Annotated in this window: 63 protein-coding genes and 1 other RNA gene (2 of these 64 only partly in view); 29 read left to right on the top strand and 35 right to left on the bottom strand. The window is 43.2% G+C overall.

Features of this window, described 5'->3' with window-relative positions:
* Positions 1-573, top strand: partial view of an adenylosuccinate lyase gene (gene purB, locus QXI54_02450; protein MEM0302015.1) — the 3' portion only. Its footprint begins 765 nt before the window's first position; only the last 573 of its 1,338 coding nucleotides appear in the window; its start codon lies beyond the left edge, outside the window; it ends in the stop codon at positions 571-573.
* Complete coding sequence (locus tag QXI54_02445) at positions 563-1,492, top strand: winged helix-turn-helix transcriptional regulator (GenBank protein MEM0302014.1); 930 nt, start codon at positions 563-565, stop codon at positions 1,490-1,492. The genes purB and QXI54_02445 overlap by 11 nt, the downstream gene beginning before the upstream one ends.
* On the opposite strand, the gene pyrE is transcribed toward QXI54_02445, so the two are convergent.
* The 5 genes from pyrE to QXI54_02420 all read right to left on the bottom strand — a co-directional run bounded on the left by pyrE (position 1,451) and on the right by QXI54_02420 (position 4,293).
* The gene (gene pyrE / locus QXI54_02440; GenBank protein MEM0302013.1) at positions 1,451-1,975 is read right to left on the bottom strand and encodes an orotate phosphoribosyltransferase; all 525 of its coding nucleotides are present in this window, start codon (positions 1,973-1,975) and stop codon (positions 1,451-1,453) included. The genes QXI54_02445 and pyrE overlap by 42 nt on opposite strands.
* Complete coding sequence (locus QXI54_02435; GenBank protein ID MEM0302012.1) at positions 1,969-2,508, bottom strand: CDP-2,3-bis-(O-geranylgeranyl)-sn-glycerol synthase; 540 nt, start codon at positions 2,506-2,508, stop codon at positions 1,969-1,971. Before QXI54_02435 ends, pyrE begins: the two co-directional genes overlap by 7 nt.
* Complete coding sequence (locus tag QXI54_02430; GenBank protein ID MEM0302011.1) at positions 2,501-2,860, bottom strand: DUF1284 domain-containing protein; 360 nt, start codon at positions 2,858-2,860, stop codon at positions 2,501-2,503. The genes QXI54_02435 and QXI54_02430 overlap by 8 nt, the downstream gene beginning before the upstream one ends.
* Before the next feature lie 78 nt (positions 2,861-2,938).
* On the bottom strand, positions 2,939-3,433 hold the full coding sequence (locus QXI54_02425) for a 3-isopropylmalate dehydratase small subunit (GenBank protein ID MEM0302010.1): 495 nt from the start codon (positions 3,431-3,433) through the stop codon (positions 2,939-2,941).
* On the bottom strand, positions 3,433-4,293 hold the full coding sequence (locus tag QXI54_02420; GenBank protein ID MEM0302009.1) for a universal stress protein: 861 nt from the start codon (positions 4,291-4,293) through the stop codon (positions 3,433-3,435). Before QXI54_02420 ends, QXI54_02425 begins: the two co-directional genes overlap by 1 nt.
* Before the next feature lie 51 nt (positions 4,294-4,344).
* On the opposite strand from QXI54_02420, the gene QXI54_02415 reads away from it, so the two are divergent.
* The 3 genes from QXI54_02415 to QXI54_02405 are packed head-to-tail and all read left to right on the top strand — an operon-like array spanning position 4,345 to position 6,346.
* Positions 4,345-4,722: a 30S ribosomal protein S6e gene (locus QXI54_02415; GenBank protein ID MEM0302008.1), complete on the top strand. Its 378-nt coding sequence runs from the start codon at positions 4,345-4,347 to the stop codon at positions 4,720-4,722.
* Positions 4,723-5,337 (top strand): methyltransferase domain-containing protein, encoded by a 615-nt coding sequence (locus QXI54_02410; GenBank protein ID MEM0302007.1) that lies wholly within the window; start codon positions 4,723-4,725, stop codon positions 5,335-5,337.
* Positions 5,338-5,374: 37 nt separating this feature from the next.
* The gene (locus QXI54_02405; protein MEM0302006.1) at positions 5,375-6,346 is read left to right on the top strand and encodes a flippase-like domain-containing protein; all 972 of its coding nucleotides are present in this window, start codon (positions 5,375-5,377) and stop codon (positions 6,344-6,346) included.
* On the opposite strand, the gene QXI54_02400 is transcribed toward QXI54_02405, so the two are convergent.
* The gene (locus QXI54_02400; GenBank protein MEM0302005.1) at positions 6,339-6,599 is read right to left on the bottom strand and encodes a hypothetical protein; all 261 of its coding nucleotides are present in this window, start codon (positions 6,597-6,599) and stop codon (positions 6,339-6,341) included. The genes QXI54_02405 and QXI54_02400 overlap by 8 nt on opposite strands.
* A 112-nt stretch (positions 6,600-6,711) precedes the next feature.
* On the opposite strand from QXI54_02400, the gene QXI54_02395 reads away from it, so the two are divergent.
* The 8 genes from QXI54_02395 to QXI54_02360 all read left to right on the top strand — a co-directional run bounded on the left by QXI54_02395 (position 6,712) and on the right by QXI54_02360 (position 14,203).
* A complete protein-coding gene (locus tag QXI54_02395; GenBank protein MEM0302004.1) occupies positions 6,712-8,400 on the top strand; it encodes a methylmalonyl-CoA mutase family protein in 1,689 nt (562 codons plus the stop codon).
* Between the two features lie 9 nt (positions 8,401-8,409).
* Complete coding sequence (locus QXI54_02390; GenBank protein MEM0302003.1) at positions 8,410-8,823, top strand: cobalamin B12-binding domain-containing protein; 414 nt, start codon at positions 8,410-8,412, stop codon at positions 8,821-8,823.
* Positions 8,820-9,782 (top strand): methylmalonyl Co-A mutase-associated GTPase MeaB, encoded by a 963-nt coding sequence (gene meaB / locus QXI54_02385; protein MEM0302002.1) that lies wholly within the window; start codon positions 8,820-8,822, stop codon positions 9,780-9,782. Before QXI54_02390 ends, meaB begins: the two co-directional genes overlap by 4 nt.
* 22 nt (positions 9,783-9,804) lie before the next feature.
* A complete protein-coding gene (locus tag QXI54_02380; GenBank protein ID MEM0302001.1) occupies positions 9,805-10,788 on the top strand; it encodes a CaiB/BaiF CoA-transferase family protein in 984 nt (327 codons plus the stop codon).
* Between the two features lie 5 nt (positions 10,789-10,793).
* A complete protein-coding gene (locus tag QXI54_02375) occupies positions 10,794-11,414 on the top strand; it encodes a hypothetical protein (GenBank protein MEM0302000.1) in 621 nt (206 codons plus the stop codon).
* Between the two features lie 79 nt (positions 11,415-11,493).
* Positions 11,494-12,924 carry a pyruvate carboxylase subunit B gene (locus tag QXI54_02370; protein ID MEM0301999.1) on the top strand — a complete coding sequence of 477 codons (1,431 nt, stop codon included), beginning with the start codon at positions 11,494-11,496 and terminating at the stop codon, positions 12,922-12,924.
* Positions 12,925-13,086: 162 nt separating this feature from the next.
* Entirely contained in the window at positions 13,087-13,809 is a 723-nt protein-coding gene (locus QXI54_02365) for a proteasome assembly chaperone family protein (GenBank protein ID MEM0301998.1), read from the top strand.
* A gap of 4 nt (positions 13,810-13,813) precedes the next feature.
* Complete coding sequence (locus QXI54_02360; protein ID MEM0301997.1) at positions 13,814-14,203, top strand: DUF473 domain-containing protein; 390 nt, start codon at positions 13,814-13,816, stop codon at positions 14,201-14,203.
* Here QXI54_02360 and QXI54_02355 read toward each other — a convergent pair.
* The 14 genes from QXI54_02355 to QXI54_02290 all read right to left on the bottom strand — a co-directional run bounded on the left by QXI54_02355 (position 14,190) and on the right by QXI54_02290 (position 25,641).
* Positions 14,190-14,828, bottom strand: a complete 639-nt coding sequence (locus QXI54_02355) for an endonuclease V (GenBank protein ID MEM0301996.1) — start codon at positions 14,826-14,828, stop codon at positions 14,190-14,192. The two genes, QXI54_02360 and QXI54_02355, sit on opposite strands and share 14 nt — an antisense overlap.
* Complete coding sequence (locus QXI54_02350) at positions 14,825-15,904, bottom strand: histone deacetylase (protein ID MEM0301995.1); 1,080 nt, start codon at positions 15,902-15,904, stop codon at positions 14,825-14,827. Before QXI54_02350 ends, QXI54_02355 begins: the two co-directional genes overlap by 4 nt.
* 188 nt (positions 15,905-16,092) lie before the next feature.
* A complete protein-coding gene (locus QXI54_02345) occupies positions 16,093-16,488 on the bottom strand; it encodes a VOC family protein (GenBank protein MEM0301994.1) in 396 nt (131 codons plus the stop codon).
* Positions 16,489-16,522: 34 nt separating this feature from the next.
* Positions 16,523-17,671: an acyl-CoA dehydrogenase family protein gene (locus QXI54_02340; GenBank protein MEM0301993.1), complete on the bottom strand. Its 1,149-nt coding sequence runs from the start codon at positions 17,669-17,671 to the stop codon at positions 16,523-16,525.
* Between the two features lie 4 nt (positions 17,672-17,675).
* Positions 17,676-18,077, bottom strand: a complete 402-nt coding sequence (locus QXI54_02335) for a Zn-ribbon domain-containing OB-fold protein (protein MEM0301992.1) — start codon at positions 18,075-18,077, stop codon at positions 17,676-17,678.
* On the bottom strand, positions 18,077-19,258 hold the full coding sequence (locus tag QXI54_02330) for a beta-ketoacyl synthase N-terminal-like domain-containing protein (protein ID MEM0301991.1): 1,182 nt from the start codon (positions 19,256-19,258) through the stop codon (positions 18,077-18,079). The genes QXI54_02335 and QXI54_02330 overlap by 1 nt, the downstream gene beginning before the upstream one ends.
* 9 nt (positions 19,259-19,267) lie before the next feature.
* Positions 19,268-20,164: a 3-hydroxyacyl-CoA dehydrogenase NAD-binding domain-containing protein gene (locus QXI54_02325; GenBank protein MEM0301990.1), complete on the bottom strand. Its 897-nt coding sequence runs from the start codon at positions 20,162-20,164 to the stop codon at positions 19,268-19,270.
* A 46-nt stretch (positions 20,165-20,210) separates the two neighbouring features.
* Positions 20,211-21,854, bottom strand: coding sequence for a methylmalonyl-CoA mutase family protein (locus QXI54_02320; GenBank protein ID MEM0301989.1), 1,644 nt, complete (start codon positions 21,852-21,854; stop codon positions 20,211-20,213).
* A gap of 4 nt (positions 21,855-21,858) precedes the next feature.
* On the bottom strand, positions 21,859-22,269 hold the full coding sequence (locus QXI54_02315) for a biotin/lipoyl-containing protein (GenBank protein MEM0301988.1): 411 nt from the start codon (positions 22,267-22,269) through the stop codon (positions 21,859-21,861).
* Positions 22,266-22,391, bottom strand: coding sequence for a hypothetical protein (locus tag QXI54_02310; GenBank protein ID MEM0301987.1), 126 nt, complete (start codon positions 22,389-22,391; stop codon positions 22,266-22,268). Before QXI54_02310 ends, QXI54_02315 begins: the two co-directional genes overlap by 4 nt.
* Positions 22,392-22,400: 9 nt before the next feature.
* Positions 22,401-23,948, bottom strand: coding sequence for a carboxyl transferase domain-containing protein (locus tag QXI54_02305; protein ID MEM0301986.1), 1,548 nt, complete (start codon positions 23,946-23,948; stop codon positions 22,401-22,403).
* Between the two features lies 1 nt (position 23,949).
* Positions 23,950-24,339, bottom strand: a complete 390-nt coding sequence (mce, locus tag QXI54_02300; GenBank protein MEM0301985.1) for a methylmalonyl-CoA epimerase — start codon at positions 24,337-24,339, stop codon at positions 23,950-23,952.
* On the bottom strand, positions 24,339-24,764 hold the full coding sequence (locus QXI54_02295; GenBank protein ID MEM0301984.1) for a cobalamin B12-binding domain-containing protein: 426 nt from the start codon (positions 24,762-24,764) through the stop codon (positions 24,339-24,341). Before QXI54_02295 ends, mce begins: the two co-directional genes overlap by 1 nt.
* Positions 24,765-24,855: 91 nt before the next feature.
* Positions 24,856-25,641, bottom strand: coding sequence for an enoyl-CoA hydratase/isomerase family protein (locus tag QXI54_02290; GenBank protein ID MEM0301983.1), 786 nt, complete (start codon positions 25,639-25,641; stop codon positions 24,856-24,858).
* Between the two features lie 93 nt (positions 25,642-25,734).
* Between QXI54_02290 and QXI54_02285 the strand changes: the two genes are divergently transcribed.
* Positions 25,735-27,669: a 3-hydroxyacyl-CoA dehydrogenase NAD-binding domain-containing protein gene (locus QXI54_02285; protein ID MEM0301982.1), complete on the top strand. Its 1,935-nt coding sequence runs from the start codon at positions 25,735-25,737 to the stop codon at positions 27,667-27,669.
* Positions 27,670-27,697: 28 nt separating this feature from the next.
* Here QXI54_02285 and QXI54_02280 read toward each other — a convergent pair whose 3' ends face one another.
* Positions 27,698-28,837 (bottom strand): acyl-CoA dehydrogenase family protein, encoded by a 1,140-nt coding sequence (locus tag QXI54_02280; GenBank protein MEM0301981.1) that lies wholly within the window; start codon positions 28,835-28,837, stop codon positions 27,698-27,700.
* 88 nt (positions 28,838-28,925) lie between these two features.
* On the opposite strand from QXI54_02280, the gene QXI54_02275 reads away from it, so the two are divergent.
* The 3 genes from QXI54_02275 to QXI54_02265 are packed head-to-tail and all read left to right on the top strand — an operon-like array spanning position 28,926 to position 33,150.
* Positions 28,926-30,566 (top strand): long-chain fatty acid--CoA ligase, encoded by a 1,641-nt coding sequence (locus tag QXI54_02275; GenBank protein MEM0301980.1) that lies wholly within the window; start codon positions 28,926-28,928, stop codon positions 30,564-30,566.
* 13 nt (positions 30,567-30,579) lie between these two features.
* Positions 30,580-32,505, top strand: coding sequence for a 3-hydroxyacyl-CoA dehydrogenase/enoyl-CoA hydratase family protein (locus QXI54_02270; GenBank protein MEM0301979.1), 1,926 nt, complete (start codon positions 30,580-30,582; stop codon positions 32,503-32,505).
* Between the two features lie 42 nt (positions 32,506-32,547).
* Positions 32,548-33,150: a YiiX/YebB-like N1pC/P60 family cysteine hydrolase gene (locus tag QXI54_02265; protein ID MEM0301978.1), complete on the top strand. Its 603-nt coding sequence runs from the start codon at positions 32,548-32,550 to the stop codon at positions 33,148-33,150.
* A gap of 21 nt (positions 33,151-33,171) precedes the next feature.
* On the opposite strand, the gene QXI54_02260 is transcribed toward QXI54_02265, so the two are convergent.
* Positions 33,172-34,317 carry an acetyl-CoA acetyltransferase gene (locus QXI54_02260; GenBank protein MEM0301977.1) on the bottom strand — a complete coding sequence of 382 codons (1,146 nt, stop codon included), beginning with the start codon at positions 34,315-34,317 and terminating at the stop codon, positions 33,172-33,174.
* A gap of 4 nt (positions 34,318-34,321) precedes the next feature.
* Entirely contained in the window at positions 34,322-35,683 is a 1,362-nt protein-coding gene (locus QXI54_02255) for an OB-fold domain-containing protein (GenBank protein ID MEM0301976.1), read from the bottom strand.
* 171 nt (positions 35,684-35,854) lie between these two features.
* On the opposite strand from QXI54_02255, the gene QXI54_02250 reads away from it, so the two are divergent.
* The 4 genes from QXI54_02250 to QXI54_02235 all read left to right on the top strand — a co-directional run bounded on the left by QXI54_02250 (position 35,855) and on the right by QXI54_02235 (position 38,317).
* Complete coding sequence (locus QXI54_02250) at positions 35,855-36,727, top strand: acyltransferase (GenBank protein ID MEM0301975.1); 873 nt, start codon at positions 35,855-35,857, stop codon at positions 36,725-36,727.
* On the top strand, positions 36,693-36,923 hold the full coding sequence (locus tag QXI54_02245; protein MEM0301974.1) for a DUF2095 domain-containing protein: 231 nt from the start codon (positions 36,693-36,695) through the stop codon (positions 36,921-36,923). Before QXI54_02250 ends, QXI54_02245 begins: the two co-directional genes overlap by 35 nt.
* Positions 36,920-38,083: a redox-regulated ATPase YchF gene (locus QXI54_02240; protein ID MEM0301973.1), complete on the top strand. Its 1,164-nt coding sequence runs from the start codon at positions 36,920-36,922 to the stop codon at positions 38,081-38,083. Before QXI54_02245 ends, QXI54_02240 begins: the two co-directional genes overlap by 4 nt.
* Positions 38,084-38,149: 66 nt before the next feature.
* Positions 38,150-38,317, top strand: coding sequence for a hypothetical protein (locus tag QXI54_02235; protein ID MEM0301972.1), 168 nt, complete (start codon positions 38,150-38,152; stop codon positions 38,315-38,317).
* A 38-nt stretch (positions 38,318-38,355) separates the two neighbouring features.
* Here QXI54_02235 and QXI54_02230 read toward each other — a convergent pair whose 3' ends face one another.
* The 6 genes from QXI54_02230 to QXI54_02205 form a co-directional block, all read right to left on the bottom strand.
* A complete protein-coding gene (locus tag QXI54_02230) occupies positions 38,356-39,567 on the bottom strand; it encodes an acetyl-CoA C-acetyltransferase (GenBank protein MEM0301971.1) in 1,212 nt (403 codons plus the stop codon).
* A gap of 120 nt (positions 39,568-39,687) precedes the next feature.
* Positions 39,688-41,469: a long-chain fatty acid--CoA ligase gene (locus QXI54_02225; GenBank protein ID MEM0301970.1), complete on the bottom strand. Its 1,782-nt coding sequence runs from the start codon at positions 41,467-41,469 to the stop codon at positions 39,688-39,690.
* Positions 41,470-41,616: 147 nt separating this feature from the next.
* Positions 41,617-42,867, bottom strand: coding sequence for a Ni/Fe hydrogenase subunit alpha (locus QXI54_02220; GenBank protein MEM0301969.1), 1,251 nt, complete (start codon positions 42,865-42,867; stop codon positions 41,617-41,619).
* Entirely contained in the window at positions 42,864-43,619 is a 756-nt protein-coding gene (locus QXI54_02215) for a hypothetical protein (GenBank protein ID MEM0301968.1), read from the bottom strand. Before QXI54_02215 ends, QXI54_02220 begins: the two co-directional genes overlap by 4 nt.
* 10 nt (positions 43,620-43,629) lie before the next feature.
* Positions 43,630-44,451, bottom strand: a complete 822-nt coding sequence (locus QXI54_02210; protein MEM0301967.1) for an FAD/NAD(P)-binding protein — start codon at positions 44,449-44,451, stop codon at positions 43,630-43,632.
* 1 nt (position 44,452) lies between these two features.
* Positions 44,453-45,424: a 4Fe-4S dicluster domain-containing protein gene (locus QXI54_02205; GenBank protein MEM0301966.1), complete on the bottom strand. Its 972-nt coding sequence runs from the start codon at positions 45,422-45,424 to the stop codon at positions 44,453-44,455.
* A gap of 170 nt (positions 45,425-45,594) precedes the next feature.
* Here QXI54_02205 and QXI54_02200 point away from each other — a divergent pair, with 170 nt between their 5' ends.
* From QXI54_02200 to QXI54_02190, 3 genes are read left to right on the top strand one after another with little or no spacing between them, the layout of a single operon-like run.
* Entirely contained in the window at positions 45,595-46,002 is a 408-nt protein-coding gene (locus QXI54_02200; protein MEM0301965.1) for a hydrogenase maturation nickel metallochaperone HypA, read from the top strand.
* Complete coding sequence (locus QXI54_02195) at positions 45,999-46,736, top strand: P-loop NTPase (protein MEM0301964.1); 738 nt, start codon at positions 45,999-46,001, stop codon at positions 46,734-46,736. Before QXI54_02200 ends, QXI54_02195 begins: the two co-directional genes overlap by 4 nt.
* 35 nt (positions 46,737-46,771) lie before the next feature.
* Positions 46,772-47,596, top strand: a complete 825-nt coding sequence (locus QXI54_02190) for a F420-dependent methylenetetrahydromethanopterin dehydrogenase (GenBank protein MEM0301963.1) — start codon at positions 46,772-46,774, stop codon at positions 47,594-47,596.
* 297 nt (positions 47,597-47,893) lie between these two features.
* On the opposite strand, the gene QXI54_02185 is transcribed toward QXI54_02190, so the two are convergent.
* Entirely contained in the window at positions 47,894-48,277 is a 384-nt protein-coding gene (locus QXI54_02185; GenBank protein MEM0301962.1) for a 30S ribosomal protein S8e, read from the bottom strand.
* A gap of 68 nt (positions 48,278-48,345) precedes the next feature.
* Between QXI54_02185 and rnpB the strand changes: the two genes are divergently transcribed.
* Positions 48,346-48,589, top strand: an RNA gene (rnpB, locus tag QXI54_02180) — RNase P RNA component.
* On the opposite strand, the gene QXI54_02175 is transcribed toward rnpB, so the two are convergent.
* Positions 48,578-49,183 (bottom strand): hypothetical protein, encoded by a 606-nt coding sequence (locus QXI54_02175; protein MEM0301961.1) that lies wholly within the window; start codon positions 49,181-49,183, stop codon positions 48,578-48,580. The genes rnpB and QXI54_02175 overlap by 12 nt on opposite strands.
* Positions 49,184-49,286: 103 nt before the next feature.
* Between QXI54_02175 and QXI54_02170 the strand changes: the two genes are divergently transcribed.
* From QXI54_02170 to dapB, 4 genes are all read left to right on the top strand, one after another.
* Positions 49,287-49,484 (top strand): 30S ribosomal protein S17e, encoded by a 198-nt coding sequence (locus tag QXI54_02170; protein MEM0301960.1) that lies wholly within the window; start codon positions 49,287-49,289, stop codon positions 49,482-49,484.
* Positions 49,484-50,359 (top strand): 4-hydroxy-tetrahydrodipicolinate synthase, encoded by an 876-nt coding sequence (dapA, locus tag QXI54_02165; protein ID MEM0301959.1) that lies wholly within the window; start codon positions 49,484-49,486, stop codon positions 50,357-50,359. The genes QXI54_02170 and dapA overlap by 1 nt, the downstream gene beginning before the upstream one ends.
* Before the next feature lie 3 nt (positions 50,360-50,362).
* Positions 50,363-50,881: a hypothetical protein gene (locus QXI54_02160; protein ID MEM0301958.1), complete on the top strand. Its 519-nt coding sequence runs from the start codon at positions 50,363-50,365 to the stop codon at positions 50,879-50,881.
* Between the two features lie 173 nt (positions 50,882-51,054).
* Positions 51,055-51,837 carry a 4-hydroxy-tetrahydrodipicolinate reductase gene (dapB, locus tag QXI54_02155; protein ID MEM0301957.1) on the top strand — a complete coding sequence of 261 codons (783 nt, stop codon included), beginning with the start codon at positions 51,055-51,057 and terminating at the stop codon, positions 51,835-51,837.
* Here dapB and QXI54_02150 read toward each other — a convergent pair.
* The 4 genes in view from QXI54_02150 to thiE are tightly spaced (each overlapping or abutting the next) and all read right to left on the bottom strand, a layout consistent with a single transcriptional unit that may run on beyond the window.
* Positions 51,814-53,064: a tRNA(Ile)(2)-agmatinylcytidine synthase gene (locus QXI54_02150; GenBank protein MEM0301956.1), complete on the bottom strand. Its 1,251-nt coding sequence runs from the start codon at positions 53,062-53,064 to the stop codon at positions 51,814-51,816. The two genes, dapB and QXI54_02150, sit on opposite strands and share 24 nt — an antisense overlap.
* Positions 53,039-53,623 carry a translin gene (locus tag QXI54_02145; protein MEM0301955.1) on the bottom strand — a complete coding sequence of 195 codons (585 nt, stop codon included), beginning with the start codon at positions 53,621-53,623 and terminating at the stop codon, positions 53,039-53,041. Before QXI54_02145 ends, QXI54_02150 begins: the two co-directional genes overlap by 26 nt.
* Positions 53,620-54,495, bottom strand: coding sequence for a 4-demethylwyosine synthase TYW1 (gene twy1, locus QXI54_02140; GenBank protein ID MEM0301954.1), 876 nt, complete (start codon positions 54,493-54,495; stop codon positions 53,620-53,622). The genes QXI54_02145 and twy1 overlap by 4 nt, the downstream gene beginning before the upstream one ends.
* On the bottom strand, positions 54,492-54,808 hold the 3' portion of the coding sequence (thiE, locus tag QXI54_02135; protein MEM0301953.1) for a thiamine phosphate synthase. Its footprint extends 286 nt past the window's final position; the window shows 317 of its 603 coding nt (coding positions 287-603); its start codon lies beyond the right edge, outside the window; it ends in the stop codon at positions 54,492-54,494. Before thiE ends, twy1 begins: the two co-directional genes overlap by 4 nt.

The raw sequence follows: 54,808 nt of genomic DNA, 5'->3' as shown, positions 1-54,808 counted from the left end.
GAGTTAATGGAAAAATTTGAGACTAAGCAGGTAGGGAGTTCTACGATGCCGCATAAGAGAAATCCTATAGATAGTGAAAATGTATGCGGGCTTGCAAGAGTAGTTCGTGGTTTTGTGGAGCCACAACATCAGTCTGCAATCCTTTGGGAGGAGAGAGATTTAACAAATTCTTCTGCAGAAAGGATCACTCTGCTTGAAGCAACAATTTTGGCAGATCATATTCTAACAAGGCTTATCAAGATAATTTCCGGAATTAAAATAGATCTCGAAAACGTAAAAAGGAATTTGGATGCGCAGAAAGGACTTAACTTGAGTGAGGCGGTGATGATCGAGTTGACAAAAAGAGGTGTTGATAGGCAGGAAGCTCACGAAATTCTAAGAAGAGCTTCTATGAGAGCTTATGCCAACAAAAGCTCTCTGCTTGAAGAGCTCATAGCTGATAAAAATGTGTTGAAATATCTGAAAAAGGAGGAGCTATCTGAACTGCTCAAACCTGAAAATTATCTGGGAACAGCACTTGAGAGAATTGAAATGGTAGTGGACTGGGTAAGAAAAACCGTAAATGAGAGCTGAAAATAAGATAATATCTCTCCTTGAAAGAGTGAAAGAGAGGGGTGAACTTCAGAGCGATATAGCAAGGAAATTGAACCTTTCAAAATCGACTGTATCGGAAATTCTGTCGTTTCTGGAAGAGAAAAAGATCATTGCAAGGGTTGAGGTTTCACCCAAATCCTACCGAGTCTGGCTTTCAAAGTTTTATCCGCAACCCATTGAGGGAGTTTTAAGAATTGGTATTCTAAAGGCGAGCGAATACGTAAGAGTCGTATCTGCAGGAAAAAAAGTAGGGGCAATCTTCAAGATTTACCAGAATGGTATTGAGGCGACAAAAGATCTTGTTCACGGTTTAGTCGATGTGGTTGCAAGTCCTTTTGTGACTCAAGCCTTTTTTGGAGTGTTGATGAAAAATATAACGATTTTTAGGCCAATAGCCATGAATGGTTGTGGCGTAATCTTCTCAAACGGGAGAGACTTTGGTTGTTCGGAGTTTTCAACAATGGAAAGAATTCTTAGAAAGTTTATGAAAGTTAGTGGAATTGAGGAAAGGATAAGATATTTTAATTCGCCGGAAGATATGATTGCTGAACTCCCTAATCTGAGAGGTGTGGCAATATGGGAGCCTTATCTAACGATGCTTCCAGGTAAAGCCGAGTATTTTTCTTCTATTCTCGGAGATTTCCTTTGTTGCTCTCTTGCGGTTAACAACGAATTTTTTGAGAAGAATAGAGATATTTTTGATTCATTTGTTAAAGAATACGATAAATCAAGCCCAAAAGATGGCGTAGAGGATCTTGCAGCGCTTATTGGATTTTCCAGAGACTTAATTGGCAAGTCTCTCCATAGTTACAATTTTGAAGTTGATTTTGAATGCTTTAAAAAAGAAATGGAGGAGTTAAAATTTGGTGGGATCGAAGAGATTCTTCGCTTTTATTAAATCGCTTAACTTTAAAACACTCTCAAACTTTAATTCTGACTCTTCTCTATCCACAACTGCAACGATCGTCGTAACTATTGCTCCCCCTTTCTTTACTCTCTCAGCTACTGAAAGGGCGGATTTACCCGTGGTGATCACGTCTTCTACAATTACAATTCTCTCTCCTTCTCTTAGCTCTCCAATCCTGTCTCCACCAAGTCCATAGCTTTTTTGTTCTTTTCTGAAGATAACAAGCGGTTTTTTTGTCTTTAGAGATACCGCAGTTGCTATCGGAACTCCTCCAAGTTCTATACATGCAATTTTATCAAATTCATATTTTTTTAAAATTTCCGCAATTCCCTCTGCGATCATCTCGAGGATATCTGGATATGTAACTGCAAGTTTTATGTCGACGTAAACGTTGCTCCTCTTCCCTGAGGACAAAACAAAGTCTCCAAATTTTAGAGCTCCTACCTCGATCAGCCTTTTAACAAGGCTCACCATGGCACCTCCTTCAATTTCATTTTATAGGCCAGCAGGTTAATCAATATGTGAAGCACTGGAGTTATTACAATTGCTATCGCTATCTCGAGAATTCCAAAAAATTCCCAGAAAGCGCCTGTAAGACTTGCGAATGCCATAGCAAAGAGAAGAAAAGTAAGCTGATCGACAATCGGTAAACTACTACCCCTTTCAAAACCGAGTCTTCGTTTAAAAAAGCTTCCAAGAGAATCCCCCACCATAGACCCAAATGTGAAAGCCAGAATTAAACACAGAAATTCGCTGTATTGAAGTGAAGAGAAGAGCTTTATGCCAATTTGCGGTTCTGTTACTCTCTGGATATTTGCAACAAGAATTCCGCCCAAAATACCTCCAAAGAATCCCGAAATAGTTTTTCCATCTCCCAAAATTCTACGACCATCTATGAAGTTCTTTCCAAAGTCAATTGGTTTCAGCCCACCAAGAATTACCGCAAAGTTATTTGGAGTGTATGCGGGAAGGAGAAGCCATATAACCTTGATCAGCAAATCAAACATTACAGACCACTCTCCACTCACAATTTCTGCATGCAAAATTCTTCCAGTCTTCGAGCACACTTGGAATCTTGGATTTTAGTTCGCTCCATCCGATCTTTGAACCAATTTCAAGTTTGATTAGCCTTAAGGCAAGATTATCAAGTTCTTTAACTTCTTTTTCAGCTTCGGGATGATAATTACAATAGCCAAGATTGTGAGGGCAAAATTCGCATATTTCATCCACTCCTTCAACGATCTCCACAACTGAAATATTTTTTAGGATCTCCCTTAATCTTTTCTTGAACTCCTCATCATAGCCCTCGCCTTTGAAGAAGTGAAGACAAATCAAGTGGTGTCCCCTCAATCTGTGCATGTTGGCAATCTTCCCATAATTAAAAAAGTTTCCCAATTGGTTAAATGAGCAGAAAATAATAAAAAGATAACATTGAATTTATTTCAGCTCAAGATCGCCATGCCTCTTTATGTAGTTGACAAGCCCCCCCTCGTTTAAGATTTTTATCATCACTTCTGGCAAACTTTTGGACTTTATTTCTCCCCTTTGCGTGTAAATCACTCCTTTTGAGATATCGACTTCGATCTCTTCTCCATCTTTAATTTCGTCTGTGGGGGCTATGAGTAGTGGGAGTCCGATGTTTATAGCGTTTCTGTAAAAGATTCTTGCAAAAGATTTTGCAATGACAGCACTAACTCCAGCGATCTTCAAGGCAAGTGGAGCATGCTCTCTACTGCTACCCATCCCGAAGTTTTTACCTGCGACAATAAAATCCCCGGGCTTAAATTTTTTGATAAACTCTGGATCTGCATCCTCCATTATGTGTTTTGCAAGCTCGGGCATGTTGCTCCGTAAATGATAGTATCTGCCAGGAGTTATGTGGTCTGTTGAAATGTTATCCCCAAATTTCCAGGCTCTTCCCTTTAGCCTCATCATTTCGGACCCTTGGAAACGAATACGGGAACTTCGCTCATTCTGATAACAGGATCCGAGACGCTACCTCCGATAAGGGATCTGGGTAAACTGAGCCCTCGAGAGCCCAGAAATATCGTGGTGGCCTTGAGTTCTTCTTGTTTCGAAATTATCATTTTTGCGGGTGATCCAGAAACGTTGATTTCTGTTAATTTAATTCCTTTTGCCCTTAAATCATCTGCTACAGCTTTCAGGTCATCTTTTCTGCTCTTGCTGTCTTCATCCACATGCAACAGTATCATTTCGCCACTAGTTCTTTTTGCAATTTCTGTGGCGTATTCCAGAGCTCTCTGGGCAAACTTGGAGAAATCATATGCTACAAGAATTTTTCTGAACAGGAAATCGCAGGGCTTGTAGCATTTGATTTCATTTTCCAGTATTTCGGTTTTTGACTTGAAGACGTAAACCGGAATTTCTGATTTTCTCGCAACCCCTTCAGATACGCTCCCAAGTAGGATCTCCTTGAAAATTCCCCTCCCACGTGCACCAATCGATATGAAATCATAAGACTTTGAGTTTTTGACAATTTCGTTAACAGGATTGCCAGACGGGAATGGTTTAATTACCTTTGCTTTTAAACCAGTCTTTTCAATTTTATCCAGTAGCTTTGGAAGCTCTTCTTCAGCTCTTTTTTCTTCGAGTTCTATGTATCTTCCAAGGTCGAAACCACCACTGACGGAACTTAATCTCGCTGTGTTTATAACGAAGAGAACACCAACTTCCTTAACTCCGGCATTTTTGAAGTCTTCCAAAAACTCAGAGACGATCATGCTGTATGGTGAGAAATCTGTTGGAAATAGCATCTTTTCAAGCACCACCATAATCTGCAGCGGATCAGCAATGCTTATAAACATTTCGAAAAAGGCAATGCTATGGAATTCAGAGTCGTGATCTCGGATCCAAAAACTGGCAAGGCTTATCAGAAAACTGTGAGCGGAGCGAATGCTAACCGATTGATAGGAAAACAGATAGGAGAAATAATAAGCGGAACGATTCTTGATTTACCGCCTGATTACGAACTTCAGATAACCGGAGGTTCGGATAAAGATGGGTTCCCCATGCGTCCTGACATTCCTGGTGGTAGCAGGAAGAAGATTCTGCTCTCAGGCGGGATTGGATTTAGACCAAAAGAGCCAGGATTAAGAAAAAGGAAGATTGTAAGAGGCAGGGTTATCACAAAAGATATCCTGCAAATTAACGTAAAAGTTGTGAAACACGGAAAAGTTCCGCTTGAAGAGATAATAAAGTAAATGGCTCTTTTAGATCACAAGCACAGGGCTCAAAGATTTTACAGGTATTTTTCCAAGGTATACGATTATGTCAATCCATTATTTTACTCGAATGAAATGCGTGAAAAAGTAATCGAAATGGCTGAAATTGGTGAAGATGACAGTGTTTTGGAGGTGGGATGTGGAACTGGATTTACCACGCTTGGAATAGCGAGAATAGTGCCTCAAAAGAAAATTTTTTGCGTTGATTTGAGCAAAGAACAGATAAAAAAAGCAAAAAAGAAATTAAGTGCCAATTTCATTCTTGGAGATGCAGAAAACCTGCCTTTTAAAGATAAAACGTTCGATGCAGCAATTTCTGCAGGAAGTATAGAATACTGGCCAAACCCGCTTAAGGGAATTTTGGAGATGGTAAGAGTCACAAAGAAAGGTGGAAAGGTTGTAGTTCTCGCACCAAGAAGACCAGATAATTTTCTGGTTAGGAGGTTTGCAGAGAGTATCATGCTTTTTCCGTCAACTGAACAATGTCTCGACTGGTTTAAAAAGGCTGGACTTAAAAATATCGAGTTTTTCGAAATGGGCCCATATAGATTCTGGAGCAGGCTCGTCATTATAATTGCGGGCGAGGTTCCATAACTTTTAAAATCCAGAATAAATTTCTTAAGGGGTCAAATTGAGGGGTTTGAGATCTGCCATACTCGGAATTCTGATAAGTTTAGTCACGACTGCTATAATCTTCAAACTTACAGAAACAAGTCTGACTTGGGAATCCCTTAGTCGAGTTAATCTGACATTTTTAGCGTTGGCAGTATTATTCCAGCTCGTATTTCTGTTTTTGTGGGCTTTAAGACTTATGGAGATATCCAGGTATCTTCAGTTTCAGGTTTCTTATGCAAGTGCCGTTAAAATTACAATGAATAGTATGTTTTTTGCTGCAATCACCCCCTCTTCTGCGGGAGGGGAGCCTGTAAGAATCAAAATGCTCTCCGATAGGGGAATGGCATTAGGAAAAAGCACATTCGTTGTAATAACTGAGAGAGTTCTCGATTCGATTTTCTTCATCCTTGCTCTTCCGATATTCCTGATATTCACGGGCTTTGCAACAGAACTTGGCTACAGAGTCGCAATTGTATTCATCGTTCTCTTCTTTATATTTCTATACTTTCTCTATGCGATCTTGAAGAACGAGGGCAGTATACAGAAATTTTCAACTATTGCAAATAAGATTTTCAAAAGGCAAAGAATTGCAGAAAGACTTGAAATTGAACTTAAAAATTTTAGAGACGGTTCTTTAAGGTTGCTTTCAGATCCAATGAATTTATTGATGCTTTTCACTTTAACCGCGCTTATGTGGAGCGCAACATTCCTAATTCCATCGATAATATTGCTTTCCCTCAACCAAGATCCACATTTTCTGATTTCATATACAGCTCAGCTGATAATCGTCGTAATTTCTCTAATCCCGCTAACTCCGGGCAGTAGCGGTATTGCTGAGACAAGCATGGCTTATCTATACTCGAAATTTGTTGATCTCAGCATTTTGGGTTCTCTGGTAGGGGTCTGGAGACTTATAACTTACCATCTTAACATTTTAATTGGCATTCTTTCGCTAAACGCGGGAATTTTCAAAAAATTTTTTAACTAACATAGTCTTCACGGTCGAATTGAAGACTTAAATCTTGGAGCATTTTTGAAGCAAGTCCCAGTAGGACTCTATCTTCTCCAATAAGTTCTCTAATGAGCATCAAGGAAGCGGATTCTTTTAATTCAACACTTTTTAATTCTTCAAGTAACCTCAGGAGCTTCATAGTGAGTTTGTAAATTTCGGCAAGTTTTACTCCATCTTCTCCTTCAACAATTTCTTCCTCTTCTTCGTCAAAGAAATCAAACTCGTCCATAGGTAAGCTGTTAGCTTGATCGAGATTTAAAACTTTTCATGGATTTAAAACCGCTTCGTGTTGAAGACACATACAAGAAAAGCTTTTATTCATGTTAAAAAGAGATAAATTCATGGGGGAACTCACTGAAAAGATTAGAGAAAAAAGAAAGGAATGGGAGAAAGAATGCTTAGAACCTTGGCTTTCGAAAACTGAAAAGGAGTCAAGAAAATTTGAAACTCTCTCAGGTATCGAGTTAAAAGAGGTTTACGATCCTTCAGATATTGCGCATCTTGACTTTTTAGGAGATTTAGGCTATCCCGGAGAGTTTCCGTTCACAAGGGGCATTTATCCGACAATGTATCGTGGAAGACTCTGGACTATGAGGCTTTTTTCAGGCTTTGGGACTGCTGAGGACACAAACAAAAGATGGAAAATGCTTCTTGAAGAAGGCGAAACTGGGTTAAGCACCGCATTCGATTTCCCAACGCTTATGGGACTCGACAGTGACGATCCGCTTGCAGAGGGGGAAGTTGGAAAATGCGGAGTTGCTGTTGATACGCTTAGAGATTTCGAAATACTCTTCGATGGCATTCCCCTTGATAAGATCTCCACGTCCTTTACGATAAATCCACCAGCGGGGATAATACTGGCGATGTATACCGCAATTGGAGATCTGCAAGGGGTTCCGAGGGATATGTTAAGGGGCACTATCCAGAACGACATGCTTAAGGAATTTCATGCTCAAAACACGATTGTTTTGCCTCCTGAAGCTTCGATTAAGCTCGTAACAGATATATTCGAATGGGGAATAAAGAACGTTCCCAAATTCAATCTGATCAGCATCTCGGGATACCACATCAGAGAAGCGGGCTCCACTGCGGTGCAGGAACTTGCCTTTACAATTGCAGATGGCATGGCTTATGTTGAATCTGCTATTGAAAGGGGAATAGACATCGACAGGCTTGCTCCCCAGCTGAGCTTCTTTTTCAACTCTCACAACGACTTCTTTGAAGAGATTGCAAAGTTTAGAGCTGCAAGGAGAATGTGGGCAAAAATAATGAAGGACTATGGAGCAAAGGATCCGAGATCTTGGTGGATGAAGTTCCATGTTCAGACCGCGGGCTGCACGCTTACCGCTCAGCAACCGCTAAACAACATAGTTCGAGTTTCACTTCAAGCCCTTGCAGCAGTTCTTGGCGGTTGTCAAAGTCTGCACACGAATAGCTTCGATGAAGCATGGGCATTGCCAAGTGAAGAAGCGGTAAGGGTCGCTCTGAGAACCCAACAGATAATTGCATACGAAAGCGGGGTCACTAATGTTGTAGATCCGCTCGGGGGTAGCTACTACGTTGAATGGCTCACAGACAAAATCGAGAAGCTCGCATGGAAATACATTGAGAGAATCAGGGAAATGGGAAATGGAAGTATGCTCAGGGGAGTTTTGAAGGGTATAGAGAACGGCTTCTTTGTTAGAGAGATATCGGAAGCTTCTGCAAAGTATCAGAGAGACTTTGAGGAGGGTAAAAGAATTGTTGTTGGTGTTAACAGATTTAGGATAAATGAAAAGCTCGGGATACCGATTTTAAAGATCGATCCAGAAGTGGAAAGAAGACAAATTGAGAGATTGAAGAAAGTGAAGGCTGAGAGGGACAGCAAGGCAGTTAAGGAGAACCTTGAGTGGCTTAAGAGCAGTGCAGAAAACGGAGAAAATCTGATGCCCGCAATTTTCGAGGCAGTAAAGAGCTATGCAACGATTGGTGAAATCATGGGAACGCTAAAGCAGGTTTATGGAACTTACAGAAAACCGATAATAATTTAGGTGGTGTTCATGGATAAAATAAGGGTTCTTATTGCAAAAATTGGTCTTGACGGACACGATAGGGGTGCTAAGGTTATTGCAAGATTTTTGCGAGACGCAGGCTTCGAAGTGATATACACTGGAATCCACAGAACTCCTCAGGAGGTTGCAAGAGCAGTTATAGACGAGGACGTCGATGTTCTTGGCATAAGCATTCTTAGCGGAGCACATAATACGATCGTGCCAAGAGTTTTGGATTATATAAGGCAGTATGGTGGAAATCCACAGGATCTCGTGGTATTGGTAGGCGGAACCATTCCAGCGGAAGATATAGCAAAGCTAAGGGAAATTGGGGTCGATGAAGTCTTTATTCCGGGGACACCTATCTCGGAGATAATTAGGTTTATCAAGGAGAAGGTTGCTGAAAAAAGGGGCAAGTTATGAATGTCTCGGACTTCATTGATGGAATAACCGCTGGAAACCGAAGAGTTCTTGCAAAAGCCATAAGCCTTGTCGAGAATGAGCATCCATTAGCAAAGGAAATACTTCGTGGAGTTTATGGCAGAACCGGTAGGGCACAGATAATCGGTATAACTGGTTTTCCAGGAACAGGAAAGAGCACGATTGTCAGCAAACTCGTTGAAGAATTTCGAAAGCGTGAAAAAAGCGTTGGAGTTGTTGCAGTCGATCCAAGCTCGCCCTTTACAGGCGGAGCTCTGCTTGGCGACAGGGTTCGCCTTGAAGGTGCTGACGTGAGCAAAGATCTCTGGATCGATGCCAAAGTCTTCTTCAGAAGCATGGGATCCCGTGGCAGAGTCGGGGGAATTGCTAAAAAGACTGGAGAAGTCGTGAAGTTGCTTGATGCTGGTGGCTATGAAGTGATCTTCGTGGAAACAGTCGGAGCGGGACAGAGCGAAGTTGGCATTATGGAGATCGCCGACACGATTGTTGTTGTGTTGATGCCTGAAACGGGAGATGATATCCAAGTCAACAAGGCGGGAATTCTCGAAATCGGCGACATATTCGTGATAAACAAGTCAGATCTTGAAGGGGCGGAGAATGTTGAGAGATGGCTTAAATATATGCTCTCTCTTGACGAAACAATCCAATCTGCAGACAAAGAAGTTGCAAAATGGCAAAAGAGAGTTATAAGAACTGTTGCAACAAAAGGAATTGGGATAAAGGAACTTGCTGACGCAATTTGCGAGCACTTTGAATTTCTAAAGCTGAATGGAATTTTAAAGGCAAAAAGAGCTGAAAAGGCAAAATTAATGGCTATTGAGCTTGCCATTGAGGATATAAAGGCTGAAATTTTAAAGAGATATGGAAATCTGCTTGAAGAGAATGCTTCAGACCCATACGCGGTTGCTGAAAAGATCGTGAAGGAGTTGATAAAACCTTAAAAATTGGTGGCATTCTTTGATTATGATCCAAGCAAAGGTTCTTGAACTTGCAAGTTTCTATCCTGGTCCATTCTGCACGAGGATTCTTCAGCTACTTGGTGCTGAAGTCATAAAAATCGAACCCCCTGCTGGAGATCCTGCAAGAAACCTCGAAGAGATCTTTGCAGTTTTTAATGCAGGTAAAAAATTTATAACACTTGATTTAAAAAGCGAAGAAGATAAAGTTCGATTTTTTTCGCTTACAAGAGATGCGGACGTTATTGTAGAGGGCTACAGACCTGGCGTTGCAAAGAAGCTCGGAATCGATTATGAGGCGGTTTCAAAAGTTAACCCAAGGATAATATACTGCTCGATTTCTGCATTTGGTCAGAACTCGAGACTTTCTCAGTATCCCGCACACGATCTGAACGTTCTTGGAATTCTTGGCATTCTTGAGATCTGTGGAAAAGGAAAGCTTTTGGATCCGAATGTTCAGCTCGCAGACTTCTCTTCATCAGTCTTTGCTGTTATAGCAATTCTTTCAGCGCTGATAGAAAGAGAGAAAACTGGAAAGGGTAAGTTTATCGACATCAGCATGCTCAAGTCTGCAGCATTTGCAGTGCCGATTCACACAACCTCGATCCTCAACGGCTTGGGAATCCTGCCAGTCTTCACAAGAAACCCTGCCTATGAAATTTACAAAACTTCAGACGGTTTTATAACCATAGGCATAATCTCGGAAGAACACTTCTGGCGGAGACTTTGCAAAGCACTTAATCTAAACACCGACAGTTCTCTTTTTGAGAGCATTGAAAGATACGAAGAGCTCAGAAATCTCATATCTTTAAAGCTCGAAAAAATGAAAACTGATGAAGCAATAAAGGTTTTGCAAAATGCTGACGTTCCAGCCTTCGAGGTTTTAAGCCTGAGAGATCCTGATAGAATCGAAGAATTGCTCGGAGACAGAATTTTTGAAGAGATAGAGTTTGGAGAAAAGAAAATAAAGGCTGTTAAAAAACCGTTTTGATCGCTATGGACATCGTCGTCGGAGGTGGCAAATTCGGAATAAAAGCAGTCGAGTTCTTGATCAAACAGCATAGAGAATTCGTTGTTCTCGACAGAAATCCAGAATGCGAAGTCTTAAAACGATTTGGCGCTGGTATTGAGCTTATAAATGAGGGTGCTGAAAAGCTTTATGAGATCGCTCAAAGGGTTAAGCCTGAATGGATCTTCCCCACCGCTCCTGTGCACGTTGCTGCAGAAGCGCTCAGAGATCTTTTTGAGCCTTGGAACGAAGTGATCGATTGTATTTTATCTGGAATTCCTCAAAAGCTTGTCGTGGCTGTTGGAAACGGTGGAATCGTTCTTAGCTACAACAGAGATGGAATTTGCCTTGAAAACTGCAATTCTCCAGACGTTTGCCCGATCACGAAACTGAAAAGACCATGCCCAATGTTCGAATTGATAAGATTTGCATATCCGAAAGCTTTAGTGCTGATCAGCTATCAGCTTGCTCCTGGTTTGGGGGCGATCAAGGGCTCCGAGTTTTTAGAAGTAATAGAAAAAGCTAAAGAAAGCGATAGAGTCGTCATTGCTACCGCCTGCAAATGTCATGGAGTTATAACAGCATTAAAAAAGAAGGGGAGCCCTTAAAGAAACTTAATTTTTAATTGGTTTAATCCAAGCTTTGAAAAGGACGAAATTTTATTATATTCCACCCAAAATCACAGCCATGGTAAAGATCGTTGATCTCACACTTAGAGATGGACACCAATCGCTGTTAGCCACGAGAATGCGGACAAGGGACATGATCCCGATCCTTGAAAAGTTCGATTCTGCGGGCATTTACTCATTCGAGGTCTGGGGAGGTGCAACTTTCGACGTCTGCCACAGATTTCTGAACGAGAATCCGTGGGAAAGACTCAAAGAGATCAGGAAGAGAGTTAAGAATACCCTTCTGCAAATGCTCCTCAGAGGGCAGAACCTTGTTGGCTATCGAAACTATCCCGATGACATCGTTGAGAAATTTGTAAAGAAGACGATCGAAAATGGTTTAGATGTTTTCAGGATCTTTGATGCGCTGAATGATGTCCGAAATCTTGTAGCCCCGATCAAATTTGCAAAGAAGTTCGGAGCACACCACGTGCAGGGAACGATCTGCTATACAATCTCTTCAGTGCACACGATCGAGAAATACGTTGAAACCGCAAAACAGCTTGCAGAACTCGAAATAGACTCGATCTGCATTAAGGACATGGCGGGGCTACTCTCACCAAAAGTTGCAAGCGAACTTGTTAAGGCATTAAAGAAAGAAATAAGATTACCGATCAACGTTCATTCACACTACACAAGCGGAATGGCTTCAATGGCTTTGCTAAAAGCTGTGGAAGCGGGAGCGGACATGATCGACACCTGCATGTCCCCTCTTGCCTGCGGAACTTCCCATCCACCAACAGAGAGCATGGTATTTGCTCTTGAAGAGCTTGGCTACAAAACTGGGGTCAAATTGGATGTGCTTCTTGAAGTCAGGGAATACTTTATGAAGCTCAGGGAGAAGTATGCTGGCTATCTGGATCCGCTTTCAACGATCCCCGACACGAACGTGCTTGTTTATCAGATCCCCGGCGGGATGTTCTCGAATATGATCTCACAGCTGAAAGAACAGAATGCCCTCGAAAAGCTACCCGAAGTTTTGAAGGAAGTGCCGAAAGTGAGAGAGGATCTTGGCTATCCACCACTTGTAACGCCTACAAGCCAGATCGTCGGCGTTCAGGCGGTGCTCAACGTGCTCATGGGAGAGAGATACAAAGTCGTAACGAAGGAAACAAAAGACCTTGTTAAGGGAATGTATGGCAGAACTCCCGCACCAATTAAAGAAGAGATCGTGAAGAAAATCCTTGGCAATGAAAAGCCAATTGACTGCAGACCAGCTGATTTGCTTGAACCAGAGTTCGAAAAGAGAAAGAAAGAACTGCTGGAAAAAGGAATTGAGCCAAGTGACGAGAACGTGCTAATCTATGCTTTGTTCCCGCAAACTGGGCTTCAGTTCCTGATGAAGCAAACAAAGGAAGAACCTTTCCCTTCGACCTCAAGGAAAGTTGAGGGTAGCTTTGAAGTTGTCATAGATGGTGCGAAGTATACTGTGAGCGTTAAACCCACATAACTTTTTTGAAAGCTTTTTGCTAAAAACTTGGTAATAAAAAACAACCAAAAATTCATGAAGCGACCGACTTATGCTGAATTCTTCTCGGGGGCATAGTAGAGCAACATGGTTCGGTTGCAGAGTCATAGGAAGTTTGAAATATTTAAAGTTCAACAGTATACTATGGATGAGTTTGTGGAGGCGGAAATAATTGCGGAAACCCCATCCCTGAAGAATCCGATTATACTCACGAGTTTCCCGGGAATAGGGCTTGTTGGCACAATTGCAACTGGTTACTTTATCACTGAACTTCCACTCGAAAATCTTGGTATCTTGGATTCCAAGGAGCTCCCTCCTGTGGCAACGCTTTTTGAAGGAGTAGTTTTACCCCCTATTAGGATTTATCAGTGCAAAGAATTGAACTTTCTGCTTATCCATTCTGATCTCCCAATAATTCCTCAGATAGCGTATGGAATAAGCAAAGTCATCGTGGACTGGGCTATTCAAATTAAAGCACATCGTATTTTCTCTCTTGCAGGAATAGCAACTTTTGAAGACAAGAAGAGAGTTTTTGGTGCTGTAACTCATAAAGATTTGCTCGAAGAAATAAAAGATCATGTGGAGATCCTCAGAACTGGCACAATATCCGGTGTTGCGGGAAGCATAATGAACGAGTGCGTGGCTGTGAAGTTTCCGGGTATCGCATTGCTGGGAGAGACAACCGGTTTTAATCCCGATCCAAGGGCTGCAGCAAATTTGATAGGAGCGTTAAACAAGATTTTGGGCTGGAAAATAAGTGTTGAAAAATTACTTCAGGAAGCAGAATTTATAGAGGCGCAGATGCAGAAGCTCGCTCAACAGGCTGTGCAGGAAGTAAAGAAAGAAGAGTTTCCAATGTATGGGTGAGAAAATGAGATGCTACGTTCTAACGGGGATAGCAAGGGGGATTATCGAGGACATTGTAAGAAGGAACATAAGAACGATAGAACTTCGAAGTGCTCACAACGTTGCGACAGCGATGAAGCTGAACCTTGGAGATTGCGTTTTTCTAACTTACTCCAGAATAAGAGATTTGGAGCGAGGAATTAGCGGTATAATTGCAGAGGTTAGCGGAAAAGAACTCGTTCAACAGTCCTTATTTTACTCATCTCCACACTACATTGAGGAAAGCGAAATGGTCGTCGTAAGACTGAAATTGAATCCAAGAGGAGTTGGTAGGATTGTTCAGATAAAAACTGGAGATCCCCTTGAGGCAATAGAAGCAGAGGTAGTTGAAGTGACTCATTTTACCGCATGGTAAATCTTTTCTTTAATTCCTGTCCAATTTCGTGTGCAATTTTTATAGGAAGAGGAAGCCTACCCCTAATACAGAGTTTTATGACTTCAAGGGCAGTTTCCGGAGAAATAAAACTTCCAGGAGAAATATATATTTCCTTACAATTTTTACACCCTTTTAATGTGTATCCTATGGTTTTTTCTCGGTCCTTGATGGTTTTGATGTCTCCGTTGCCTTGGATTTCACCAAAAAGTTTCTTTTTTGTTACACCAATTGTAGGTGTGTTCGTTTTTATCGCAATGTAGGTGGCAAGCCCACATCCTCGTGGGTGAGCTATTCCGCTTCCATCGACGATTATGACCGTATTATCAGAGATGAGCTTTTTGACAGCATTAACTGCGGGTTCACCCTCTCTGAACATCAGGTATCCGGGTATGTAAGGGAAACTAACTTCGTCAATGGAAAAATTTTTTTCAATTTCCTTCAATGCTGGGAATTCAAACTTTACCGCACACGATATTATTTTATCTCCAACGAAGGTCTGATCGACTCCGATTACGTATTTTATTTCATCAATTCTATATCTGTCTCTCAAATCAACTTTTCTAGCAATACATAGCTGAATCTCGTTCAGTTCCTCAATGTTCATCTAAAGCACTTCCAGAACTTCGAGTGGACTTTTTTTACCTCTTCAATATTTGTTTTTAGTTTTGGGATTGCTGCAGTCTTTTTTCTCCATACGAGCTCAGCAAGATAGTTTTCGGGCTCTCTTATTGCGGAAATGTCAAAGCCAGCCATTGCAGAAATTATACCGAGATTTGTGTATGGCAACGCTGCTTCGACGCTGTAGCCGCCTTCGAGAGTTGCAACAACTCTCCCGTCGCAAAGCTCTTCTGCTATGCTTATGCACCATTTGAACATCTCTGCATAACCCTTTGCAGTTAAAGCCAGTCCAGTGAGCTGATCCGTAAAGTGGGCATCAAGTCCGGCGGAGATTGCAATGAATTCCGGCTCAAATTCGAGTGTTATTGGTTCGATAATTTCTTCAATGACCATCTTATATCCTTCATCTCCCGTGCCCGGCGGAAGAGGGATGTTTACAGTATAGCCCATTCCCTCGCCTTCTCCACACTCCTGAGGATAGCCAGTGCCAGGATATAGGGGTATCTGGTGAGTTGAGATAAATAAGACCCTTTTATCATTGTAGAATACCTCCTGCGTTCCATCGCCATGGTGAGCATCCCAGTCAAGGATAAGGATCCTTTTAAGTCCCTTCTTCAGTAACCACTTTACCATCACCGCAATGTTGTTTATATAGCAGAATCCCGCACCTATGTGAGGTTTTGCATGATGTCCTGGCGGACGAACCAAGGCAAATGCATTATCTACTTCTCCTTCGAGGACAGCTTTGGCTCCTCTAATTGTTCCACCAGCAGCGAGTAAGGCCTTTTCAAATACTCCGACAGGAATATTCGTGTCCGCATCTATTACTCCACCGGTCTTGCTTTCTTCCCTAAGAAAGTCGATGTATTCCTTGGTGTGCACTTCGAGAACGTCTTCGATGCTCGCCTCAACTGGTTCAAGGATTTTTATCTCGGGAGAGTCAAATATTCCCTCTTCTCTTAGCTGATCTATTGTATAGGCTAGTCTTTCTTTTCTTTCCGGGTGAGTTGGACTCTGCTCGTGTTCGAGATAAGCTGGATGGAATACAATGCCCGTTACCATTGGCTTAAGTTCCTGAAAGAATATTAAAGTTTTACTCAATAGAAAAATGTTGAAATTGGCTAAGAAAGAAATAGGTATTTTAAATTTAGAAGGTTGGTGCTAAACTCCGCCAAAGCTCTTGTATGGGAATTCTTGGATTCGACGCAATATTGCTTGCAATATTCGCAGGAATCTTAGGCTGGATTTAATCAGGCTTCGATGAATTCAAGAGTTAATCCAATATCTTTTTCGGTATCGAGATAGGCGTATCTGACTCCAGCGATCTCTCCTTGCTCAACAACTTCCATTCCATTCTCCTTTGCAATCCTCAGCTTTTCGTCCAGATTCTTAACAAAGAAGCCAATATGGTGCAATCCCTCACCTTTTCTTTTAAGAAACTCTGCATGTATTGTTTCGCCTTCGAGAACCTGAATCAGTTCGAGCTGAACTTCTCCAAGATTTGTTAGCGCAATCTTTAGTCTTCCCTTTTGTTGTTGGGTTTCAAAGATAACGAAATCAACTCCGAACTTTTCTCTGAAAAATCTCGTCAATTTATCGATATCTCTCGTTACAACTCCGATCTGATCTATTCTCAGATCTTCCATGCAAAAATTAAAACTATTAAAAATAAAATTTTTTCTATCGCGTTAGCTTACCACCCAGAAACCTACTTATAACAATCTTCTGCGCCTCACTCGTCCCTTCATAGATCGTCCCAACCCTCGCATCCCTGTAATACCTCTCGACATCGTATTCCTTGCTGTATCCATAACCACCGAATATCTGCACAGCCTCACTGCAAACCCTCACAGCCACTTCACTTGCAAATAGCTTCGCAGCAGAACTTATCGCAGGATTTGCGCTTCCTTCATCAACAAGCCAAGCAGCCTTATAAACCAAAAGCCTCGCAGCCTCAATCATCGTGAACATCTCAGCAAGCTTAAAAGCTATAGCCTGATGCTCAATCAATGGCTTTCCAAATGCCTTCCTCTGCTTTGCATACTCCAGTGCCCTCTCATAGGCTCCAATTGCCATTCCAAGGTGCAGGGCTCCGATTTTAATTCTGCTTTCGTTAAAGAAATCCATTAGCTGGTAAAAACCCCTGTTCTCCTTGCCTATAAGATTCTCCGCAGGAACTCTGACACTTTTAAGCACAACTTCGCAGGTATCGTGGCAGTTAAGACCCATCTTCTTGATTCTTTTAGCCTCATAGCCTTCGCGAGTTGTTTCAACGATAAAAGCACTTATTCCGGCATGTGGAGGGCTTGTTTCTGAAGTCTTTGCAAGAACAATTGCGTAGGAAGCGATGCTACCGTTTGTTATGAACGTCTTTGAGCCGTTGATCACCCAATCGTTGCCATCTTTTACAGCCTTTGTTCTAATTGCGGAAACATCTGTTCCGCAGTCCGGCTCAGTTATTGCAATCGCGGATGGAGCTTTTCCTTTTACTACTCCCGGGATGTAGCTTTCCTTTTGCTCTTCAGTGCCATGCTTTAGGATCATAGGAACTCCAAGCACCGCAAGATCGATTGCGGATCCTATGCTACTGTCCGCTCTTGTTAGTTCGATGCTGATCACAGCCTCAGCCAAGCATCCCATTCCCGCTCCGCCTAACTCTTCGGGAACGCTCGCTCCAATATAGCCCAGCTTCGAGGCTTTTCTGTAGATTTCCCATGGATATTCTGCCTTTTCATCGAACTCCTTTCCGTAGGGCTTTATCTCTTTTTCAGCAAACTCTCTAACCGCATTCTGCAAGTCTCTTAGCTCTTCGCTTAGCTCAAATTTCATCCTCTTATCCCTCTATTTTGAAATATGGCACGACTCTTTTGCTCTTATCTGGATAGAACATCTCACTCTGAAATTCCTTGGCGTAAATCGAAACCCTCTTTCCGATAAGATCCTCGCTGTCAGCAATTTTTGGATCGACATCGAGCCTTCCAACGATCCATGCCCCTTCGAGAAGCTCAACGAGTGCTACAGTATATGGGGCCTCTTTTTCGTATCCCATTGGGGCTATGTAAGTGACGGTATAGCTTTTGATAACTCCCTTGCCACTTAGCAAAACCCTCTCAAGATTTCTGGAAGAACATTTGTTGCAGGTGTTCTTTGGAGGGCATGTAATCGCCCCGCAGTCTTTGCATTTCAAGCCAATGAGTTTTCCTTCCTTCAGGTTGCTGAAGAACTCTGCAAACATCATTCCACCCCCAGGATCACATTTACAAGGGTTCCGAAATCGCCTCCAAGCGTGTCGGTCATTGCAATTCTTGCATCCTTCACCTGATTCCACTTGAACTCTCCTCTTAGCTGTTTCACCGCAGAATAAATCTGCGAAACCCCCGTGGCGCCGACTGGATGTCCTTTACCAATAAGACCACCATCTGGATTGACTGGAAGATCACCATCGATGCTCGTCATACCTTCTTTTGTTGCGTAGCATGCTTCCCCATATTTGAAGAAGCCCATTGCCTCCAATGCTATTATTTCTGCTATGGTAAAGCAATCGTGGAGCTCAACGAAGTCAACATCTTTTGGCTGAATCTTTGCCTCTTTGAAAGCCATTTCTGCAGACTTTCTTCTTGGAATCGCTTTCACGATGTCCTTTTCCTGTCTGAACAGAGCACCACCAGAAGCCTGACCAGTGCCAAGAACGTAAACTGGGGTATCGATAACTTCCTTTGCGAGCTTCTCTTCCGCAATTATCACCGCACTTCCACCGTCGGTCATTGGACAGCAGTCCAGCAGAGTAATTGGTGAGCAAACCATTCGGGAGTTCAAAACGTCTTCAACCTTTAAATCTCCGTATTTCCCGTAGAACTGGGCTTTTGGGTTCAGTGCTCCATATCTGTGGTTCTTCACAGAAACATAAGCCATCATTTCTCTAAGCTTTTCGAGCGGGATTCCGTATTCCTTTGCGTAAAGCCTTGTAGCGAGTGCAAAAACCCCCGGAAACGTGAGTCCTACCGCTATCTCGTAAACACCATCAACCGCGGTTGCAAGAGCTCTTGTTCCAATGCCAGTTCCAGCACTGAGCAATTTTTCGCTCCCACCGACAGCAACGCAGTCATAATAGCCAGCTGAAACCGCTCTAACAGCTTCTCTAAATGCAACGCTTGAAGAAGCACAGGCTCCTTCGTATCTGATTGCAGGAACATTTTTCAGCCCGATCTCATCGGCTATGAATCCCGCGAGATTTGCAGAGCCATCAGTCATCTCTCCAACGAAGTTTCCGTAATAGACTGCCTGAATGTCCTTAAGCTCTATATTAGATTCTTCAAAAGCCTCGAAAAATGCCTCAGCAAACAGATCAACGAGGGATTTTTCTGAATGCTTTCCAAATTTGGTCATTCCAACCCCAAGGATAGCGACCCGCCTCAAGAGACCACCCTACTTTTTAATTCCGAAGAAGTCATACCATCCTCCCTTGCTTCCAAATTTAAGTCTTTTATCTCCAAGATAGCCTGAAAGAACGAGTTTCTTCAGCGTTATCGGTGGAGCGTAGTGCTTTTCTTTTGTTTCTTCGAACATGTATTCGGCGATGTGCAAAACCGTGTCGAGCCCAATGAGATCCATAAGCTCAAATGGTCCCATTGGAAAGCCAAAGGCAAGCTTGCACATCTCGTCGATCTCCTTTATTCCAGCGACGTTTGCTTCGTAAAGCCTTATTGCTTCAATTAGCCATGAATTTATGAATCTGGTTGTGAAGAATCCTGGAGCATCATTCACTGCAATGGGAATTTTTCCAACCCTCTTTGAAAGTTCCATGGTGATTTGAAAAGTCTCCTCAGAAGTCAGAGCTCCTTTAACAACTTCGATGAGCTTCATGACTGGCGCGGGATTGAACCAGTGCATCCCTATAAATTTGTCCTTTCTTTCCACAGCGGTTGCAATGCTTGAGATCATGATGCCAGATGTGTTGGAGGCAAAAATGGCTTCTTTCTTGCATGTTTTATCAAGCTGTGCAAATATTTTTCTTTTCAATTCCAGATTCTCTGGAATCGCTTCGATTATGAAATCAACATCTTTCAGGCTTTCATAGCTTGTCGAAGTCTTAATTCTGCTGAGACATTTTTCCATTTCTTCTTCGCTCATCTTTCCTTTTTCAACGAGCCTTTTAAGCCCGTAAGGACCAAACTTTATATTATCAAGGGCTTTTTCAAGAATCTCTTTGCTGATGTCAACAAGCACGACTTCGTAACCGCTTCTCGCAAAAACCTGTGCAATGCCGTTGCCCATTACTCCCGCTCCAAGAATCCCAATCGATTGTATATCCTCAATTTTCATAGAAAAAATTCGTTCGAATACTAAAAATTTTTTGTTTTTGCAAAGCTCAGAATACTTCAGGAGCTCTGAACTCTCCGAAAACCCTTCTTAAGCTGTTTGCAATCTCTCCAAGAGTTGCTTTGCTTTTTACGCAATCAAAAATGAAAGGCATCAGATTTTCGTCGGTTTCAGCAGCCTTCTCAAGCCTCTGAAGAGCCTCTTCTACCTTGCTCCTATCTCTGTTCTCCTTGAACCTCCGCACCCTCGCTATCTGTTTCTCCACTATCTCCTTCGGCACCCTCAAAAGCTCAATGTGGACTTCTTCGTCTATCTTATACTTATTTACTCCAACCACCGTAAGCTCTCCGCTCTCTATTGCCTTCTGCTTCTCGTATGCAGATCTCTGGATCTCTCTCTGAACGTATCCGGTCTCTATAGCCTTTATCATTCCGCCCATCTCGTCGATTTTTTCGATGTATCTCATCGCTTCTTCTTCAATTTTATCCGTTAGCCATTCAACGTAATAGCTTCCGCCAAGAGGATCAACAACATCAGCAACACCGCTCTCTTCTGCGATTATCTGCTGAGTCCTGAGAGCAATTCTTACCGCCTTTTCTGTTGGCAAACAGAGTGCCTCATCGAAGCTGTTTGTGTGCAAACTCTGGCAACCTCCAAGCACAGCAGCCAAAGCCTGCAATGTCACTCTTATGATGTTGTTCTCTGGCTGTTGTGCGGTTAGAGTGCAACCTGCGGTTTGCACATGGAATCTGAGCATCATGGACTGCGGTTTTTTGGCGTTAAATCGATCCTTCATTATCCTTGCCCAAAGCCTTCTTGCGGCCCTGAACTTTGCAACTTCTTCAAGCAAATTGTTGCCAGCTGAGAAGAAGAAGCTGATCTGTGGTGCAAAATCGTCGACATCGATTCCTCTTTCAAGAACCTTCTCAACGTAAGTTATTCCATCCGCAAGTGTAAATGCAACTTCCTGCACTGCTGTGGCTCCCGCTTCTTCCATGTGATATCCTGAGACGCTTATCGAGTTCCAGTTCGGCATCTCTTTGGCACAAAATACAATTATGTCTGTTGCGAGCCTTAAAGACGGTTCTGGCGGATAAATGTAAGTTCCACGGGCTATGTATTCTTTCAGCATGTCATTCTGCACTGTTCCGCGAAGTTCCGCTCTGTTTGCTCCCTGAGATTCCGCTACTGTAGTATACATTGCCAGAATTTGGGCACAGGTTGAGTTTATCGTCATCGAAGTCGAAACTTTGGCAAGCGGAATACCATCGAAAAGCGTAGCCATGTCTTCAAGCGTAGAGATCGCAACGCCAACTTTTCCAACTTCTCCGAGAGCCATTGGATGATCGCTGTCGTAGCCTATCTGGGTAGGCAGATCGAATGCAACGCTCAATCCAGTTTGCCCCTGCGATATCAGGAACTTGTATCTCTTGTTCGTCTCTTCAGCCGTGCCGTAGCCCGCGTATTGTCGCATCGTCCATAGCCTTCCACGATACATCGTCGGATAAATTCCTCTTGTGAATGGATAAACGCCGGGATAGCCAATTTTCGACTCATATTCAACTGCTACATCTTCAGGGGTGTATAATCGGTCTACTATAAAACCAGAGGCGGTCTTAAACTCCTTCTTCCTTTCGGGGCTTTTGTTTATGAACGGAATCACAATCCTTTCTTCCCAGTCTTTCTTCTTCATCCAATCACCCCAGTCTCAGCAAGGGAGCATCCTTTGAAACCTTGTCTCCAACCTTAACGAAGATCTCCAAAACTTTTCCGCCGAACGGAGCCTTGATTGGGTTTTCCATCTTCATTGCTTCGATTACAATCAGGGTATCCCCCTCTTTGACTTCATCGCCAAGTTTTACGAGTATCTTTGTAACCATTCCATTCATCGGAGCCTTAACAACTTTTCCTTCGGTTTTAGGCTCAGAAGTCCTTTCTTCACGTTTCATCGCCCTGATTTCGGTTTGCTTAACTTCTTTTGCCTCACTCTTTGGTTTCAACTCGAAAATCACAGTTTTTCCATTAACGGTCACTTTGAACTCGTTAATTCCGATTTCTTCGACTTCGACTTCGTAACTCTTTTCCCCAATCTCGACCCTATACTTCACGGCATCACCCTTGCGGAGATCTTCCAGATTCTGGGTACTTCTTTAATCTCGATTGGCTTCTCCTTCTCTCTGAGATATTTATGAACCGCAACAACTCCTGCAACAAATTCTTCGGGTGTCATAAAACCACCTTATAAAGGTATATTTCCATGCTTTTTCGGCGGAAGCTTCTCTCTTTTGCTTTCCAGTATTCTTAGCGCTGAGATTATCTTTACTCTTGTAAGTTTCGGATCAATAACATCATCTATGTAGCCTCTGGCAGCTGCTCTGTAAGGATTTGCGAATTTTTCGCGATATTCTTTAATTTTCGCCTCTCTCATAGCCTTTGGATCGCTTGCGCTCGAAATCTCTTTTCTGAAAACTATTTCTGCAGCACCCTCTGGTCCCATGACCGCGATCTCTGCAGAAGGATATGCGAAAACGATGTCCGCTCCGAGGTGCTTGCTACCCATCGCAAGATATGCACCTCCGTAGGCTTTTCTGACTATCACCGTAACCATGGGCACCGTTGCCTCACTGTAGGCAAAGAGTATCTTGGCACCATGTCTTATTATCCCCCCGTATTCTTGCTCAACACCCGGCAAATAGCCCGGAACGTCGACGAACGTGATAATCGGAATGTTGAAAGAATCGCAGAATCTAACGAATCTTGCAATCTTATCACTGCTGTTTATGTCAAGACATCCCGCCAGGTAGGCAGGGTTGTTCGCAACTATGCCTACGCTTCTACCATCGATCCTTGCAAAGCCAACTACAGCGTTTGGAGCATAGTATTTGTGTATTTCAAAGAATTCTCTGTTATCTACGACCGCATTTATTACTTCACGAACATCATACGGCTTTCCCGGGTCTTCGGGTAGAATTTCGTAGATCTCTGGAGTTAGCCTTGAGGGGCTGTCTCCAGTCTCAACTCTTGGCGGATCTTCCATGTTGTTCAGGGGCAAATAGCTCAGGAGCTTTCTAACAAGCTTAAGAGCTTCTTCATCGTTTTCAGCAACAAGATGACAGTTTCCGCTTTTTGTCGCATGAGCTTCCCATCCTCCAAGCTCAAATGGGGTTACATCTTCTCCAGTTACCGCCTTAACAACAGCTGGGCCTGTTATGAACATATAGCAGTTCGCATTTTTTGTCATGACTATGAAATCGCCTATTGCTGGACTGTAAACCGCCCCACCAGCACAAGGACCAAGTATGACGCTTATCTGCGGAATCACTCCGCTTGCAAGAGTATTCCTGTAGAATATGTCTCCATAGCCCTTAAGCGCGTCAACCCCTTCCTGAATTCTTGCCCCTCCACTGTCATTTAGCCCCACTACAGGAATTCCGAGCTTCATTGCGAAATCCAGAAGATATGCTATCTTGAATCCATGCATTTCTCCAAGGCTCCCACCCAAAACCGTGAAATCCTGTGCAAATACTGCAACAGGTCGTCCGTCGACTGTTCCATAGCCAGTGACAACACCATCAGCTGGCAAATCCATTTTATCAAGTCCAAAGTCAGTATTTCTTTTCTCAACAAAAGGATTTAACTCCACAAAGCTACCAGGATCGAGTAAAATTTCAAGTCTTTCTCTTGCGGTTAGCTTTCCGTCTTCGTGCTGTTTTTTGATCCTCTCCTCTCCACCCATCTTCAGGATTTTTTCCTTTTTTTCAGATAACTTCTTTAATGCATCTTGCATTTTAACCCTCCACAAATTCTATCAAAACGCCATGTGTGCTTTTAGGATGCAAAAAGGCAACTTTTTTCCCACCCGCACCAATTCTTGGTTTTTCATCGATAAGCTTAACCCCGGATTCTTTCGCCTTTTTTAAAGCTGATTCGATGTTTTGAATGTTGAGTGCAATGTGATGTATCCCTTCGCCTCTCGAAGCCAGGAATTTTGCAATTGCAGAATCATCTGAAGTAGCTTCAAGAAGTTCTATTCTGCTTTCCCCAATTGGAAGCATTGCAACCTTCACCTTTTGCTCCTTAACTTCTTCAATCTCCTCCAGTTCGAAGCCAAGGGCTTCAAAGGTTTTAATAGCTTCAGATAGGTTCTTGACCGCTATCCCGATATGGTCTATTTTCATTAAATCACCTTTTTAAGCTTTTCAACACCTTTTCTAATGAAATCAGCAATTTCCCCCAAATTTGTTCCGGGACCAAAAATTCCCGCAACCCCGATTTTTAATAACTTTTCTGCATCATCTTTCGGTATTATACCACCAACAAGCACGAGAACGTCTTTATTTGGCTCTATCCCCCTTTTTCGTAGTTCTTCTATGACCGGTGGAATTAGCTCAAGATGGGCACCACTCAGAATGCTCAGCCCAATGACATCAACATCTTCCTGCAGAGCGGTTTCCGCAATCTCAGCGGGAGTTCTGCGAATTCCCGTGTAGATAACTTCGAATCCCGCATCACGCAACCCTCTTGCAACAACCTTTGCTCCGCGATCGTGCCCATCAAGTCCAGGCTTTGCGATGAGGACTCTAATTCTACGACTCTCAAGCATAGAGACCCCTAAGTCCTAAACTTAAAAATTTATCGTTTTTATTGTTTTTCTCAGTATTCTGGTTCCCTTATAGATTTTGGTAAAATCAGAATCATTTGATACCATGGAATTTTCTTGCTCTGGGCTTTTCTTTACGAAGAAATTCTTCGCATCGCTCTCTAAATTCCCCGGAAGTCCAGACAAGAGAAGTCAAATCCCTTGCAACCTGCCCCCATAGCATCGCAAGATCTGTCCAGAAGTTCAAGCCTGATTTTATTACTCTGAAAGCCTTGGGACTACAGTTTTCGATTATTTCTATTGCGAGTTCTCTTGCAGTCTCTTCAAGTTTTTCGTCATCTACAACTCTGTTTATAAGCCCGATGCGAAAAGCCTCTTCTGCATCTATAATTCTCCCAGTGAGCAAAAGCTCTCTTGCTCTTTTTTCTCCAACGATTAGGGGCAATAGCTGAACACCTAAACCCATGGCTGTTGATCCAACCCTGACTTCTGGTTGACCAAACTTCGCATTTCTTGAAGCAACAACGAGATCGGACGCCATTGCAAGCTCATTTCCTCCAGCGACGCAGAAGCCACGAACAGCTGCAATTATAGGTTTGCTCGAAGTTCTAAGCAGTTTGACGATCTCCATGTATTGTTCAAACCATTTAAGACCTTCTTCGAATGAGAGATCCTTCAATTCTTTCAGATCAGCTCCAGCGCAAAAGTTTTCACAGGTGCTCGAAAGAATTATTGCAGAAAAATCACCCCTTTCTGCTTTTAAAATTGCCTCATGTAGTTCTTTGAGCATTTTCATGCTTAAAACGTTCATCTTTGGCTCATTTAGTTTTATCCAAACTACTCTCGGATCTGCGTCGATCTCAAACACAACTCTACCCATAGCTGAAGCAACATTTTATTATATTTAAACTAAACCGATTACAAATCGGAAAGATTATTTAATACTCTAAGGCACATTTTTACGGTGGTGACAATGAAAAAGATAGCCGTTTTAGGAGCGGGAGTTATGGGAAGTGGCATAGCACAAGTTTGTGCCACTGCGGGCTATGAAGTTTACGTTAGAGACATAAAACAGGAGTTTATAGACAAAGCCAAGGATTCCATAGAGAAGAGCTTGGCAAAAGCTGTTTCCAAGGGCAAGATGACGGAACAAAAAGCCAGAGAAATTGCCAGTCGATTAAAATACACTCTTTCGGTAGAAGAGGCAGTAAAAGATGCTGATCTTGTGATCGAGGCAATCCCAGAAGTCATGGATTTGAAGAAGAGCCTTTTTGCTGAAGTTCAAAAGTTTGCAAAGAAGGACTGCATTTTTGCAAGTAATACTTCAGGATTGAGCATAACCGAGCTCGGGAATGCAACAGATCGCCCCGAAAAATTTGTCGGATTGCACTTCTTTAACCCGCCAGTTGTAATGCAGCTCGTTGAAGTTGTAAAAGGGGAAAAGACAAGTGATGAGACTGTAAAGATCTGTGTTGACTTTGTTAAGAGCATCGGTAAAACGCCTGTTGTTGTTAAGAAAGACGTTTCTGGCTTCATAGTTAACAGAATACTTGTGCCTTACTTAACCTTGGCGATCGAAGACGTTGAGAAGGGTATTGCAAAGCAGGAAGAGATCGATGCAGTGTTCCTTTACAAGTATTCATTCCCGATGGGTCCAATCGAGCTTTCAGACTTCGTCGGGCTTGACGTTCTCGTGTTCATAGGCTCCCAGTGGGGACTCGTTCCAACTCCGAAGATACTTAAGGATAAATTCGATAAGAAGGAGCTCGGAACCAAGACTGGCAAGGGATTCTACGACTGGAGCGCTGGCAGACCAAAGATTCCGAAGGTTGAGGGCTACGATGAGCTCAGGCTCATAGCTCCGATGGTAAACATCGCAGCAGAGCTTATAGAACTTGGAGTTGCTGAGCCAAAGGAAATAGACACTGCGATGAAGCTCGGCACGAACATGCCCAAAGGAGTTTGCGAGCTCGGAGACGAGATTGGACTTGACAAGGTTCTTGCAAAACTTGAGGAGCTCTACAAAGAGAAAGGATATGCGATTCTGAAGCCAAGAGAACTGCTGAAGAAAATGGTTTCAGAGGGCAGAACTGGTGTTAAGGCTGGAAAGGGATTCTATGACTATGGAAAAGCCGTCTACAAGAACATAGTTCTTGAGAAGGGCAGAATTGCAAAATTGACTGTCAATCGTCCACAGAAATTGAACGCCCTTGATATGGATACACTTGAAGAGATCTCAATGGCTCTAAAAGAGCTGGAGACAGATCCAGAAGTTAGGGTGCTCGTGATAACGGGTGCTGGAGATAAAGCCTTCTCAGCAGGCTTTGATTTGCAGTCTAACGCGGATTTCTCGCCACAGAGAATGCTATGGATCACTTACAAGGGCAATGAAGTTTTTTCTCAGATAGAGAAGTTCCCGAAGCCAGTGATTGCAGCGGTTAATGGCTACGCATTTGGCGGAGGCTGTGAGCTTGCATTGGCTTGCGACTTCAGAATAATGAAAAGAGGTGCCAAAATCGGTTTAACAGAGGTTGCTCTCGGGCTTATTCCTGGCTGGGGAGGGACGCAGAGATTACCAAAGATCGTGGGTGTTGCAAAGGCAAAGGAGATGATAATGCTTGCAAAGAGACTTGATGCGGACGAGGCAGAAAGGATCGGGCTTGCAAAGGCTGTTGATGCAGACAAGTTTGAAAAAGAAGTGATGGAACTCGCAAAGCAATTGGCTGAGATGCCACCAGTAAGCCTGAGAGTTGTGAAGTATGCGATAAACTTTGGCTCGGATCTGCCAACTGAGATAGGAAAATTCCTCGAAGAGCTTGCCTTTGGAGTCGCAACCGCAACTCAGGACGTGGTTGAAGGTATAACCGCATTCTTTGAGAAGAGGAAGCCAGAGTTCAAGGGCAGATAAATTTTTTATAAATTTATTTTAATTTATTTTAGAAAAGCCTTCCACCCAGAAACCTACTTATAACAATCTTCTGCGCCTCACTCGTCCCTTCATAGATCGTCCCAACCCTCGCATCCCTGTAATACCTCTCGACATCGTATTCCTTGCTGTATCCATAACCACCGAATATCTGCACAGCCTCACTGCAAACCCTCACAGCCACTTCACTTGCAAATAGCTTCGCAGCAGAACTTATCGCAGGATTTGCGCTTCCTTCATCAACAAGCCAAGCAGCCTTATAAACCAAAAGCCTCGCAGCCTCAATCATCGTGAACATCTCAGCAAGCTTAAAAGCTATAGCCTGATGCTCAATCAATGGCTTTCCAAATGCCTTCCTCTGCTTTGCATACTCCAGTGCCCTCTCATAGGCTCCGATTGCCATTCCAAGCTGTGATGCAGCGACTCCAACTCTGCTTTCATTGAAGAAACGCATTAACTGGTAAAAACCCATATTCTCATTGCCTATAAGGTTCTCTTCTGGAACAAACACGTCTTTAAGGAAGATCTCTGCAGTGTCATGGCAGTTAAGACCCATTTTCTTGATTCTTTTAGCTTCATAACCTTTTGAAGAAGTCTCTACAAGGAATGCGGAAATTCCCTTGTATCCTAAGTCTGGAGAAGTCTTTGCAAGAACAACAACCCATTCCGCAATGCTACCGTTTGTTATGAATGTCTTTGTGCCGTTAAGAATCCATCCGCCATCAATCTTCGTTGCCCTTGTTTTAATTGCTGAAACGTCAGTTCCGCAGTCCGGCTCAGTTATCGCTATTGCTGAAACAGCTTTTCCTTTCGGGATTTTTGGCAAATATTTTTCCTTTTGTTCATCAGTTCCGAAGTATTTTACCATTGGACAGCCCAAAGCTGAGGAAAAGATCGCAGAGCCTATGCTACTGTCGGCTCTCGTGAATTCCTCGACTATGAGGACACAGCCTAAGGTGGAAAGATTCGAACCACCGTATTCTTCGGGAAGATCAGGAGCTATAAATCCGAGTTTTGCAGCCTTTCGAAGTATCTCCCAAGGATATTCAGCTTTTTCATCAAAATCCTTTCCGTAGGGCTTTATCTCCTTTTCGGCAAACTCTCTAACTGCATTCTTTAGAAGTTTAAGATCTTCGTTAAGGTCAAACATACATAAAATAATTATTTTATAGTATAAAAATTTTTTGCATTCTCAAAAAGTTTATAAATGAAAATTACAATAATTTTTCGGTGAGAATATGATTGTCAGGGGTTTTCCGTCAACAATGATGGATGAGCAGTTGAACGTGATAGACATGCTGAAGTATGCTGCAAAGTTCTTTCCGAACAGAGAAATAGCTTCAAAGCGTTTGGATGGCTCAATGTTTAGATACAATTATGCAGAAGCTTTTAAGAGAGTTTCAAGGCTTGCAAATGCTCTCGAAAGTTTGGGTGTAAAGGTTGGTGACAGAGTAGGAGTTCTCAGCTGGAACACGCACAGATTCTATGAGCTTTACTTTGGAATTCCAGGAATCGGAGCGGTTTTATTGCAGATGAATTTGAGGCTCCATCCTGAGGAAATGGCTTATGTTGCGAAGCACAGCGGAGCAAAGCTCATCTTTGTTGATGAATCTCTGCTTCCGCTCGTGATACCCTTGCTCGATGCAGTTAAGGCGAAATTTGTGGTTATGAGCGATGGAAAGCCACCAGAAACATTCTTCGAGACGTTCAGCTATGAGGATCTGCTGAAGGAGCAGGATGACAGATACGATTTTCCTGTGATCGACGAGAGATCCGCGTATTCCGCATGCTACACTTCTGGCACCACGGGTAAGCCGAAAGGAGTTTATTACTCTCATAGATCAATTGTTCTGCACTCTTTTGCAATTCTAACAGCTCTAAACATCAACAAGAGTGATGTTTTCATGCAGATAGTCCCAATGTTTCACGCTCAGGGCTGGGGCGGATTCTTCGCTGCCACGATTGCAGGTGGTAAGATAGTATTTCCGGGGCGATTCATGCTTGATGATTTGAAGCCGTTAGTGGATCTTCTTATAAGCGAAAAAGTTACTGTGACCGCTGGAGCTCCAGCAATATTTTTACCAATGCTTAATTATCTGCAAAAGCTTGAAGAGAAGCCTAAATTTTATCTAAGGGCATTTAGCGGTGCCACGGAACCACCAGTTGCGATGATGAAGGGTTTAAAGGAGTTTGGCATCGAAATAATTCATGCCTATGGTGCAACAGAAACTACTCCACTCGTTTGCTACAACTTCTTAAAGCCAGAACTTGAAGAACTGGGCGAGGATGATAGATGGGAGATCAGAAGAAAACAGGGAGTCCCGATATTTGGCACCGATGTTAAAATTGTAGATGAGAGTGGTAGAGAGCTACCCTGGGATGGAAAAACGATCGGGGAGCTTTGCATCAAGGGATTGTGGGTAACTGGAGAATACTACAAGGATCCGAGGACTTTTGAGTCCTTCTTGGAGGATGAGACGGGCAAATGGTGGAAAAGCGGAGATGCGGCGACAATAGATCCCAATGGATATATAAAAATCGTAGACAGGTTCAAGGATCTAATAAAAAGTGGTGGTGAGTGGATAAGCAGTGTTGATCTCGAAAACCACATCATGGCACACCCAAAAGTCTTTGAAGCCTGTGTAATTGGAGTTCCGCATCCTAAGTGGCAGGAAAGACCGTTAGCGATTGTGGTGCCAAAGGCAGAGTTCAAAGAGAGCATAACGAAAGAGGAAATTAGAGAGCATCTTGCAAAAAGATTTGCAAAATGGCAGATACCAGATGAAATAATCTTTGTCGACGAAATACCGAAGACGAGCGTTGGAAAATTCAGCAAGAGAATGCTGAGAGAAATGTATAAAGACTATTACTCCAAGTAATAAAGGGGATAGTATGAGGGTTTTGGTTGTTGGAGCGGGAACGATGGGTCATGGAATTGCCACTGTTTGTGCAACCGCTGGCTTCGAAGTTGATTTGGTCGATGTTTCAGAGGAGGCATTGGAGTCTGCAAGGATGAAAATTGGCTGGAGTCTGAAAAAGCTTGAGGAAAGAGGAGCTTTAAAAGGTGCGATGGATGTAATTAGTAGAATAAAGACGACCACAAATTTAGTTGAGGTATCGAAAGATGCGGATCTTGTAATCGAAGCGGTTGTTGAGAAAACAGAGGTTAAGAAAGAGATATTTAAGACGCTTGATGAAAACTGCAAGCCAGATGTAATTCTTGCGACAAATACTTCGACGATTCCGATTTCTGACATAGCTTCAGCCACAAAAAGACAGGAAAAAGTTATAGGGCTTCACTTCTTCAATCCACCAGTTCTTATCCGATTCTTGGAAATTGTGAAGGGCGAAAGGACAAACGATGAAACGCTGAAAAAGGCGGTGGAATTTGCAAAGTCCATAGGAATGGACTACATAATCGTTGAGAAAGATGTTCCGGGCTTTGTGGTTAACAGAATTAATGTTAGGGTTTTTAACGAAGCTGTTAGGCTTTTGGAGGAGGGATATAAGCCTGAAGAAATCGATGCGGTTGTGAAGTATAGAATCGGAATGCCGATGGGTCTTCTTGAAGTAGTTGACTTCAGCGGAGTAGATGTGCTTTACAACGTTATTAAGGAGCTTCGCAACAGGGGAATGGATGTAGAGGTTCCTGAAACCGTGAAGAAGATGATAGAAGAGAATAGGCTTGGAATGAAAACGGGCAGGGGATTTTATGAATACGAAGGGTTCTATAGCAGGGCAAAGATATTGCCGAAGTTTGCTTACAGGTTAAACCCCCTAATACTGTTAGCTTCGGGTGTAAACGAAGCGGCATGGCTTATAAGAAATGGAGTAGCAAGCAAAGAAAGCGTAGACAAGGCAATGGTTTTTGGAATGGCTTATCCTAAGGGAATACTTGAAATGGCGGATGATTTCGGAATTGACGACGTTTTAAAAGTTCTTGAAGCCAAAGGCGTTGATCCGCTAATTTCGAAGATGGTTTCCGAAGGAAAACTTGGAAAGAAGACGGGAGAGGGATTCTACAAGTGGAAATACGAAAAAAAGGAGTTTGGACCAGTTATTTATGAGAAAAGGGACAATTACGTTATGATTACAATGAATCGTCCAGAGAAGCTGAATGCACTCAACGAGGATATGTGGAAAGGGCTAAACGAGGCTTTTATTCAAGCTGAAAAAGATCCAGACGTTAGGGCTGTCGTGATAACAGGAAAAGGAAGAGCATTCTGCGCTGGAGACGATATTGCGGTTATGGGTTCTTGGAAAGGCTTTATGGACGGAAAGGTTTTCTTCACGAACGTTGCAGTCCCACTGCTTAACACAATTGCAAATTATAAAAAACCGATAATTTCTCTTGTCAATGGAATAGCCTTTGGTGGAGGTTTGGAGCTTAATCTGGCATTTGATATAGTAATTGCAAGCGAAGACGCGTCCTTCTCGGTGCCAGAGGGTTTGATAGGAGCAATTCCGCCGATAGCTTCATCGCTTGGCTTGGCTGTCATTGGAAGGCTGATGATGAGATACTGCCTAACTGGAGATCAAATGGATGCTGAAGAGGCGAAGCAGTTGGGAATCGTTGATGTGATAGTTTCGAAAGACCAGCTTGAAATTACTGGTGTGGAATTTGTAAACAAGATCACAAGGCTTGCCCCACTCTCTGCGAGGGCAATAAAGGAGACTTCGAGGGTTTACAGAGACATCTTCAGATTTGTTGTTGAAAAGGGATTGCACGAGATAACCGAGCTGATACCCACTGAAGATTTTGCAGAGGGAATGAGGGCTTTCGTGCAGAGAAGACGCCCATCTTGGACTGGAAGGTGATTTTCAAAAATTTTTTATATTTAATGCTATTCAATCTGAAGCATGAAATTGCGGAAGGTTTTGCTTGCGTTAGTGATTGTGCTTGTTTTCTTAGGGCTTTATCTCGCCTATGCTTTGTTCATAGCGTTTCCAAAGGAATGGGCTGGCAATGGCAACGAGATCGATTTGAGCAAGCTTGAGCCGGGAGACATTATAGTCTGTCGTGGATGCACTGGAGCGCTTATAAGCCCATTCATGAGCCTGTTCGGAGACTGGCATCATGCATCGATGTTCATTGGCAACGGAAAGATGATAGAAGCGTGGATTGACGGAGTAAGAGTAGTTTCCGTTGATATGGTAAGAAACGCGGATTCGGTAGCGGTTTACAGAGTTAATGCTCCAGATTCAGTAAAGCAGAGGGCAATAGAGTGGGCTATGAGCAAATTGGGCTTGCCTTATGACTTCAAATGGATAACCTATATAGGAGGAAAGGAAATCGAAGGAGATAGCTATTACTGTAGCGAGCTCATATGGGCATCGTATCTGGTTTCTGGCGGTCTGGATTTGGATCACACACCTGCTTGGAGCTGGAAATACGGAAACAGCGTATCGCCTGATGACCTTGCAAATGACGATGATGTAATGCTGGTTGTTTATTCAGAGTGAAAATTTAAAAATTAAATATTTTTATGGTTTTGATACAATTGCAACGGTTGCAACCGAATAAGGACCGCCAAGATTGTGAGCAAATCCCGCTTCTGCATCTTTAACCTGCAAACCTTCTGCCTTGCCGAGAACCTGTTTTGCGAGCTCCGAGATCATCCTGACACCACTTGCAGCAATTGGATGCCCAAAGGATTTTAGACCCCCGTCTGGATTAATCGGGAAGTCGCCATCGATCGCAGTTATCCCCTCTCTTATCAGCTTTGCCCCTTCACCGGGTTTGCAGAGAAGCATGTCTTGGTAGTTTATCAGCTCAGTGATCGTGAAGCAGTCATGCACGATTCCAAAGTCAAGCTGTTTTCTTGGATTCTCAATTCCAGCCATTTTGTAAGCCATCTTTGCAGCCTTTACTGTTGCTGGAAAGCTTAAAAAGCTCTCGGAGGGGCGATGCCATGGATGCATAGTCTCGACAGCCATTCCAATTGCCTTAATCACAGCGTAATCGCACCCGAGCTTTTTTGCAATTTCCGGTCTTGTAAGCACAACTGCAGCAGCACCATCGCTTACCGCACTGCAGTCATAAACTCCCAAGGGATAGGCAACCATTGGTGCCTTTAGGACTTCTTCAACTGTCACTTCCTTTCTGAAGTGTGCCTTTGGATGTCTTGCGCCATTGTAGTGGTTCTTTACAGCAACGAGAGCCAAATCCTCTCTATTCCAGCCCCATTCCTTGAAAGCTCGATTTGCGGCGAGAGCAAACATTCCCGGAGCGCTAACAGCTGGCATTCCGATGCTGAAAATTCCCTCTATTGGCGGTATTCCTCTACTTCCTGCATCTATCAGCTTTTCAACACCCGAAGCGATTACAATGTCGTAAGCACCGCTTGCAACCGCAAAACAGGCGTTGCGGACATTGTCCATTCCAGTGGCGCAGTAGTTTTCAACTCTGCTTATTGGTTTTCCAAAGAATTTCAGGGAATCGCTGAAAACGTTTCCGCTTATTCCAGTGAACGGGTAAAAGGTTCCGCACCACACTGCATCGATGTCCTTCATTTCGAGATTTGCATCGCGAAGCGCATCATAAACTGCCTCGACAAGTAGATCGTCGTGATCTTTATCCCAGATGTGTCCGAATTTCGTTACCCCACAACCAATAATCGCAACTTCCATAATCTCACCTCGCCAATCTTGCTTTCCAGCCATAATATCTGAAGTTGTTCTTCTCGAAAAGCAGGCGGAAAGTTCTCTCAACCTCTGCATCGCATTCTATCCCTTTGAAGTCCGTTAGCGTGTCGGTGATTTCGAATAAAACTCTCCCTCCACCTTCCAAATCAACGACTGCAACGCAGTGAGGATGTGCCCCGTCACCAACGTAATTTCCGGGAGATACAAGGTAATCGATCGTGAAGGTGTAAATCTTCCCTCTGTAGCCAAGCTTTACCTCTTCGTAGTTATCCTTGGCTCCACATTCAACGCAACATCTGTTAATCGGGTAGCTAATTGTTCCACAGTTATTGCATTTCATTCCATAAAATCTGATCACAGATTTTTCTTCTCTCCACAGCTTAGTAATCGGAGGTCTGTCGGGAGCATCTCGGTTTGCTATGAAGCCTTTATTGTATAAATACTCACTGTAGCTGATCTCTTTTCTGCTTTCGAGCATTTTACCAAGGTTTGTCTGGAGGGATTCATTTATCTCAATTGCAATCACATCCGCACCCTCACCATAGCCACCAAGCAAAATTCTGCCCTTTTTTTCGAGTTGTGAGGCGAGCAAAAGGAAAGGATGTGCGGTTCCAAGAATACCGGTGCTTCTGAAGTAGAACTCTTCAGGCTTTGCTCCAACTGCTTTTAGCAATCCTTCGTAGCTCTTCGGATCTGGAGCAGAGGCGACAATTCTGTCAAAATCCATAGGACTCATTCCAAGCTTTCCCAACAAAGACATAGCTGATCTTTGGATGCTTGAAGCGTAGCCGAACATTGCATCGAGACGCATGTCATAGCTCATGATCTCATCTTTCAGCATCCACGCTCCTGGCAATGGCTGTGAGTGGGAGTTGTAGCCGATGATTTTTGCAACTCCTTCCTTTTCAACGGTAATCGCAACCGCACCATCGCCGTAGAATTGCTCGTAGATGTTTCCAGGCTTTATAGGAATGCAATCCGCAGAGACAACTAGAATTCTTTCGAATTTTCCAGAATCCACGAGTTCATTTGCAGTTATTAGTGCACTCGTGGAAGCTCTAAAGCTGTTGGAAAAGTCCATTGTGAAAACGTTCTCAAGATCGAGAGCTGAAGCAACTATGCTTGCGGACTGCTTAATTCTGAATGGGGAAGAAGTAGAGGCAAAAAGCAAAGCGTCGAAGCTACCCTTAAGCATTCTACCCGCTTCGACAGCCATCGTTATGCTGTCTTCATCCCAGTGTGCAACCGATTTTTCGCCACCAAGCGAAGGAAGCCCAGTGGCTTTTGCGATTTCGTCTCGTTTAAGCTTCCAGACTGGCAGATAAACACTACAATCGCTTATTGAAGCCATATTTGGCATTAGGTATTGAAAATATTTAAAATTTTTGATTATTTCCTTTGTGCGACTTGACTGGAAATCGCAAGCTTTTAATGGGTCCTTTTAGATTTAAGTTGCGAATAAAATTCAAATCCAACAGAGACCATAGCAAAGTTTTTTAAAAGTTTGAACAAGCAACAGCAAATGCTCGAAAAGATGCTTATTAGAAAGGCTAAATTCGAAGAGAGAACCATAGTTGCAGATGGCGATGTTTTGATCGGTCAGAATTCAAGGGTTGATTACGGAATTCTTGCCAAAAGAGTTGTTGCTGGAGAGCGAGTGCACATTGGCGGAGATGTTATTGGAGAGGAAGTAAGAATCGACTCTTTCAGCACAATAGGAGGAAACCTTATTTCAAAAGGAGACGCATACATAGGGGAGTTTGCGGGAATCGATGGTAAGCTAACGGTTTATGGGGATCTTGAAATTGGTAGAAACGTTAGAATTAAGAACGGCTTTGAGGCAAGAGGTTTGATAACGATTCAGAATCCAGCATCGGTCATTTTCTTTTTATTGCTTTATATAATGCTCCTTTTCAGACTTGGCAGACTTGAAGAGGTTTTTAAGCTTATAGAAGACGTTGAAATGGAACCCGCGATCATTTTGCCCGAAAAGTGTTCTGTAGGAGTTGATAAGATAATCACAACAAAAAATGCAGATGTTTTCGATAGCAGATTGCTTGGAACACTGAAAGCAAGGGATATCTATGTTGGTGGGAGCGAGATAATTGGAGGTATAAGGGGCAGAGAGGTGATCGTGGACGGCAGCATAGTTCATGGTTCGATTGATGGTAGAACTGTTTACCTGATTAACTCTTCGAGGATTGGAACTCACGTAAGAGGGGATAGGGTTTATATGGAAAAAGGTTGTATTGTAGAGGGAGGAATAATCGCAAGAGAAGGGGTCTGGATAAAGGACAAAATAGAACTGAAGACAGATCTTGGTGAGGAATTTGGAGTGGGAGAAGGAGAAGTTCAAAAAGATGTTTCCGAACCTGTATCAGGAGATGGGAGATAGGGTCATTCCGACTGTATTCGACCATCTCGAAGTGTGCAAATGTGTAGAGGAGGCTATTGAAATCATAAGCTATTTTGAAAGAATTGGCGAGCTAAGTAAAGAATATGCTTCTTTTTTAAAAAATAATCGTGCATTGCTTCAGAGTATGATTAACAAGAGAAAGAGGGGAGAATACGAGTCAAGGGGGTTGTTATGATCGAAATAGGTATTGCCGGTAAACCAAATGCCGGCAAGTCTACTTTTTTCAAGTCCGCAACGCTTGCAGATGCAGAGATTGCGAATTATCCGTTTACCACCATAAAACCAAATATTGGAGTAGCCTATGTTCGTGTAAAGTGCGTGTGTGAAGAGCTTGGTGTGAATTGTGGAAAGTGCGTAGATGGCTGGAGATTTATTCCAGTTAAGCTAATTGATGTCGCCGGACTTGTTCCCGATGCGCACAAGGGAAAAGGTTTGGGAAATGAGTTCTTGGACGATTTAAGACAGAGTGAGGCAATTATTCATGTCGTTGACGCTTCAGGTTCGACGGATGAAAATGGAAACGAAATTGGAGTGGGAGAAAGAGACCCTGTTGAGGATGTGAAATTCCTTCTAAATGAGCTCGACATGTGGATTTTTGGAATTTTAAAGCGTAACTGGGATAAGGTCGTTAGAAAGGCAAAGGCTGAAAAGAAAGACACAGCTAAATTCATTCTCGAACCTCTCTCAGGGCTTGGATTTGATGAGATAATGGTGAAGGAAGCTTTTAGGGGCTTTGAGGACATACAGAAAATAAAGGACGATGAATTAAGGCTTATAGCAAGGGAACTAAGAGTAAGAAGATTAAAGATGGTCATCGCAGCGAATAAAGCGGATAAAGCTCCAAAAGAGCTAATAAAAAGACTAAAGGAATTTGATAATCTTACAATTCCAACTTCGGCCAATTATGAGCTAACACTTAGAACTGCTGCGAAAGCAGGATATATAAAGTATTTACCCGGAGACGGTGATTTTAAGATCTTGAAGGATCTAAACGAGAAACAGAAAAAGGCTCTCGAAAAAATTAGGGACTTCCTTCTGGAATACAGGAGCACAGGTGTTCAGGATGCAATAAACAAATTAGTTTTAGATGTTCTTGGATACATAGTTGTTTATCCTGTCGAAGATGAGCGCAAGTTCACTGATTCAAAGGGTAATGTTTTGCCTGATGCCTTTCTTGTAAAAAAGGGTACCACTGCGAGGGAATTGGCCTACAAAATCCACACAGACATTGGCAAGAGTTTCATTTACGGTCTGGATGCTAGGAAGAAGATGAGAATAGCGGAAGACCATGAGCTAAAGCACAACGATGTGATAAAGATTGTCTCTGCATCATAGTTCATCATTATTGTGAAGTTATAATAATCGCAAAATTTATTAACTCTCAGAGCAGTAATTACAAACATGGGATTGAGATGCAAGGATTGCCTGTTCTGGTTGAGGGATTTTTCATTGCCTGAAAATGTGGGCTATTGTTCTGCGAAGGGAGCACTTTGTAGCAAGGATGAAGTTTGTGAGATGTTCAGGCGAAGAGAACCCGAGCAGGTGGCGATTAAAGTTCTGCATTACTGATTTTTTATCTGGAATTTTAAAAAAGTAAATAAAATGCCTTAAACTCTTTCAACAAGGACAGCCATTCCCTGACCACCGCCAACACATGCGGTGGCAATTCCGTAATCTCCGCCCTTCTCCTGCAGAATCCTTGCAAGTGTGCCTATGAGCCTTGCTCCAGAAGCTCCAAGTGGGTGTCCAATGGCTATTGCGCCACCCTTAATGTTAACTCTCTCTGGTTCTATCTTCAGCTTGTTGATTGCGTAGAGCGGAACTATTGCAAAGGCTTCGTTGATTTCCCAGAAGGCTATGTCTTTTACTTTCAGATTTGCCTTTTCAAGTGCTTTTTGACAAGCTGGAACGGGTCCAGCACCCATGATCCATGGTGGAACTCCAGCAGTGCCATACGTCTTTATCTTTCCAATGGGCTCAATTCCAAGCTCCTTGACTTTTTCTTTGCTCATCAATAGCAGTCCGGTTGCACCCGCGTTGAGTGGTGATGAATTGCCTGCGGTGATAACTCCGTCTGGTTTGAAAGCAGGTGGAAGCTTTGCAACCTGTTCGAGTGTTGTATCCGCTCTAATAGACTGATCTGAATCGACAACAATTTTTCTTCCATCAGCTTGTTCCGCTTCAACAGGCATTATTTCTCCTTTGAAATATCCTTCTTTCAAAGCTTTTGCCGCGTAAAGATGACTTCTTACTCCCCATTTGTCCATATCCTCCTTTGTAGTTCCAAATTCCTGATTTGCCACTTTAAATAGTTCTTCAGCAGTTAAACCCATTACGAAGCCAATATCCATCCTGTAGTCAATGTATTCTTCTGTAAGCAGTCTTGGATTTGGAAATCTATGAGGATTCTCTGCTCCCATCGGAACTCTTGTCATATGCTCGAAACCGCCGGATATTACAACATCGCAAATTCCTGAGGCGATTTCGAGAAAAGCAAGCCCAGTTGTCATGAGTGAAGATGCGCATTGCATATCTACGCAAGTCGTCGAAACTTCATGTGGGAATCTTGCAAGTATCGAAGCCATCTTTCCTCCATAGCCCCAGTTCTCCCAGATCTGCATCGCACAACCGATGTGAATTCTATCAACCACTTTTTTGTCAATATTTGCCCTCTTTACGAGTTCTTCCAAAACTAAGGCCATTAGTTCGTCTCCTCTTAGTTTGTGGAATACATCCCTTTCTGGTTGTTGTGGTCTACTCCTTGAAAATGGAGTTCTAACGTATTCTGCTATATATACCTCTCTCATCCAATCACCCATTATCAGCAGGATGAGAACAGATTTAAAACTTTCGTTTTTTTCTAAAAGATTTTCGAATTTGTTTCGCCTCTAATGAATTAAATTAAAACCTATCGTGCAAAATTAAAAAATAATTGGGCATCATTTTTTAATTCCCATCTTTTTCAGTTCTTCATCACGCAATACCCTTCTGAGATACTTGCCTGCAGCACTCTTGGGGAGTTCATTTCTGAACTCAACGATCCTTGGATACTTGTAAGTTGCAAGCCTCTCCTTACACCAGTCTATAAGCTCTTTTTCTGTTAGTTTTCCACGATATTCAGGTTTTAGAACTACCAAAGCTTTAATTGTTTCTCCGCCAGCAGAAAGGTCAGGAATTCCGATCACACATACCTCTTGAACCGCAGGATGCTCGTAAATCACGTCTTCGATCTCTCTTGGATAAACGCTATGCCCCTTGTATTTTATTATATCCTTAAGTCTGTCAACGATGTAGAAGTAGCCATCTTCGTCCATCTTTGCTATATCTCCAGTCCTGAGCCATTTCATTCCATCTGCGTAGAAGAATACTTCTTCAGTTTCCTTGGGTCTGTTCCAGTAGCCTTTCATTACCTGCGGTCCGCTTACAACGAGCTCACCCTCTTTTCCAATTGGTAGAAATTCGAGTGTATTCGGATCAATTATCGCTGCGTAAGTGTTTGGTATTGGAGGTCCAATCGAGCCGACTTTTCTCTTCCTAAGCTGTGGAGGAAGTCCGTGGGTGTGGGTTACTGGAGAAGCCTCGCTCAATCCATAACCTTCGCATAGATAAACAAGCTTGTTTGTCAATTCATCCCATTTGTGAACAACTTCCGGCGGTATTGGTCCAGCGCCATTGTTCACGTATATAAGGGAGCTAATATCATATTTCTTGAAAAGCTCTGGATTGTTGACGTAGTATATGAAGATGGCGGGGGCACCCATGAATGTCATAATTCTATACTCCTGAATGGACTCAAAGATTTTGTCAGGCTCAAATCTGGCGAAGATGTGGATAACTTCCCCGTTTACGAGACCAGCGTTTAAGTCCACAGTTTGCCCATAGATGTGATACCAAGGCAGTATAGCCACTCTTGAGCCGTAGCCATTCTCATAATACTCTCGGAGTGTTTTGTATTCCCTTCCTTCAAAGTCGAGTATCAAATAATCTCCTTCTTCTCTGATCACTTTGTGAGACTGGAGCCATTTTATTATTAGATCGGTGAATGGTTTAAGCTGGAAGCAGTTTGCAACAACATTGTAATGCGTCAGCATCGCAGCCTTTGGCAATCCAGTTGTTCCACCAGTGTATTGGAGAACCGCAACGTCTTCCTTGACATTCCAGCTGATCTTTGGTGGATTAGGCTCAACTGACAGAAGGGCTTTTCTGAAGTCTATAAATTCTCCTTCAACGTTGGCTTCTCCCCCAGATATGTTTGCAACTATTACCTTCTCAACCTTCGTGTTTTTCCTAATCGCATTGAAATTCGGATAAAGCTGTTCTACTGTAACCAAAACCTTTGCACCACTGTCATTAAGTTGATACTCGACTTCTCTTGGAGCAAAAAGTGGGGATATTGCAGTGATCGTTGCTCCCGCTTTCATTGCTCCATAGTAGGCTATTGCGAATTGCGGGCAGTTTGGAGCGTAGATCGCAACAACGTCTCCTTTCTTTATCCCAATACTTGCTAAAAATGTTGCAAATCGATCTATCAATCCCTTTAGCATTCCATACGGGATTCTGACTCCATAAAATACGAAAGCGGTTCTATCTGCAAATTTAATGCAAGCCTCGTCAATTACCTCATAGATGGGTTTTTCAGGAATCTCAACGTCAGCTGGGATTCCGTTGATCCAGCCTTTTTTTAGCCAGAAGCGATTTTTTATAAAATCTGGCACCTCCATTCATTCACCTCCTAATAATTATAAACATGAGTTCTAAATAAAGAATTTAAAATTTTCTAAATTTTCCAGTTAATTTTTTAAAAACGATTTTTATAGAAAGATTAGGAGCAGGATTGAATAGAATAATAATAAAATTGAATAAAAAATTTAGTGCGTCGAACAAGACAAACACGGATCGTAGGCTCTGAATAGCTGGCAAGCAAGCCACTTAAGCTCTTCTTTTGGCTTGTTAACGTTTGCTGTAAGCAATGCGTATAGATCCTCTTCGATATTCGTAGTGTTCATTCCCGTCGGAATGATCAGGTTAGCGTCACGCACAATGCCGTTATTGTCGACGGTGTATTCGTGGATCAGTGTTCCTCTTGGAGCCTCAACAACCCCAACGCCAGTTCCAGCCTTTGTCTGCTTTGGTCTCTCTTCGTCCTTAAGCTTCACCGCAAGCTCTTCAGCAATCTTTATAGCTTCTTCGCAGTAGTGAACCATTTCGAGTGCCTGAGCAAGGTTGTTGTGGAACGGATTATCGCTTGGGAATTTTATTGGACTGCTCTTAAGCAATTCCTTGGCAGTGGGATTCAGGCGGTCTTTGAATAGATTAACCCTTGCAATAGCTCCGACATGGAAGCCATGTCCGTTGATCGTGCAGAACTTTGTGTTCGAGTATGGCTTGAACTCTTCTTTAATATGCTTTCTATAGTCCTTTGCTTCGGCATTTAGTCCCTTATTTGTCACAAGTTTTCCAGCATAAACTGGGAAGTGCTTTCCGTCGTCGATTGCAAGATACTCAGTAGCCCTTTCGAATTCAGGATACTTAAGGCTTGCAAACAGGTTGAAGGTCTCTATGCAGTCGTTCATTATGCTCTTGAAGTCCTTTGCAATTTTCTCCATATCCGCTCTTGTTGGCAACTTTGCGAAACCGCCAGGAATTGAGTTGACTGGATGAACCGCCCTACCGCCTACAAGCTCAATGCCACGGTTGCCAACAGTTCTTATTCTTATGCACCTCTTCACCGCTTCTGGATACTTTGCGTAAACGTCCGCAACGCCGTTGACGTTCAAGTAGTCCGCTGCAGCGAGGACGTAGAGATGTAAAGCATGATCCTGCACCATCTGTGAAGAGAGCATGAATCGTCTTAGCATCTTTACCTGCTCCGAAGCCTCGATGCCCATTGCATTTTCCAAAGCCTGAATTGCAGCCATGTTGTGCGGAACAGGGCACACTCCGCAGATCCTTGAGGACATCTGTGGGACTTCATCCGCTCTTCGTCCTCTAAGGAAGCTCTCGAAAAGCCTTGAACCTTCGTGGATCTCAAGGCGAGCTTCGACAACCTTGCCATCTTTGATCTCAAAGTATATTCTTCCATGACCTTCGATCTGCGTGACGAATTCATCGTAGATCATAGTTTTCCACCTCCTATTTCTTTAAAGATTGGAGCCATTGGGGCAAATTTCCTGAAAAGCCTTATGATGTCGTCTTTTGAGGCGATCTTCTTCAAAAGCTCAAGCTCCGCGGTAATCTGGGGATCCTCAAGTGGTCCCCTACAACCGTCGCAGGGTACTCCAGCTGAGGGGCATGGCGCTCCACAACCACCATAGGCTACTGGTCCAGCGCATGCAACGCCCTTCAGCAACTGGCATGGATTTCCTTTGCTCTTGCAATCCATGCAGACTGGGCGTGTGTGCTCCCTTGGAATTCTGCCTGCAAATAGATCGCTAACAACTCTTTCGAAGTCCTCAGGCACAATCGGACAGCCACGGATCATGAAGTCGACTTTGATGATCTCTGGCAGTGGCTTGATGTATAGCGTCTCGATCTTGTCCGCATTCTCGCCATAGACATATCTCTTTGCCTCTTCTTTATCCATGAAGTTCGTTATCGCTGCAATTCCACCAAAGCACGCACAGCTTCCCAAAGCTATGACGAGTTTGCTGTGCTCTCTGATCTTCTTAACAAGCTCAAGCTCGTGGCTTGTGATCACCGCACCTTCAATGAAGGCGACATCGAAGTTGTCCCATCTATTCACTCTCTGCCCAAGGCGGAAGTGAACAAACTCAACCCCTGCGAGGATTCTATCGATGAACTTGGAATTCACGATCTGAACCTCACAACCTTCACAATCCGTTAGATCGAAAATCGCAACTTTCGGTTTCATTCAAACCACCTCATATGGCTTCAGGTAACTGCTTAACGTCAGCATAATTGAACACAGGTCCATCGAGGCAAACGTAGCGGTTATTGATCTGACAGTGCTGGCATTTGCCCACTCCGCACTTCATGTGTCTCTCGAGAGATATGTAGATCGAGGAATCGGGCATTCCCGCCTTTCTGAATTCCTGAATGACGAACTTATACATCACTGGTGGTCCGCAGACGATTCCAATTGCATCCTTTATCGAGTAGTTTAGCTTTGCGAAGAGTGTTGTAACAACCCCAATGTTCCCCTTCCAGCCACTCGGCTTTCCGTCTGGAAGCTTGTCAGAGTCAACAGTCACGAGGAAATTGCACTCCTTAGCCCATCTATCAAATTCTTCTTTGTAAAGCAGATCTGCGGGGGTTCTTGCACCGTAGAGCACTGTGATTTTGCCAAATTCCTTCTTGTGGTGGAGCACATAGTTAAGCGAGCTCCTTAGCGGAGCCATTCCTATACCTCCAGCGACGTAAACGATGTCTTTGCCCTTTATTGTCTCAAATGGGAATCCAACGCCGTAGGGACCACGAATCCAGACGTAATCGCCAGCCTTCATTCTGTGGAGCGCGTTTGTGACTGTTCCGATTCTCCTGACGCATAGATCAATGTATCCCTCTTCATGCGGGCTCGAGGTTATCGAAATCGGTGCTTCACCAACTCCGGGAATCGAAAGCTCAACAAATTGCCCGGGCATGTATTTGAAGTCCTTTACTTCAAGTCTGAAAACTTTGGTGTCATAGGTTTGCTCAATTACCTTCAAAATCTTGCTCCTAAACGGCTTGTATATGTTCTCCATTTTAAGCACCTCCTAACTTAGATAGCGTCTCTCTCATGTCTATGTCTGCTGGACAGAAGGTTATACACCTTCCACAACCTACACAGCTCGGCACTCCAAATTCGTCGACGAAAGTCTTGAATTTGTGAGTATAGACGTTTCTGTATCTTGCCTTAAGGTCTTTTCTGAAATTATGCCCTCCAGCAACTCTTGCGAAGCTCAGCAGTAAGCATGAGTCCCAGCAACGCACTCTCTGGCCTTCATTCGGCACAACGAATGTCTCGTCTATAACATCGAAGCAGTAGCATAGTGGACAAACGAGAGTGCAGTTCGTGCAGGCCAAGCATTTCTTTGCAGTTTCTTCCCATACGGGATTGTTGTAGTCTTCAAGGATCTTCTTGCCGATTGCATAGACATCGAGGTGCAACTTTTCATCGTAATCGATCTTAACTTCTTTCACATCGACAGTCTCAGGACCAAAGTAGAGCTGTGAAAGCAATTTTCTGCCCTTTTCAGTCATCGAAAATCCTACATAGCTGTCTCCATCAGCTTTAAGGAAGAGATCACATGCGTTGGTTAGCACATTTGCTCCAGTTGACTTGCAGAAGCAAGTCTCGATTGGCTTGCACGAAATTCCTACGACGAGCATTTTCTCACGCCTTGCCTTGTAATATGGATCGTTCCAGAAAACCAAGTCAAGTCTCCCGATGGCGTTTACGTCGCACATGTGCAATCCAAAGAAGGCTACCTTTTCTTCTGGGATGATTTCTTTAAATTCTCCACCATCCAAAGCAAAAATTGGTTCTTTGTAGGGCATTATGAATTTCTTTGGCGGTAGAACTGTTGTTGGATAGTCCAGTGCAACTTCGCTGAAATCTTTGACTTCCATTAGCACGTAGTCGTCTTTTCTTTTTACGGGGGCAATGACTCTGTATTCCTTGCTTATATCATCGAACAGCTTTTTCAAATTCTCCTTTTTAATCTTTTTTCCCATCAAAGCTACCACCCTCTAAGGCTATGGTTTGCGGAAAACACGAGAATATAAATAGATTACGAAAAATTGGCTTTTTAAAGTTCTTGCATTTGAAACATAAAAAGTAATAACTAACTTATAATCTTCGCACGTCTCGAACTTTTTAAATACCCCCAAAGCTTCGCAATTTCATGCACGAATGGGCCATAGCTATGTCAGTGGTGAGCAGTGTGGAGAAGTGGGCACTCGAAAGAAATGCTAAAGTGAAGAAAGTTTTGCTTTCTATTCCTTCTCTTTCGATGCTCGAAGTTGAAATTCTGCAGGAAGCCTTCAATGTGATCAAGAAGGACTCTAAGATTGCGGATGCAGAGCTTGAAGTGATTGTGAGGGATCAGAACTTCAGCTGTAGGGCTTGTGGAAACAAATTTACGCTCAAAGACATAAGATCTCAGCTTGAACCGATTTTAAGAGACTTTGGAGAAGAAAATCCGCTCCACGTGGTCCCCGCTCTAATTACAACATTCGCAAAGTGTCCGAAGTGTTCCTCGCATGACTTTGAAGTCGACTCCTCGATAAGGGTGGAGGCGGTCGAGATATGAACCCGATACTCGAGATGGCTAAGAATAGATTTAAGGCAAAAAAGGTTATTGCGGTAATGAGTGCAAAAGGGGGAGTTGGGAAGAGCACAATTGCGTCATTAATTGCACTTAATCTGAGTGAAAGGCAGAAAACCGCTTTAATTGACCTCGACATCTATGGAAACTCAACTTTAAAGCTTTTTGGGATCAATAAACTGCATGAAGTGAGCAAAGAGGGAATTGAGCCATTTTTAGTCAGCAACCTGTCGATTTACAGCATTGGAGGTCTTGTTGGCGATCACTACGTTGTTTTGCCCGGAAAAGATGAGGGAAACGTTGTTGAGTCCTTGTTAGGACTTGCAAATGTTAAAGAAGATCTGGTTGTTATCGACACGCCTCCGGGGATGGGAGAAGAGCTTCTAACGCTTAGCAGAGTTTTGGATCCCGAGATCTATTTGGTAACGTTGCCTTCGAAACTGTCCTTGAAGATAGTAAAGCATATGCTCGATTACTTGCTCGAATTGGGATTGAAGCCCAAGATTATTCTGGCAAACATGAGTTTCTTAGATACCGCCAATGGGCGAATTTATCCATTTGGAGAGCTTGAGCCTGTGAAAGAGCTTGGAGAGGAATTTGATATAGGGGTTGAGTGTCTGCCGTTTGATCCGAGTATTGAAGAATTCGTGGGGAGGATTCAGGATTATAATGGGGTTCTTAAAGAAGGGATTGCAAGATTTTTAATTTGCCAAGAATGAGAAGTATTAAATACGCCTTATTCATTTCTTTTGCTATGAGCAAGGTGAAGGTAGGAGTTTTGAAGATGGGTGCAATTGGCACCGCAGTAATCCTTGAATATTTGCTTGACGAAAGGGCGGACAGAGAGGACCTCGAAGTTCGTGTCGTAACAAGCGGTGCAAAAATGCAACCAGAAGAAGCGGTTGTCGCGGAAAAGCTTAAGGAGTTCAACCCCGATCTGATCATTGTTGCATCTCCCAATGCAGCTTTGCCAGGACCAAAGGCTGCAAGAGAAGCCTTTGCCGGGAAGCCAGTTATAGTGATAAGTGATGCTCCCGCTAAGAAGGCAAAGGATGAGCTGAAGGAGAAAGGATTTGGCTACATCTTCATCAATGCGGACTCGATGATCGGTGCAAGGAGGGAATTCCTGGATCCTACAGAAATGGCACTGTTTAATGCGGACGTTCTGAAGGTTCTCGCTGCAACTGGAGCTTTGAGAGTTGTTCAGGAGGCAATAGACAAGGTTATTGATGATCTTAAGGCAGGAAAGAAGCCAGAATTGCCGCAGATCATCGTTACTGCAGAAAAAGCTGTTGAAGCGGGCAAGTTCAGCAATCCATATGCAAAGGCTAAGGCGATGGCGGCTTACTTCATTGCAGAGAAAGTTGCGGACATTAACGTTCGTGGATGCTTTGTTGAGAAGGACTACAACGTTTATGTGCCCTTGGTAGCCTCAGCACATGAAATGATGCGCATAGCAGCGATGCTTGCTGATGAGGCAAGAGAGATCGAGAAATACGGAGACAAGCTATTCAGGAATCCGCATTCGAGAGAGGGCAAGATTTTGTCTAAGACCGAACTCGTGAGCAAGCCACAATAAATTTTAATTTTTATATTGGGGATTAGCTTTACGAAATCCAAATCCCCACAGGCTGCTGTAATTGAAATCCATTAAATTCGCTTCAGCTACCGGATAAAGATCTTGTAAACACTTTAGTTCAGCAGGAAACTTTTAGCGGATATTGGCTTAACTTTCGAGCTTTTATAAAAATTATTGCATTTCAAAATGCGTCCCCGAAAGGTTTATTAATTTAAAGAAACAACAATCTTAGGGGCGTCGCGTATATCATTGGCATCTATCCCGCCGCCGATGCAACTATGATTTTTTTGGCGCCCCCTACGTTCTCTCTATTAAAACTGCATTTATAATTCCTTCCTGGCTGGGGCGGTTTGTAACCTTTGCCTTTCCGATTTCGGTCTGTATTATTGCTCCTTTTGTAATGACTCCATGCCTTACGTAGTGAACGTGGGCAGGATTCTCGACTACGCTTTTAATTGCTACTTTTACAACCTTCTTCTGGGCTGGATCGTAAACGTTTGCATATTTATCTGCGAACAATTTTAGCTTGTAGCTTCCCCCCATCATTCTCTCCTTTTTCGCTTTCCTATCACCAATCGTCGTCAGCACCTGCTCTCCACCAAGTTCATACTTTCTCTTCTTTCTGTGCGCCCTATAGAATCCTCCAGTAGGCTTTCTTCTACTCCTACCCTGAAAGATCATCCGCTCACCTTTGCCTTGCTACCACTCTCGCCTTAAAGATTTTATGCCTTTGCAACTACAATTATGGGGAGCGGTGGTGGGCGGCTTACCGAAAGGAGGAAAGTCCCCCCACCCGTAAAGGCGGGCTCCGCAAGGAGCATCCCCGAGAGGGGATTGGGCGGAACAGAAAAATCCCGGCAGAGGGAAATGCGATGAAGCCGAAAGGCTTAGGTCACCTCTGCTGGTTGAAAAATCCGCCCACTGCTGGGTGCAAGGCTTAGAGCCGCTGAGACTGATGCCGTCGGAACAGAAGGGGGCTTACTACCACCACTCCCCTCTGATCAAAGCCATTCCAACATTTATAGCAATATGCCCAGCCATTAAACCGCCAACGCATTTCGTTTTATCGTAAACTACTGAAAAAACAACTCCAGTGATTATCATAAAAAATAAGACCTTTGGGATTCCGTATTGAGCGAGGAAAATTGATTCTGGAATGTGAACGATCAGCCAGACCGTAAAGCCAACAAATTTATTGAAATTTGCCTGCCATACACGCCAAACGTAAAAATCCACTGCGGAAACATTCAGACACATCAGAATCAGGAGTATGAGCAATTCAATTCCCTTGCCAGTTGCCCCAAGAACAGGACCGAAAAGGAATAAGAAAAACGGTAGGAAGGGAATGTAGGCGAATAAGCCTGCAAGAAATGATTTTTTACTACAAAATAAGCCGATTTTTTGATTTTTAAGCCTAAGATAGAAAGCGGGGAAGACAAGGAAAGAAAAGAAGTATAGAACCGCATGAACGCAGTAGTTACCAGGATATTTAAAGACGTTTGTCGGATCTAAAAGCACTCTGGTAGCGAAATAAAATGCAGGAGGGGTGAACAGAACAATTGAATTTTCCAGGATCTTTTTAGGCATGACAAAAGTGTAAAATGGTTTATTAATAATTTCTTTTGATGCTTGAAAACTTGAGAAATTCGGGAGTGGATAAAGTTTTAAATATCACACCACTATTGATTGCATGGGAACTGTAAAGCCTGCCTATATAAAGATAATAGCGAATGAATTGCTAAAAAAGTATCCAGAGAAGTTCACTCCGAACTTTGACGAAAACAAGAAGCTTGTTTCAGAACTAACGACGATAAAGAGCAAGACAATTCGCAACAGAGTTGCAGGATACATTACGAGGAAAGTCAATAGAGGAATGAAGGGATCATGATGTTCAAGGGAGTAATCCCTGCACTAATAACTCCTTTCAAGGAAGACTTTAGCGTTGACTATGAAGGCTTAGCAAAGGATCTTGACTACATGGAGAGACACGTAGATGCCTTTGTGCCCTGCGGAACCACTGGAGAAGCCTCGACGCTTGGCTATGAAGAGCATGTTGAAGTGGTTCGATTCGTGGCTGAGACTTCAAAGTTACCCGTAATTGGTGGTTCAGGTTCTAATTCGACCAAAGAAGCGATCTGGCTCACAAAAGAAGTCGAGAAAGCTGGGGCTGAAGCTGCGATGCTTGTGACACCTTATTACAACAAGCCAAATGACGCGGGATTGCTTGAGCACTACAAAGCAGTTGCCAAGGAAGTTTCAATACCGCTTATCGTTTACAACATTCCGGGCAGAACCGGAATAAACGTTTCTCCGCAATTGATGGCTAAACTTGCTGAGATCGATAACATCGTTGGCGTTAAGGAAGCAAGCGGGAATCTGAAGCAAGTTTCAGATATAATAAGGCTTGTAAAAAAGAAGGATTTTGTTGTGCTCTCGGGCGATGATTTTCTAACGCTTCCAATTCTCGCAATTGGCGGTAAGGGAGTTGTAAGCGTCGCTGCGAACGTTGCACCGCATTTGATGAAAGAATTATGTAATGCCTTTGAGAGTGGAAATATTGCAAAGGCTATTGAGCTTCATCACAAACTCTCTCCGCTTTTCGACGCACTTTTCATTGACACAAATCCGATCCCGGTGAAGAAAGCAATGGAGCTAATTGGACTGCCAGCTGGAAAGCCAAGGCTTCCGCTGGTTGAGCTCAGTGCTGAAAAGACGGAAAAGCTGAAGAAAGTCCTAATAGACTTAGGGCTAATCAAAAAATAATTGATGCCATATCGAAGATTACCTGTTTGGCTTGGAAATACACTCGAGATTTTTGGTTTGTTTTTTGGGCTTTTTCTGATTCTTTTCTATAGTCAATTTCCTTTTCCGTTGCAGATCTTGGTTATTTTGGTTGCTTGGTTCTGCTTCTGGTATTTTAGTCATTGTTTGGCTCATTACGTTGTCGGAAAAGCACTTGGGCTTAAATTCAAATATTACTTCGTTGGAAAGTCCTCAATCACAAAGCTGAATTCTCCTTTGAATCCTATTTTTAAATTCTTCCCTGTGCTTGGTATAAAAGTCGATCCTGAAACCCTGAAAGAGTTATCTAAAAACAAAAAATTCGTTTTCTACTCTTCCGGAGCACTCGCATCGATGCTGACTCCAACTATTTGTTTAATCCCAGCGTGGCAAATGGGAAAATTAATTTTTGGACTCATGCTACTGCTTACAATTGGAAACATTCTATTAACGCTTATCTTGAGCCCAAGAGTTGGAGATCTTTACAGAGCAAGAAAAGCTTGAGATTTTTTCAATTTAATCGATCGAATTTCAGTCCGTGGCCCTTCATAACGTCTCCAGTTTCTCTTTAAGCAGGGCTCCAAGTGCAATGGTGGAGTTTCAATCAATAAATCCATTTCATCGAGTTTTTGCAATCTCACTCCAAAAATTTTTAACATTAACGGAGTATTAGCTTCATGAAGCTCGCAATTGCTGGAGCAGCAGGTAGAATGGGAAGGCTTGTCGTGAAGCACGCAATTAATGAGGGCTTGAAAGTTTTTCAGGCTTTCGATGTTGTTGAAGTTGGAAAAGATGCGGGAGAGCTCGCTGGAGTTGGAAAAATCGGCGTTTTGATCGAGAATGATATTACAAAGCTTAACGTCGACGTTCTCGTGGACTTTACGAATCCTGAAGCCTGCATAAAGAATGCGAGGATTGCTTCGCAGAAGGGGATAAAGCTTGTGATTGGCACCACTGGCTTCAGCGAGGAGCAAAGGAAGGAACTGGAGAGCTATTGCAAAAAGGTTCCAGCTGTAATATCGCCAAATTTCAGCATTGGTGTTAATGCTTTTTTCAAGATCGTGGAATTCGCATCTTCACTGCTCCATAGCTACGACATCGAGATCTTCGAAATTCACCACAAGATGAAGAAAGATGCTCCGAGCGGGACCGCAATAAAGACTGCTGAGATCATAAGGGAAGTTTTGGCTAAAAAAGGCAAAATTTTGGATCTGAAGTTTTGCAGAGAAGGAAAGAGGGGCAACGAGATTGGCGTCTTTGGCATTCGTGGGGGCGATGTAGTTGGAGAGCACACAGTCCTATTCTTTGGCGAGGGGGAACGGGTGGAGATTACGCACAGAGCCACGAGCAGAGACAGCTTTGCAAAGGGAGCAATAATGGCTGTGAAGTGGATTGCAGGAGTTGAAAAGCCGGGAATTTACAGCATGCTCGACGTTTTATCTGAAAATATGCCTTCCTGAGGCGTTTATTCTGATCAAAGGCTTCGTTAAATGCCTTCTTGCACACGGTGGGACTTCGTAGAATCCGGGCTCAAGCGTTCTTGGAACTTCAATTTTTATTTTCTCGGTGGCTTTGGTTTTGCAGTTTCTGCATCTGAAACCCTGTCCTTTGCCTGCAGATTCCATTCTCTTTCCACATCTTGGGCATAGCGGGTTCAGCTCAACATATTTTTTCGCAAGCTCTACAATTCGAAGCTTTTCGAGATTTAAAGTGTTGTTCTTGACAGAACCATAGACTTCCACAACGTCTCCCGGAATAAGGGCTCGGACAATGTTTCTGAATTGCTTGGTCGGCTCAAAGGCTGAGCATTTCAAAGTTCCAGAATTCGTTTGGACTTCAAAGAAAACATGACCACCAACGATCTCATACGGCTTTTTAACAACTCTGCCGATTAGCCTGTAGGAGTGAAAATCCTCGACTTTTTCGCTGCTGATAATATGCATGTCTGTGGCGTGGTTTGTTATAAAGATCTGCCACCTTTCGCATGGCTCTGTTTTAACGAACTTTAGCGCTTTTTTCAGAATTTCTGGCTCTTCTCCCCTTAAGCCGAAGAGCACAGGGCAAGGAGTTCCGGGAACCGCCATTACAACGTCGTTGCACCAGTCAACCGTGTCAAAGATCTTTGGATAGAATTCGAAGTCAAGATCGTAAAAGCTCTCCTTATCGTATTCCCGAGGTTTTCCAATTTTTTCAGGCATGCGGTAAGCAATGAGCTCGTAAACGATATCATTAAGCTGTGCACCAACTGAGGCGAGAGCTCCAATGAGCCCGCGACCATTCTTGAACTTAAGATGATCAATGCGGTTCTTTTCTATTAGCTCAAGAGCGTCTTCAATCCTCAAAACGTCTTTTATCGCCTTTTCTGCAAATTCTCTTAACAAAGGAGCTTTTTCTTCTTCAACGAAAACAACTCCGGGATTCGTGTTCTCATTTTCAAGCTCAGCGTATTCTTTAACGAGTTTCTCAGTAATTTCCAGAGCCTGATCAAGATCTTCAAGCTCTGCAAGGAAGCTAACCGCTCCATTTCCCCTTGTTTTAAAGGGAATCGTGGGATTTAGCCTTATAAGCCTTGGGAATCCAATCACTTTGCCAATTTTTTTTATTTCTTCCATTAAGAGCACTGCAAGATAAGTTGTGCACATTCCTTTTCTGCTGTCCGTGTCATCTATCCCGATCCAGAACCGCATAGAGCCTTGCTGTAAGCAGATCAGACTTCGTTCTCTCAATTCCCGCTCTTGCAACATCGAGCTTCTGCCTAAGATTTGGCACAAGTCTGTCGGGGAAGGACGCGAAAGAAATGAGTTCTGAATAGATTTTCTCCATGATCTCGACAATTTTCTCAGCTTTTTCAAGTTCATTGGAAATCATCCTTGAAAGTGCAAACCTGCGAAGCTCTCCAATGACATCAGCCAAGCCTGTGATGAATGCTGAATGGGAGACTTCGAAGTCAATCGATAAATCGAAATCACCCTTCACAGCCTTTGTGAACAATACCGCTTCAGCAATCTCTTGCATAGCTTCGTTTGTAATCGAATAGTAAATCTCGGGACAATTCTGGAATTCTTTGATCTTTTCAAGAATTTTCAGCCCTTTAGAGATGCTCTCCTCTGCGAGCTCCATATTTCCAGAGTGCACCGCTACGATTGACTTCGAAGCCAGAATCCTGAGTTCTCTTGTAAGCTTTAAAAGCTCTTCACGAGCTTTCTCGAGCTCCTCAAGTCTAATACGACAGTCTTCGAGTCTCATAGGCTCAGAAGGCAAACTCTACTCTGCTCAGACTCGTCAACGATTTCATAGCCCTTTTTGCACAGCAATTTGCTAAACTCAACCACATCTCTGTGTTCGGGCATGTTCTCAAGCTTTAGCCTTCGCCTTGAGTATCCAAGGAACATGTAAGCCTTCGCCTCCACGTAGTCTGGCTCAGCAATCCTTATTAGCCTGTCGAATCCCTCTACCGCTTTTTCGTCCATGTTGATTCCCTTGATCAGCGTTAGCCTTATAACTGTCCTTGACTGCGAGTCTTTCATCTTTTTTAGGCTTTCCATAATTTGAGCCCAAAAATTACTGCTTGGGCGGTTAAGGGTCAAATGGGTTTCTTCGCTGTAGGCAGTGAGGCTAATGTAAAGCTGTGTCGGCTTCACTTTCTCAACCATCTCTGGATTTGTGCCATTCGTTACGAGAAAAGTCGTGAATCCGCGTTTTTTATAGCATTCAATTAGCTCTGGAAGATAAGGATAAAGGGTTGGCTCTCCAAGTAGGCTTATTGCAACCTGATTCGGCTTTTCCGCTTCTTTAAGCTTAACTCTGTTGATTCCTTCTGTGCCGTAGAATCCACTAAGCAGTCTTTTTTGAGCCTTCAGACTCTCTTCAACGATCCTTTCAGGCTCATTCCAGCCTTTAAAGTCCTTTAGAAGCTCCAAAGGACGCCAGCAGTGAATACAAGCCTGGTTGCATAGCAAAGCGGGAGTCATCTGAAGGCATCGGTGGGACTGAATTCCATAGAACTTCTGCTTGTAGCACACCCCTTCGTCTCTAAGCGATTTTTTGAGCCACAAGCATGTCTTCACTGCGGAATGGTTGAAAATCTGATAGCCCTTTAGGTCTGAGAGCTGTTTCATAAGCCCAAATATTTGTTTACGAGATCAATAAAATCCTTTGCCCTCTCTCTGCTTTCGCCTGCTATTGCGGAAACAATTGCAACGCCAGCAACTTTGCAATCGAGCACACTTTTAACATTCTCAAGCTTTATTCCTCCAATTGCGAAAACAGGCAAATTAGTGGCTAAGATGATTTTTTTCAGCCCATCAACCCCAATCGGTGCTTTTGCATCTTCCTTCGTAGTTGTCGCAAAAACTGGACCAGCACCAAGATAGTCTGCCTTTTTTGCTTCTCTTGCTTCTTCAACGCTGTGAACCGAAACGCCAATGATCC

The sequence above is a fragment of the Archaeoglobaceae archaeon genome, from assembly GCA_038734275.1.
Taxonomy (GTDB): Archaea; Halobacteriota; Archaeoglobi; order Archaeoglobales; family Archaeoglobaceae; genus WYZ-LMO2.
Note: the sequence above shows the minus strand (reverse complement) of the source record. Positions and strands in the feature narration are given on the sequence as shown.

What these genes read in the sequence shown, in the direction of transcription:
- dapB (MEM0301957.1), top strand. Translation starts at nt 51,055, where the DNA reads ATGAAGCTCGCAATTGCTGGAGCAGCAGGTAGAATGGGAAGGCTTGTC.
- QXI54_02270 (MEM0301979.1), top strand. Translation starts at nt 30,580, where the DNA reads ATGAGGGTTTTGGTTGTTGGAGCGGGAACGATGGGTCATGGAATTGCC.
- QXI54_02335 (MEM0301992.1), bottom strand. Translation starts at nt 18,077, where the DNA reads ATGTTTGCAGAGTTCTTCAGCAACCTGAAGGAAGGAAAACTCATTGGC.
- QXI54_02290 (MEM0301983.1), bottom strand. Translation starts at nt 25,641, where the DNA reads ATGGGTAGAGTTGTGTTTGAGATCGACGCAGATCCGAGAGTAGTTTGG.
- QXI54_02425 (MEM0302010.1), bottom strand. Translation starts at nt 3,433, where the DNA reads ATGAGGCTAAAGGGAAGAGCCTGGAAATTTGGGGATAACATTTCAACA.
- QXI54_02375 (MEM0302000.1), top strand. Translation starts at nt 10,794, where the DNA reads ATGGACATCGTCGTCGGAGGTGGCAAATTCGGAATAAAAGCAGTCGAG.
- QXI54_02215 (MEM0301968.1), bottom strand. Translation starts at nt 43,619, where the DNA reads ATGAAACCGAAAGTTGCGATTTTCGATCTAACGGATTGTGAAGGTTGT.
- pyrE (MEM0302013.1), bottom strand. Translation starts at nt 1,975, where the DNA reads ATGGTGAGCCTTGTTAAAAGGCTGATCGAGGTAGGAGCTCTAAAATTT.
- QXI54_02310 (MEM0301987.1), bottom strand. Translation starts at nt 22,391, where the DNA reads ATGACACCCGAAGAATTTGTTGCAGGAGTTGTTGCGGTTCATAAATAT.
- QXI54_02435 (MEM0302012.1), bottom strand. Translation starts at nt 2,508, where the DNA reads ATGTTTGATTTGCTGATCAAGGTTATATGGCTTCTCCTTCCCGCATAC.
- QXI54_02240 (MEM0301973.1), top strand. Translation starts at nt 36,920, where the DNA reads ATGATCGAAATAGGTATTGCCGGTAAACCAAATGCCGGCAAGTCTACT.
- QXI54_02175 (MEM0301961.1), bottom strand. Translation starts at nt 49,183, where the DNA reads ATGCCTAAAAAGATCCTGGAAAATTCAATTGTTCTGTTCACCCCTCCT.
- QXI54_02235 (MEM0301972.1), top strand. Translation starts at nt 38,150, where the DNA reads ATGGGATTGAGATGCAAGGATTGCCTGTTCTGGTTGAGGGATTTTTCA.
- meaB (MEM0302002.1), top strand. Translation starts at nt 8,820, where the DNA reads ATGAATGTCTCGGACTTCATTGATGGAATAACCGCTGGAAACCGAAGA.
- QXI54_02200 (MEM0301965.1), top strand. Translation starts at nt 45,595, where the DNA reads ATGCACGAATGGGCCATAGCTATGTCAGTGGTGAGCAGTGTGGAGAAG.
- mce (MEM0301985.1), bottom strand. Translation starts at nt 24,339, where the DNA reads ATGAAAATAGACCATATCGGGATAGCGGTCAAGAACCTATCTGAAGCT.
- QXI54_02295 (MEM0301984.1), bottom strand. Translation starts at nt 24,764, where the DNA reads ATGCTTGAGAGTCGTAGAATTAGAGTCCTCATCGCAAAGCCTGGACTT.
- QXI54_02345 (MEM0301994.1), bottom strand. Translation starts at nt 16,488, where the DNA reads ATGGAAGATCTGAGAATAGATCAGATCGGAGTTGTAACGAGAGATATC.
- QXI54_02205 (MEM0301966.1), bottom strand. Translation starts at nt 45,424, where the DNA reads ATGGGAAAAAAGATTAAAAAGGAGAATTTGAAAAAGCTGTTCGATGAT.
- QXI54_02245 (MEM0301974.1), top strand. Translation starts at nt 36,693, where the DNA reads ATGTTTCCGAACCTGTATCAGGAGATGGGAGATAGGGTCATTCCGACT.
- QXI54_02170 (MEM0301960.1), top strand. Translation starts at nt 49,287, where the DNA reads ATGGGAACTGTAAAGCCTGCCTATATAAAGATAATAGCGAATGAATTG.
- QXI54_02395 (MEM0302004.1), top strand. Translation starts at nt 6,712, where the DNA reads ATGGGGGAACTCACTGAAAAGATTAGAGAAAAAAGAAAGGAATGGGAG.
- QXI54_02220 (MEM0301969.1), bottom strand. Translation starts at nt 42,867, where the DNA reads ATGATCTACGATGAATTCGTCACGCAGATCGAAGGTCATGGAAGAATA.
- QXI54_02210 (MEM0301967.1), bottom strand. Translation starts at nt 44,451, where the DNA reads ATGGAGAACATATACAAGCCGTTTAGGAGCAAGATTTTGAAGGTAATT.
- QXI54_02255 (MEM0301976.1), bottom strand. Translation starts at nt 35,683, where the DNA reads ATGGCTTCAATAAGCGATTGTAGTGTTTATCTGCCAGTCTGGAAGCTT.
- QXI54_02265 (MEM0301978.1), top strand. Translation starts at nt 32,548, where the DNA reads ATGAAATTGCGGAAGGTTTTGCTTGCGTTAGTGATTGTGCTTGTTTTC.
- QXI54_02430 (MEM0302011.1), bottom strand. Translation starts at nt 2,860, where the DNA reads ATGCACAGATTGAGGGGACACCACTTGATTTGTCTTCACTTCTTCAAA.
- QXI54_02360 (MEM0301997.1), top strand. Translation starts at nt 13,814, where the DNA reads ATGAGATGCTACGTTCTAACGGGGATAGCAAGGGGGATTATCGAGGAC.
- QXI54_02340 (MEM0301993.1), bottom strand. Translation starts at nt 17,671, where the DNA reads ATGAAATTTGAGCTAAGCGAAGAGCTAAGAGACTTGCAGAATGCGGTT.
- QXI54_02390 (MEM0302003.1), top strand. Translation starts at nt 8,410, where the DNA reads ATGGATAAAATAAGGGTTCTTATTGCAAAAATTGGTCTTGACGGACAC.
- QXI54_02230 (MEM0301971.1), bottom strand. Translation starts at nt 39,567, where the DNA reads ATGGGTGATTGGATGAGAGAGGTATATATAGCAGAATACGTTAGAACT.
- QXI54_02260 (MEM0301977.1), bottom strand. Translation starts at nt 34,317, where the DNA reads ATGGAAGTTGCGATTATTGGTTGTGGGGTAACGAAATTCGGACACATC.
- dapA (MEM0301959.1), top strand. Translation starts at nt 49,484, where the DNA reads ATGTTCAAGGGAGTAATCCCTGCACTAATAACTCCTTTCAAGGAAGAC.
- QXI54_02305 (MEM0301986.1), bottom strand. Translation starts at nt 23,948, where the DNA reads ATGCAAGATGCATTAAAGAAGTTATCTGAAAAAAAGGAAAAAATCCTG.
- QXI54_02350 (MEM0301995.1), bottom strand. Translation starts at nt 15,904, where the DNA reads ATGGTAACGGGCATTGTATTCCATCCAGCTTATCTCGAACACGAGCAG.
- QXI54_02280 (MEM0301981.1), bottom strand. Translation starts at nt 28,837, where the DNA reads ATGTTTGACCTTAACGAAGATCTTAAACTTCTAAAGAATGCAGTTAGA.
- QXI54_02400 (MEM0302005.1), bottom strand. Translation starts at nt 6,599, where the DNA reads ATGGACGAGTTTGATTTCTTTGACGAAGAAGAGGAAGAAATTGTTGAA.
- QXI54_02365 (MEM0301998.1), top strand. Translation starts at nt 13,087, where the DNA reads ATGGATGAGTTTGTGGAGGCGGAAATAATTGCGGAAACCCCATCCCTG.
- QXI54_02145 (MEM0301955.1), bottom strand. Translation starts at nt 53,623, where the DNA reads ATGAGACTCGAAGACTGTCGTATTAGACTTGAGGAGCTCGAGAAAGCT.
- QXI54_02325 (MEM0301990.1), bottom strand. Translation starts at nt 20,164, where the DNA reads ATGAAAATTGAGGATATACAATCGATTGGGATTCTTGGAGCGGGAGTA.
- QXI54_02250 (MEM0301975.1), top strand. Translation starts at nt 35,855, where the DNA reads ATGCTCGAAAAGATGCTTATTAGAAAGGCTAAATTCGAAGAGAGAACC.
- QXI54_02320 (MEM0301989.1), bottom strand. Translation starts at nt 21,854, where the DNA reads ATGAAGAAGAAAGACTGGGAAGAAAGGATTGTGATTCCGTTCATAAAC.
- QXI54_02275 (MEM0301980.1), top strand. Translation starts at nt 28,926, where the DNA reads ATGATTGTCAGGGGTTTTCCGTCAACAATGATGGATGAGCAGTTGAAC.
- QXI54_02185 (MEM0301962.1), bottom strand. Translation starts at nt 48,277, where the DNA reads ATGATCTTTCAGGGTAGGAGTAGAAGAAAGCCTACTGGAGGATTCTAT.
- twy1 (MEM0301954.1), bottom strand. Translation starts at nt 54,495, where the DNA reads ATGAAACAGCTCTCAGACCTAAAGGGCTATCAGATTTTCAACCATTCC.
- QXI54_02160 (MEM0301958.1), top strand. Translation starts at nt 50,363, where the DNA reads ATGCCATATCGAAGATTACCTGTTTGGCTTGGAAATACACTCGAGATT.
- QXI54_02380 (MEM0302001.1), top strand. Translation starts at nt 9,805, where the DNA reads ATGATCCAAGCAAAGGTTCTTGAACTTGCAAGTTTCTATCCTGGTCCA.
- QXI54_02415 (MEM0302008.1), top strand. Translation starts at nt 4,345, where the DNA reads ATGGAATTCAGAGTCGTGATCTCGGATCCAAAAACTGGCAAGGCTTAT.
- QXI54_02225 (MEM0301970.1), bottom strand. Translation starts at nt 41,469, where the DNA reads ATGGAGGTGCCAGATTTTATAAAAAATCGCTTCTGGCTAAAAAAAGGC.
- QXI54_02445 (MEM0302014.1), top strand. Translation starts at nt 563, where the DNA reads ATGAGAGCTGAAAATAAGATAATATCTCTCCTTGAAAGAGTGAAAGAG.
- QXI54_02410 (MEM0302007.1), top strand. Translation starts at nt 4,723, where the DNA reads ATGGCTCTTTTAGATCACAAGCACAGGGCTCAAAGATTTTACAGGTAT.
- QXI54_02150 (MEM0301956.1), bottom strand. Translation starts at nt 53,064, where the DNA reads ATGCGGTTCTGGATCGGGATAGATGACACGGACAGCAGAAAAGGAATG.
- QXI54_02370 (MEM0301999.1), top strand. Translation starts at nt 11,494, where the DNA reads ATGGTAAAGATCGTTGATCTCACACTTAGAGATGGACACCAATCGCTG.
- QXI54_02420 (MEM0302009.1), bottom strand. Translation starts at nt 4,293, where the DNA reads ATGGTGGTGCTTGAAAAGATGCTATTTCCAACAGATTTCTCACCATAC.
- QXI54_02195 (MEM0301964.1), top strand. Translation starts at nt 45,999, where the DNA reads ATGAACCCGATACTCGAGATGGCTAAGAATAGATTTAAGGCAAAAAAG.
- QXI54_02190 (MEM0301963.1), top strand. Translation starts at nt 46,772, where the DNA reads ATGAGCAAGGTGAAGGTAGGAGTTTTGAAGATGGGTGCAATTGGCACC.
- QXI54_02285 (MEM0301982.1), top strand. Translation starts at nt 25,735, where the DNA reads ATGAAAAAGATAGCCGTTTTAGGAGCGGGAGTTATGGGAAGTGGCATA.
- QXI54_02355 (MEM0301996.1), bottom strand. Translation starts at nt 14,828, where the DNA reads ATGAACATTGAGGAACTGAACGAGATTCAGCTATGTATTGCTAGAAAA.